The organism is Synechococcus sp. CCY9202, from assembly GCF_034931685.1.
In the GTDB taxonomy this organism is placed as follows: Bacteria; Cyanobacteriota; Cyanobacteriia; order PCC-6307; family Cyanobiaceae; genus CBW1002.
Map to the genome: position 1 here is coordinate 1 of NZ_JAYGID010000039.1, position 53381 is coordinate 53381.

Consider the following 53381-nt stretch of genomic DNA (forward strand, 5'->3'; position numbering starts at 1 on the left):
CAGAGAGGCCAACGATGCCGAAATCGGGCAGTTTGCGGCTCTGATAGCCGCCGATCCGACTTTTTGAGCCGGAAATCCACTGATGCCTGTGGAAAACTGGCTCGTGGGCTCGTTTTTCAGCAAACTCCTAGGGGCATCAGGCAGGCAGAGAGGCTGTCAACGAGCACCACCAGGCCAGGGTGACGCTGCGCTACTTCGGCGATCCGGTCGATTCCTTCCGGGTCCAGGTGCAGGGGCCGGCCAGCGTGAACAAGCCCCACCAGGGGGCCGCCGATGGTGCCGGCGGAATCAACCCAGCCGATCGCCTGCAGCATCCGGCCCCAATCGGCCTGGCCTTGATCGGTGCCAACGATCAGAACCGGGGGGCAGGGCCCGACCAGCGTTCGATCCAGAAACGCCGGTTCATGCCGAAACCAGGCATCCAGCCAGGCCAGCGCCAAGGATGTCTTGCCCACCTTCGGCAGGGCGACCCATAGGTTGAAGGCGCCGCGGATCACCATGCCGTCCCATGCCCACGGCTCTGGCGTCAGGTCCAGACGTTCGCCGGGTTGCAGCATGTCGGCCTGGCCGTCGTTCGCCCTACGCCGCCTGGCGGCGGTGAGGATGGCTGTCAGCTCCTGATCCCGGATGGTGAGCTCCAGTTCCTCGGCAGTGGCCCGCAGCAGGGGCAGCCGGGCGGCGTAGGGCACCTTCCGGGCCAGTAGGGCGGCGGCAGTGTCGGCCAGGCCTTCTAGCTTCTGTTCGGCTGCCTGGGGCGCCACAGCAGCGGCAGCCTCCAGCCCCGGCGGATCGGTCGTGATGGCGGCCAGCAACCACTCAGCGGTGGCGCCTTGCGCGATCCAGTCGGCTACATCAAGGCCACCATTGGCAGGGCAGGAGCCGTTCCACAGGTGCGGCTGATCGGGCCAGCACAGCAACCACCGGGCACCGGGATAGGCGGCAGCAATCTGGCGGGCATGTTCGATCCCCTTGCGGTCGCGATCTGGGGCGATCACCAGCCGATCGGGCGGGAACAAACCGCCATCGCGGGCGGGGTTGAACTTGCCAGCGCCGCCGATGCTGGTCACTGCCGGCAGACCCAGCGACCGCAGCGCATCGACGCACGGCTCACCCTCCACCCAGAACACCGCCTCAGCGCCGGCCTCCAGGGCCTCCAGGGCCTCCAGGTAGCCGTAGGGCATGGCCAGCCCCTGCAGATCGCGGGGGGCCTTGTCGGCCACCAGAGCCCGCTGATAGATCTTCCGGTTGCCATCGCCGTCGTCAGTCCGTCGCACCTCCAGCAGTTGGCGCCCATCGCGGTCTCGGTAGATCCACGCCCGTGTGGCCTTGGGCCTGACCGTTTTGCGGTGCTCCTGCGGCTGATGCAACCGGAACTTGCCCCAGCCTTCGGTATCACCCAGGAATGCCCATTCCTGGCCGTCGTGACCGGGGCCGTGGCTGCCCTTGCGGTCTGCCCAGCTCGGCGGCTGGTGGGTGGTCCCGCGCCAGCAGAGCACCAGGCCGTTGGCGTTGGTGGAGCACTTCGCATCCTTGACGCGACCGCAGACCGGGCAGGGGTTGCGACGGCTGAAACGGGTGAGCGGACCCCGCCCCGACCCCGCGCCGGGGGTGCGCTCAACGCGGGTCTGCGTGAGCTCCGGGCAGAAATCCAGCAGAGGCATCCAGTCCTGATCCAGAGCCTCCTTGCTTGGATAATTCTTGCGATCAGAATCGATGTCCACCACATCCGTGGACGGGATGATGACGAGTTCGATCGGCTGTCCCAGTCGCTCGGCGACATCAAGCCGTTTCAACACCTCAGACTCATCAGCCGGCTGGCTCTGACTTGTCAATCTCGGCTCGCCATCAGCCAGCCAGAAACTCGCGTTCTTGCCGTCAAATGCAGGGAGAAGCTGCCCGTTGTTGTCACGCTGAACCTCCCTTTGACCGGTTGTGCTGTTCTGCTTGGCCACCGGGTAGGACTCGGCAGGAAGCGCCACTGGAATCACCGTCTGCAGGCTGAGCCCCAGCCGGGACAGATGGCCGACCGCTTCCCTCAGTGCTGTGTAGTTGCAGGGGGTCATGGGCGAACCTCCTGATCGGAGGCGCCCCAGGACGCACCACTTTGTTGCTGAACAGCCCAGCAGAAAGTAGTCGCAGCAATCTCCGGAGACGCCATAATCAGTTCAGCAAGAACTCAGGGCCGTGGCGAACTTCGCTGCGGCCTTTTTATTTGACCTCCTGCACGGCCTGTATGGATGCCCCTGAACCGTGCAAACCGTGCAGATATCCAGGACTTACACGGTTTGCACGGTTCAACAGCGCTCAATCGCTGATCTCAGGGGCTCAAGGGCACCACGAAAAATCGGCCTTGTCGCGACCATTGGCCAATGCCGACGCCGGCCAGTACATGAGTCTCAATCGCTGCTTCCAAGGTAAATCGGTATTTTTCGTGGTGCCCTCAAATGGTGTTGCGAGAATCCAACTGCCATGAGCCCATCTCTGACAGCTGCGGATGACATCAAGCAGCAACTCAATCTCATCTGTGCTCAGCTGAATGTGATCCAAGCGAAGATGGAGCTGAAGCCCAGGCTCAGCAGCAGCCCCTGGCTGCCCCTGGCCGAGGCTGCCAGGGCCCTGCACTTCCCCAGCACCCGTGCTCTGCGCATGGCCATCGACCGCGGTCGCATCCCTCCTCAGTTCGTGAGTGCCACCACCGGCGACACCGGCAAGCGCAGGACGCTGTACGTGGATGTGGAGGGCTTCGCCTCACATCTGCGCAACAAGTGAGGCCATCGAGGCGCTGTCAAACCAGCGCTGGTAGAGCGTGGTGTGCACCATCAGGGAATGCCCGAGGCTCTTGGCCGCAAGGGACGGGCTGATCTGCGGGTTGTGAATCGCCCGCACCGCCCAGGCATGGCGCAGGTCATAGGCCTGAAAGGGTGCCCCGAACCGCCGCAGCGCCACACCCAGCTGTGCTCCCACCGTGCGGTGGTCGCGATCGAGGTTGATGCCGGGCAGGCGCCTGAGTTCAAGCGACCAGCGATCGATCCACGCTTTCGGCAGCGGCAGCCCCTGCCGAGCTCCGGTTTTTCCTCCCTCAATCGCCACGAGACCATTGGGCTGGACCTGGGCCTTCATCAGTGCCTCATGGGGGCGAGTGCCATAGGTGGCGCAAACACCGGCAACCCACTGCCAATCGGCCGGTAACGCATCGATCACCTCAAGAATCACCGCATCCGTGGGCAGCTCACGAGGGGCGGCATCCTTCTGTGGGGTGTACCCCTTGCCGAGATCCTTGAGCTTTTGGACGGCTTCCGGGCCCAGCTCGATCGCACGGGCCACCGCCACAGTGGCGATCGAAGCCCGACGCCGGTTGCGGCTCCCTACCTCCTTGCTCTCGACCAAAGCGGTCAGCACCTTCAGATCGATCTTCTCCAGAGACAGCAGTGGCTTGAGGGGCGAGGCGTAGTCGGTGGCCCAGGAGACCGAGGCACTCACACCACGCCTGCGCTGCTGGATCCACCATTGCTCGGTGCGGCGGATCGCCTGCACGCCGCTGATCCCGTCTTCGGCCTCCCCACCCTTCCTGACGCCTCCACTTTTCTGGGAGTCATCGAACCACCGCTCAAAGGGGAAGGGGTCCAGCCCCATGCGGTGGAGCTCGATATCCCGGCCGAGCTCCTCGGCGAGCTTGCGGGCCTGCTCCAATCCCGCGGGATAGGTGATCGGGGTGCTGATGCGCTGCTGCTTCCAGGTACCGTCGGGCAGCGGCATTGTGCTCCTGAGCCGCAGGCGCTTGCCGGAGGGGGCAACCTCAATCGCGACCCCGCATCCCAGCTCCTTGAGAGCCCGGTTGACTCGGGTCAGATACGGGTCCCTGGGGGGCATGGCAGGTGTGCCTAAAACCGTGCCTAGTCTGGCCCTTTTTGGGCTTTTTCGTGCCTAATTCGTGCCTAACTCCAAAACCGCGTCGGCCATAAGCATCTTGCCAAAATCCAGTTACCGCAAGCCTTTTCAGTGATGGGGGCAGGGGGACTTGAACCCCCACAGTGTCGCCACCTGCGGATTTTAAGTCCGCTGCGTCTACCGATTCCGCCATGCCCCCGGCGCAGCCATCCTAAATTCGCCGCAGTGGTGCTCCGATTGGTCATGCCCGGCTTCCTCACGGCAGACAACCTGCTCGGGCTTGGAGCGTTTGTTGCCCTCGCGGGTGCCTACCTGGTGGTGGTGCCCCTGGCCCTGTACTGGTGGATGGTGAAGCGCTGGTATGTGATGGGCAAGATTGAGCGCTTCGGCGTCTACGGCCTGGTGTTTCTCTTTTTCCCCGGCCTGATCCTGTTCTCTCCCTTCATCAACCTGCGCATGGCAGGCCAGGGAGACGCGGGCTCATGAGCCGCGCTCAGGCGATCCTGCTGGGTCTGCTGGTCTTCGGGCTTGGCGGGATTGGCTATGGCATTTTCACCGCCACTGGTTACGAGGGCTTCAGTGCCGGCATCGCCTCTTCGGTGCTGCTGGTGCTGGTGGTGGTGGGCTGGACAGCCACCTACCTGCTGCGGGTGGTGACGGGAAAAATGACCTATATGGAGCAGCGTCGCACCTACCGCGAGGCCTACGACGCTCACACGATCGAGCAGCTGCAGGCCAAATTCGATTCCCTCAGCCCCGAGGAGCAAGAGAAGCTCCTGGCTGAGGTGGGCCAGCTCCAGGCCGACGCCGACATGTGACCCCATAGGCTCGCTTCCGACGCCCCTTCGGATCGGCTGATGAGCCCCTCTGCCGCGACACCTTCCGCCTGCAGCGCTGCTACGGCCATCGACCAGCGGTTCGCCTCCCTCGCTGAGCAGGGACGCTGCGCCCTGATGCCGTTCCTGATGGCCGGCGATCCCGATCTGGCCACCACCGCTGCGACGCTGCTGACACTTCAGGAGAACGGCGCCGATCTGATTGAGCTGGGAATCCCCTACAGCGATCCCCTGGCCGATGGCCCGGTGATTCAGGCCGCCGCCAGCCGCGCCCTGCGGGCCGGAACCACGCCGGCATCAGTGCTGGAGCTGCTGGATGGTCTGCGCGGTGCGCTCAGCACGCCGGTGGTGTTGTTCACCTACAGCAATCCCCTGCTCAACCGGGGCATGGAGACCTTCTGCAAGGAGGCCGCCAGCGCCGGTGCCGCCGGCCTGGTGGTTCCCGATCTGCCTCTGGAGGAAGCCGAAAAGCTCTCGCCGATCGCCGCCGCCGAAGGGCTCGACCTGGTGCTGCTGGTGGCCCCCACCACTCCAGCCGACAGGATGGCCCGCATCCATGCCGCCAGCCGAGGGTTCACCTATCTGGTCAGTGTCACCGGCGTGACGGGGGTGCGGACCAGCCTGCAGAGCCGCGTCGGCAGCCTGGTGCAGCAGCTCAAGACCAGCGACGGCACCCCCGTGGCCGTGGGCTTCGGCATCTCCGGACCTGAGCAGGCCCGCCAGGTGCGTGACTGGGGCGCCAACGGAGCCATCGTGGGCAGCGCTCTGGTCAAGGTGATGGCCGAAGCCCATGCCGCCGGAGAGGATGTCGCCGCTGCTGCCGGCCGGTTCTGCTCGACTCTGCGTCTGGGGCTGGACGCCTGAGTCTTGCTGGGGAGGAGCTCAGGCGAGGCCTAGGGGGTTGGCCATGTCGACGGCTGCAAGCCCGGCTGCACCGATTGGCTGAGGGGAAGGGACGTCCGGCTGGTCGTTGGCTTGAACCTGCAGGGCAGGACCGCAACCTGCCGGAAGCAAAGCCAACAACCCAGCAACCACCAGGAGGAATGGGGTTGCAACGGAACGGCCTTGGAGCCGCTGGAGGGTTCGTTGGAGGGCCATCACCCACATGCCGTTGCCTCCATGATGGCTTTCATGCCGTCAAATGCACCAGGAAAGTCCACGAGTCCAGGTGCTCCGGCCGCCTCCCGCTGGTTCGGCGCCGTGGCCGGCGACTACGCCCGCTACCGGCTCACCTACCCGGAGCCCTTCTTCGCCCGCTTCGCGGCGCGTTGTCCCCAGCGTGATCGGGTCTGGGACTGCGGCTGCGGCAGCGGCCAGGCCTCCCTGGCCCTGGCCCGCCACTTCAGCGAGGTGATCGCCACCGATGCCAGTGCCGAGCAACTGGCATCGGCCGCAGCGCAGGAGCGGGTGCACTACCGCTGCGCTTCCGCGACAGCCAGTGGCCTGGAGCCCGCCAGCGTTTCAGGGGTGATGGTGGCAGCGGCGGTGCACTGGTTCGCCGGACCCGCCTTCGACGCCGAGCTGCGTCGCGTGGCACGACCGGGTGCCGCCATGGCCTGGATCGGCTACCTGCCCGTGCACATGCCCTCCGCGGCACTGCGCGCCTGGTTTGAGACGTTCTACAGCGACACCCTGGCGCCCTGGTGGCCTCCCGAGCGACGGCTGGTCGACAACGCTTACCAGGATCTGACCTTTCCCGCAGAGGAATGGCCCTTCCCCGACGATCTGGCGATTGAGCGTCACTGGGACCTGGCCACCTTCCTCGGCCATCTGGGCACCTGGTCGGCCGTACAGCGGGCTCGGGAGCAGGGGGTCGATCCCCTGGTGGAAGCGGAGAGGGACCTGCGGGCGCTCTGGCCGCAGAATGGTGCGGCACCCATCGATCTCACCTGGCCATTCATGGGCCGCTGGGGCCGGATTGGATCAGTGCCTTGATGCCCTGCCTGAGGCGCCGCAGTGCCTCCTCCAGCTCCGCCGCATTGAGCATGCCGTAGCTGAGCCGCAGCACACAGCCGTGCCTCTGATCCACCAGCCCGAAGCTCGCGCCATCCACGCTGGCCAGTCGCTGCTCCAGCACCAGCCGCCGCATCAGATCCCGCGAACCCAGGGTGCCGCAAGGCGCATCGATGCGCAGCAGGGCATAAAAGGCCCCATCCGGCTGGGCCAGCAGGGCACAGGGCAGGCTTTCAGCCGCCTCATTCAGGGCGTTCACCAGCTGGCGGCGACGCTCCCCCAGGGCCGCGATGCGCGATGCACACCAGGCTGGGCCAGCCTCCAGGGCAGCCAGGGCAGCCCGCTGATTGAGCAGAGGCGGACAGATCATCACCGTGTCCTGCACCTTGGCCACAGCGGCCATCAGCTGCTGGGGCAACGCCGCATAACCGATCCGCCAGCCCGCCATGCCATAGGCCTTGGAGAGGGAATACAGCGAAATGGTGTGGGCACCACTGCCCGCCAGGGAGCCCGGGCTCCAGTGGGGTTCGGCGCCATGCACGAACAGTTCGTAGGCCTCGTCGTTGATGTGGAACAGGCCGTGGCGCTCGCACAGGGCATTGATCGCCGCCAGCACCGATGCGGGAATCACCAGGCCGCTGGGATTGTTGGGGGAGATCGTCACAATCGCGCGGCTGCGCGGTGTGATCGCCCTGGCCAGAATCTCCGGGTCCGGAATCCAGCCGGCCTCCACCGGCACCGGCACGCCGCCAGCCAGCTGGATCGCCATGGCGTGGTTGAAGTAATAGGGAACCGGCAGCAACACCTCACTGCCGGGATCACAGATCACCTGTGCCACAGCGTTGAAGGCCATGTTGCTGCCGGCCGTGACCAGCAGGGCGCTGCCCTCCAGATCCAGCTGGTTCTGGTGCCGCAGCTTCGTGCCGATCGCCGCCAGCAGCTCCGGCTCGCCGGCCATGGCACCGTAGCGATGCAGGGCGGCGCTGCAGCCGCCTGGCTGGCTGGCAGCGGCGTCGAGAGCCTGCCGAACGGCGACATCCACCCCGGGCGGCGGAGCCCAGTGCACCATCCCCTGGGCCAGGGAGAGGGTGCCGGGGGTCTGGCGGGTCAGGGCCGCCACCTCCGGAATCACAGGGCTGGCCACCGCCTCCAGCCGGGCGGCGGCTGGTGGCACGGCTGACGCGCGCTCAGACCACCCTGCCGAGCTGCTTCCTGCTGTGACGGATTGCTGTCCCATGGGCCTTACTGTCGGACCACACCGACCGATTGGTGATGGCGAAGTTTGTGCTCTGGGGCACCTACTGCGACAACGCTCTCGAAAAACGCACGCCCTACCGCCAGGAGCACCTGGCGGGTCTGCAGCGCCTCAAAGAGGCTGGAACCCTGGTCACCCTTGGACCCACCGAAGCCAGCACCCACGTGTTCGGAATCTTCGAGGCCGGATCTCTGCAGGAGGTTGAAGACCTGGTCAAGTCCGACGTCTACTGGCGCAACGGCATCTGGACAGCCGTTGCGGTCTATCCCTGGATCCAGGCGTTCTGAGGTGCCAGGCCCTGGATCAGGTGTCCCGAGGCTGTCTGGGCCAGTCAGCCTGGGCCTGCTGCCACACATAGGCCGCCACCACGGACACACCCTCATCCCCAAGCACGTCGGCATAGCCGCCCATCTGACCCACGCCTGCTCTGGCGATGGCGGCAACGGCGTCGGCATCAGCGATGCCATTGCGTTGCAGGGCCGCCAGTTTGAGGGTCTTACCGCGACGAATGATGTTGCCTCCCTGCAGGTGACAACCGGCGCAATGATTCTCGAACAGCTGTGCACCGCTTGACTGGGAAGCACTGACCTGGGCAGTGCTGACCTGGGCAGTGCTGATCTGTTCAGACCTGGGCTCGGCTTCAGCCAGAGCCAGCGCGGCTCCGGGCTGGACGATCAGCAGCGAAGCGACCAGCCCAAGCACCAGCAGCCATGGGATGACCAGGCCACCCCATGAACACTTGCGCTGCACTGTCACTCGTCCTCATCCTCAAGCATCTCTTCCATGGCACCGACGGGCAGCAGACGGATCTGTTTACGACCCAGCTTGATCTCGAACTCCTCACCGGGCTCCAGCTCGAGCAGGGCGGTGTAGGCCTTGCCGATCAGCAGGTTGCCATTGCCCTGAACCGTGGCGATGTAGCTGAGCTTGCGTCCACCTTTGCCAACCTTGCCGCCACCACCGAACGCCACGCCCTTGGCTTCGAGCAGGGCCTCGTAGAAGGCGGTGAAATTCAGTCGATCGCCTCCATCCTTCTTGGACGACACATAGCCGCATTCCCGGACGATCTCCGACTTGCTGGCATCACCGAGTTCCTTGACCTTGGCCAGTAGTTCCGTTCCGATGAGCATGGAATGTCTTCGCTAGCAATTGACCGACCCCCGTAACGTACACCAGCATTAGCTGTTGTCGTGACACCAACCCATGCCACCACAAGTTTCATGACCCTCATCCGTCCGCTGGTTGCCGAGGATCTGAACCAGCTGATTGACCTCTATCACGACGCCGTAATCTCCCAGACTCAGGGTCTCTACAGCAGCACACAGATCGAGGCCTGGGCCACCAACGCTGCTCGCGGCGATGCGGTGCGTTCCGCCCTCTGCAACGGCTACGGCCTCGCCAGTTGCGTAGCAGACGATTCCCAGCGGATCGAAGCTTTCGCTGTACTCGATCCGATCGATCGACTCTCTCTGCTCTATTGCCGCGGCCGTTCATCCCGCCAGGGGCGCGCCACGGCCCTGGTGCTCCAGCTGGAAGCCCATGCCCGCCGTCAGCATTGCGCGCAGTTGCGCACCGAGGCCAGCCAGCTGTCACGGCCCCTGCTGACGCGACTCGGCTGGGAGGTGCAGGAGGAGGAGGAGGTGCTCTTCGGCGGAGCGACGTTTCTGCGCTGGCGGATGATCAAGTCGCTCCGTTGATCCGTGCTCCTGCCATGGCCGAAGCCCAGCTGCAGCAGTTCCTCGAGAAGGTTCGAGCGCTCCAGGCCTTCGTGGCCCTCAGCGAAGCGGATCCGGCGCTGCGCCAGGCCCTGCGCGACTGCAACCACCACCATCAGGTGGTGAGTCTGGCGCAAAGCCGTGGTTTTGAGATCGGTCGCCGCTGGGGAGAGCAGGAGAACCCTGCCGCCGGTGATGACAACCTGCTGGCTGGTTCCTGTCCAGCCGCTGGAACCGAAGAGACCCGCCTGCTGCTTGAGGCGCCGGGCCTGCGTCTGGAGCGGATCCATTCCTGCGACTTCGCCAATCCCGACCACTTCTGGTACGACCAGGAGGAGCACGAATGGGTGCTCTTGCTACGCGGCAGCGCCACACTGCGCTTTGCTGATGAACCCGAGGCGCGGCAAATGACAGCCGGAGACAGCCTCTGGATCAGAGCTCATCGAGCCCATCGTCTGGAACGGACGGATCCGGCTCCCGGTTCCGTATGGCTGGCCCTGTTCTCGAAGGCGGCTTGCGCAGACTGAGGCTGCGCACCAGCCAGAAGGCAGCGGCCAGAGAGAGCACCGCGATTCCCAGACCCACAAGCAGCTGCGGCTTGTTCTCCGCACCGGGTGGCAGCACAATCACCTTCCGGGCAACGGCGGTGATCGCGGTGAGAAGCACCAGCTCAATCTGCACCACGTGGCGCCGCAGATAGGAGGTGATGTTCTGCAGCACCTCCAGGGCGATCAGGAGATTGAGCAGATCGCCCAGCACTGCGGTGAGGTCGTCCCCCATCCAGCGGCTGTTGGAGGTGAACAGCGAACCGATCACGACCGCGACCAGTTGGAAGGTGGCGGCGGCAATCACCACGCAGAGCACCAAGGCAAGCAGCTTGGCCAGCTGCTGCTCCCCTCGATCAATCAGATGCAGGAAGCCACCATCATCGGTGACACGCCGAAACCAGGGCCTCGTTTTCATCTGCACGGCTGCATGCGCATCGCTGTCGACTCTGGGTCAGTCAGTTCGGGAAAGGATCCATTTGGGGCCTTGCCGGCGTGTCGCTGGGGGAATTCTCCAGCTTGGTGTCACAGGTGATCGAACCATCCTCGGCGGTGACGCAGTTCTCAGGTTTCACCTTGGTGGAGGGGCCGACCGAGCTGCCAGGGCCCAGCAGAAACCTCTGGCTCTGGGTTCTGCCAGGGTCGGCACAGAGCAGAGCCAGGCTGGTGGAAGCCGTGATCAAGGCCAGCCCGGCGAGGAGGGAGCTGCTGGTGCGGCGCGAGGTCGTCATGTCAGAGGTGGCAAGGGGATCGTCGGACTGGACGGGAGAAATGGGCTGGTTGGCCACACTTTGCCTGTTGGCTGTCAGGGCTGACGATCGCCGCGGATCTCCTGCAACAACAGATCCAGTTCACCCAGCTGATCGTCGAGGGCCGAATGACCCACCGCTGCCTGAGGATCCACCCCCTGATCCTCCTGCTGCCAGAGCTCCTCGATGCCGCAGAGCCGCTCCGCCAGGCCCGTCAATCCATCGGTGTGGTGGATCTGTTCAAGCGCGTCCACCAGCACCGGCATCCGAATCGAAGCGGCCCGCAGTGCCCGCCTCAGATCGGCCTGGTTGCGGCCGGCATGGCGAAGCCAGTCTTTGAGGAAAGACTGGAGATCTTCGCGCTGATCGGTACTCAGGGACGGCATCAGCGGCCGGGGGGGAACCAGCGATCCAGTCTGCGCTGCGCCCGGCGCTTGATGTCGGGGGTGAGATGGCGTGTGCAGAGCCCCAGAAGGGCCGTGATCGCGACCAGATCGTCGCTGAAGCCAGCCGCCGGGATGAAATCGGGGATCAGGTCGATCGGCACCAGCAGATAGGTGAGAGCCGCCAGCACGGTGAACCGCACCTGGGCGGGAGTGGAGGCATCAAGCAGCAGCTCAAGGCACTCCAGGGCCGGCCGTGCCACCAGCCGCCCGGCGCGGCGCAGCAGGCGCAGCAGCACGGCCTCATCGACCACCCGGCTTTCGAGCACCTCAGCTTCCACCTCCAGTCCTGGGGGATCGGGATCGAAACCTTCAGCGGCGAAGGAGGAAGGCCGTGCCGAAGATGCCGCGGAGCTGGAAGTCATGGCGCCGGTCGCGCAGGACTTTCATTCTGCTTCCACCAGACCGCTCTCGATGCCGGCTTTCCGCAGCTTGCGCAGGGCCCGCTGAACCACCTGTCGGCAATATTCGCGGCTGCAGGCCAGTTGACGGGCCACCTCCGCCAGGGTGCGCCATTCATTGCTGCCATCCAGCCCGAACCGCAACAGCACCACGGTGCGCTCCTTGGGTGTGAGGCTGGCCCGCTCCAGCAGTGCCCACACCGAGGCACTGCGTTCGGCCAGCTCTGCCCGCTCCATCGGCGGCATTTCGTTGCTGGGCAGAACGTCCACCAGTTCGGAGGGGTCCGCCTTCGACTTCACCACCCCCTGCAGGCTCACGGTGACACTGCGCAACTCGCAGCCCAGCAGATCCTCGACGTCACCCAAGGGCAACTGCATCATCCGGGCCAGATCACTGGCGGCGGGGGGTAGTCCATTGGCCTGGAGATAGCGGGCCTTGGCGGCCCGCAGCCTGGTGAGCTTCTCGTTCACATTGACGGGGATCCGAATCGTGCGGCTCTGGGTGGACAGGGCACGGTTCAGTCCCTGACGAATCCACCAGTAGGCATAAGTACTGAAGCGATGTCCGCGGGTGGGATCGAATTTCTCGACGGCGCGGGTGAGCCCCAGGGTGCCTTCCTGGATCAGATCGAGCAGATCCAGCCCCTTGCCCTGGTAGCGCTTGGCCAGATTCACGACCAACCGCAGGTTCGCGGTGATCATCTGGTCCTTGGCGCGCTCACCCAGACGCATGGTGCGCCGCTCGAGATCGCTGTACTCGCAGGCGGGGCCACTGCCGCCAGCGTCGTGGCAGCGCTCCTGTAGCCCCACCATGGCCTGCACCTTTCGCCCGAGGGTGAGCTCCTGCTCGGGAGTGAGAAGTTGATGCCGACCGATTTCACCGAGATAGGCGCTGAGCGATGTCGCCATTACAACCACTACCGAGACTGAATTGAACCTAGGCTGATTTGATCAGGGGACACGAGCCAGATGAATGACAACCAACGTTTCGACTCTCTTCGTAACCTTTGACTGATTACATATTCTCTTCCAGTTCCTACACTTTCATCTGATTACAATTGCAGCCCTTGGGGCGTATTGCCTGGATCGGCGGATGCGGTGGGCCCCAGCCGAGAGGTTGGTTCTGAGATGCGCGTTGTCATCAGAAGAGGATTGCCCTGAACAACGGTCTGTCCCGGGCAGCGGTCTGTCCAGAGCAGCGGTGGCCGTCCGCTGAGGCCGAAGTGCCTTGGCTACCGTCGCTGCCAACGCTCCACCCCATCGATGCCAGGCTTCGCTGCCCTGCCCACCCCGGTGCTCTCCAGCGCCGGCGTGGCCTACGTGCATTACCTCAGCTTCATGCTCTGCTTCGGGGCCCTGGTGCTGGAGCGGCGGCTGATCCGCCCCAACCCCAGCAAGCAGGACGCCACGCTGATGGTGATCACTGACGTGGTCTACGGCCTGGCAGCCCTGGCCCTGCTGGGGAGCGGCATCCTGCGCGTGCTCCACTTCGGCCAGGGCAGCGCCTTCTACACCGAGAATCCCCTGTTCTGGTGGAAGGTGGGCCTTTACCTGTCGGTGGGGGGCCTGTCGCTCTATCCCACGATCACCTACATCCTCTGGGCCATTCCGTTGCGCAAGGGTGAAGCTCCGCAGGTGAGCGAGGCCCTGGCCAAGCGTCTGGGCTGGATCCTCAACATCGAGCTGGCCGGATTCGCCGCCATCCCCCTGTTGGCCACGTTGATGGCTCGCGGCGTTGGACTGCCTGGAGGAGCCGGGTGAGGACTGGCCGCACCGGGCGGATCCTGATCGCCAGTGCGGCTTCAGGGTCAGCCTTTGCAGTCTTGCTGTTTGGCGCGATGGCGCCACCTCCGGCCGCAAGGTCAGTTTCCCCGGTTCCCAGGGCTCCGCTGGCACCCCCCACAGTCTCGGATCAACCCAATTGCCCAGTGCCCGAGGCGGTCCTTGCGGCAGTTCCACCAGAGACGCCGATCACCCAAGACTCGATCGCCAGGACACCGACTACCAGGCCATCGAGCGGCACGGCAGCGTCAGCAGCCAGTCCCGAGGGTTTCGAGGATTACCGCCACCGGCTCCAACCTGGCCCCTGGGGCTGGATTCACCGCTCTCCCTGGTGCGTCTGGATCGAACCGATCGGGGACGAGGCCTCCCTCTGGGATCGCCGCTGGAGCGAGGCGGTGGAGGCGGCCCTGACCCGCTGGCAGGAGCTGCTGGTGATCGAGCGGGTGGAGGATCCCGCCGCCGCCCAGATTCAGGTGCTGCGGCGCCGACCGCCGCTGCGGCTTCTGGAGGGAGAGCAGCGGGCCAGCCATGGGCGCGCTGAGCTGCTGGGGGCGCGCTGGGTACGGCACAACGGTGCCTGGCAGCTGGAGCCCCGCCTGCAGGTGCTGCTCTCTCCGAACCAACGGCAGCTGGGCATCGAAGCCACCGCCCTGCATGAACTGGGCCATGCTTTCGGGTTGTGGGGCCACAGCGACCAGCCTGCTGATGTGATGGCAGCGGTGCCAGGGGCAAACCCAGTGCTGGAGATCGGTCCCCGCGACCGCGCCACCCTCCGCTGGCTGCAGCAGCAGCCCAGTGTTTTCGCCCCCGACTCAGGCGGCCCGGCCCTGCAGCCTCCGGCCGGCAGCCAGGGCGAGCAGGAAGCCCAATAGCTGCACGATCACCACGCAGGGTCCGGAGGGAAGGTTGAGGAACGCTGAGGCCAGCACGCCCACCACGGCGCCGCCGCTGCCGAGGGCGGCGGCCAGCAGCACATAGCCACCGAAGTGGCGGCTCACCAGCCGCGCGGCGCAGGCCGGAATCACCACGAAGGCACTGATCAGCAGCACCCCCACCGCCTTGATCGACACCGCCACCACCACCGCCAGCACGACCACGAAGAGCAGGCGCTGCCGCTGAGCCTCCACCCCGCGGGAGAGGGCAAGGGACTCATCGAGGCTGAGCAGGATCTGGCTGCTGCGGGTCGCCAACAGGTAAGTGCCGACCCCCAGCAGCAACAGAGTGACCAGCAGCAGATCAAGCCCGTCCACCCCCAGGATGTCGCCGAAGAGCAGCTGCTGCAGCCCGCCCTGGTACCCGGGCAGCAGGCTCAGGGCCACCACCGCGATCGCCAGGGAGGAGGAGTAGATGATGTTGAGCAGGGCGTCGGTGGGCAGCTGGCTGCGCTCCACCAGGTGATTGACCAGCAGGGCGAACAGCACCGCGAAGGGAATCAGCACCAGGGTGGGATTCAGTCCCAGGGCCACGCCCAGGCTGATGCCGAGCAGGGCCGAGTGGCCCAGGGCATCACTGAAGAAGGAGAGCTGGCGCAGCACCGCGAAACTGCCCAGCACGCCTCCGAGGGCGCCGGTGAGGGCACCCGCCAGCAGTGCCCGCTGCAGAAAGGGCAGGGCGAGCAGCTCCGGAAACGAGACCGCGTCACCCACCGGCGCCATGGTGGTGGTGATAGGGCAGATAGTCGCGGCCATAGAGCCGCTCCAGCTGGGCCTGACTCAGGGCATGATCGGGGCTGCCGGAGCAGCGCAGGCTGCGGTTGAGGCAGAGCACCCCATCACAGGTGCGGCGCACCATGTCGAGGTCGTGGGAGACCTGCAGGATCGTCCAGCCCTCGCTGCGCCGCAGGCTGAACAGGAGCTGCTGGAAGGCCTCCGAGGCCTGGGGATCGAGGCCCGCCTGGGCTTCATCGAGCACCAGCAGCCGGCGGGGGCGAACCACGCAGAAGGCCAGCAGCACCCGTTTGAGCTGCCCGCCGGAGAGGTCACTGATCCGCTGCTCAGCGAAGCCCTCGCAGCCCGTCTTGGCCAGGGCGGAGCGGATGGCATCACGGCGTCGCCCCTCGCCTCTCCAGGGCAGGCGCAGTCTGGTGCCATCCCAACCGAGACCCACGAATTCCGTCACGGTGAGCGGGATGGGTCCGGTCAGGGCCAGCCGCTGCGGCAGATAGGCGATCTGCTCGCGCACGCTGACGGGAAGGCGGCCCCGGCCATCCAGGCGTTCGCCCAGCAGCCGGACCTGGCCGCCCTGATGGGGAAGCAGACCGAGGATGGCCTGCACCAGGGTGCTCTTGCCGGCGCCATTGGGGCCCACCAGCGCGGTATCGGATTCAGCGGCGAGCGAGAAGCTGACGTTCTCCACCGCGGTGGTACCCCGCCGCCGCACCGTGAGGCCGCTGACTTCGAGAATCATTTCCGCCATCGCTTCAACCTAGCGATCCGCGGGAGCGCCCACCCCGGCGGACCGGGCCGCCGACCCTCCCAGCGCGGCGGCCACCGCGGCACCGTTCGCCTCCATGGTGCGCAGATAGCGGGCGGCGGACGGTTCGCTGCTCTCCTCACCCCGCTCCAACGGATCGAAGCGCAGGATCGGCAGACCCAGATCACGGGAGAGGGCCACCAGGGCCCGGTTGTTCTGCTGGGGCTCGGCCAGCAGGCCCCGCAGACCCTCCCGGCGAGCGATGCGACCGGCCTGCTCGAGGGCGGCGATGGAGGGACTCTCCCCGGGCAGGCTGACAAGCACGGCCCGCTGGAGTCCGTAGCGCACCGCGAAGTAAGGCAGCAGATCATGGAAGGTCACCACGGTGCGGCCCCGATAGGGAGTCAGCTGGCGATCCAGCGTCTGGTGGAGAGCGGTGAGTTGTCGCGAGAAGGCCTCCGCTCGCTCGTCGTAACCCTTGCGGCAGCTGGGGTCGGCGGCGATCAGCCCATCGCGGATGGTGCCCACCTGCTGACGGGCCCGCAGGGGGTCGAGCCACACATGGGGATTCACATCCCCATGGCTGTCTGAATGGTCGTGGTCACCGCCATGCCCATGGCCATCGTCGTGGTCCGCCGGCAGGGGAGTGACACCGCGGCTGGCCTCGATCACCCGCAGATCAGAACGGCCGGCACCGTCGATCAGGGGCAGCAGGAAGTCATCCAGGCCGAGGCCGTTGCGCACCAGCACCCTGGCCCGGGCGAGACGGGCCATCTCGGCCGGTCGCACCTGCAGGTCATGGGGATCGGTGGTGGAGGGGAAGAGGGGCTCCACCGTGGCGCAGTCGCCGGCCACGGCCCGGGTCAGCAACGTGATCGGCAGCACCGTGGTGACAACCACCGGCCGAGGTGGCATCGCCCCGGATTCGGCCCTCCCGGTTTCAGCGGTCGGCGGGGATGCGGGCCCACCGACGGGGGCAGTGCATCCGGCCAGAAGCAGCAGTGCCACCCCCGGCAGGACGCCCAGGCACGCGGGAAGCAGGGAGGCCATGGCAACGCCAGAAGCATGAGAATCATTCTCCCAGGTGATTGGGCCGATCCTGCCGGGGGGATGGTTGGCTGGTGGCCTGTCCGTGACGCCCCCGGCGATGACCCAGCAGCCGATCGTGATCCTCGGTGGCTTCCTGATCACCGCCGAGGCCTACGAACCCCTGCGGCTCTGGCTCCAGGACCAGACCTCCCAGCCGGTGCTGCTGGTGCCCGCCAGCCGGTTCGACTGGCTGCTCACCTCCTTCCCCTTCGGCTGGGTGCGGCTGCTCGATCGGGTCGCCGTCCTGGTGGCCGAACAGGCCGCCCGTTCCTCCACGGGCCGCGTCACCCTGATCGGCCACAGCTCCGGTGGGGTGATGCTGCGCCTCTTCCTGGCGGATCAACCCTTTGAAGGTCGCACCTACAACGGCAAAGCCCGAGCCGACACCCTGGTGATGCTCGGCAGTCCCCACACCGCGCGGCGGGCCACGCCGCTGCGCCAACGGGTCGACCGGGAGCTGCCCGGTTGCCCCTTCGCCGATCAGGTGCGCTACGTCTCGGTGGCGGGGGACCTCCCACCCGCTGCCTTCAGCCCCACCGCCCGCCGCCTCGCTCCGTCCTCCTACCGCAACATCTGCGGCGATGCCGACGCCCCTGGCGATGGTCTTGTGCCCGTGACTTCGGCCCTGCTGGCTGGATCCGAGGCGATCACCCTGGCCGGGGTGGCCCATGGTGGCGCCTTCGGACCGCGGTGGTACGGCACACCGGAGGTGGCGGCGCAGTGGTGGGCTGCGGTGGCAGCAGGGCTGGGCGGCATCGCCACCGGTGGTAGTGGGTTCCCCGCTTAGTCGCGGCGGGGAGCGCCACGCCGGCAGGCCAGCACCTCCTGCACCTGCCGCCAGCTCACCCCGTGGTGGGCCAGAGCCACCTGCAGATGAAAGAGCAGGTCCGCCGCCTCACCGGCGATCGCAGGGCCGTCGTCGTCCTTGCAGGCCATCACGAACTCAGCGCTCTCCTCACCGACCTTCTTGAGGATGCGGTTATCACCCCCCTCCAGCAGCTTGTTGGTGTAGCTGCCCGGTTCCGGCTGGTCGCGGCGGCCCTCGATCACCCGCATCAGTTCGGTGCAGGCGTCGGCAGGGGGAGGCGGGGCCTCCGCTCCACCGGCGGTGGCCAGCGGGCCCTGGTCGTAGAAGCAGCTGCGCGCCCCGGTGTGGCAGGCCACGTCACCGATCTGCTCGATGGTCAGCAGCAGCACGTCGGCATCGCAGTCGTAGCGGAGGCCCCGCAGCCGCTGGAAGTGACCGCTGGTGGCGCCCTTGTGCCAGAGCTCCTGCCGGGAGCGGCTCCAGTAATGCACCTCGCCGCTGGAGAGGGTGCGCTCGATCGCCTCCCGGTTCATCCAGGCCACCATCAGCACGGCCCCATCGAGCCAGTCCTGGGCGATCGCCGGGATCAGGCCAGCGTCGTTGAAGCGCAGCGGGGGCAACGACTGAAGGCTTCCCTCCAGGGGTTCGGTCATGGTCATCGGGACCCGCAGGTCAGTCGGAAGCGGAACCACAGCCAGTTTCGCCTTCCGACGCCCACGGATTCCGCCCACTCCCGCCGATAGCTCCCGCAGGGCCCTGCAGCGCCCCGACCGGCCGCAGGACACAGCAGACTTGCCGCCGGTCCGCCGAGCCCCTTGAGTCACACCTGTTCCAAGACCTTCAGCGGCTATCCCTGCTGCCATCGCCAGTGGCGACACAGCGGCCACTGCCGTTTCGTGCACGGCTACAGCCGCTCCTTCACCGTCTGGTTTCGGGCTCTCCAGCTGGACCAGCACGGCTTCGTGGTGGACTTCTCAGCCCTCAGCGGCCTGGAGCAGCGCCTCGCCGACCAGTTCGACCACACCTTCCTGGTGAATGCCGACGACCCGCTCCTGCCGGACTGGCAACGCCTGCACGCCGGCGGCGCCCTCGATCTGCGGGTGATGGACAACGTGGGCATGGAGGCCAGCGCCGAGCTGGTGTGGGGCTGGGCCAACACCCTGCTGCGGGAGCAGGAGGGGGGGCGTGCCTGCTGCTGGAAGGTGGAGGCCCGTGAAAACGAGAAGAACGCCGCCTGCTACGAGGCCACCCCCACCTGGTTCCGGACGGAGGTGGCCGGATGAACGCGGCCCGGCTGGCCACGGCCTGGGCCCTGTTCCAGGGGCTGCTGATCGAGGCCATGCCCTTCCTGTTGCTGGGGGTGCTGATCTCGTCGGTGGCCCGCTGGCTGGCCCCCGGCGGCCGCTGGCTGCGACAGCTCCCCCACCATCCCCTGGGCGGTCCCCTTACCGGGGCTGCCCTCGGTTTCGCCCTACCGGCCTGTGAGTGCGGCAATGTGCCGGTGGCCCGCCGCCTGCTGGCCGGTGGGGCGCCCCTGGGCACAGCCCTGGGCTTCCTGTTTGCCGCGCCGGTGCTGAACCCGATCGTGCTGGCCGGCACCTGGGCCGCTTTCCCCAACAAGCCCTGGCTGCTGCTGGCCCGGCCCCTGGGAGCCGTGCTGGTGGCCCTGGCTCTGGCGAGCCTGTTGGCGCTGCTGCCGGAATCCCGCCTGCTGCAGCCGGATCTGCTGGCCGAACGGCGTCTGCATCAGCCCCTGGCCAGCGTGAACCTGCTGGAGCGCAGCACGGGGGTGCTGGGGGGCAATGCCGCCATGGTGCCGGCGGCCGTCAACCCGCCGCGGCCACCCTGGTGTGAGGTGCTGCGCCACGGCAGCCAGGAGTTCCTCGATCTGGCGGTGCTGCTGGTGCTGGGCTGCGTCATGGCGGCCCTGGTCCAGACCCTGGTGCCGCGGGAGTGGCTGCTGGCGGTGGGCGGCGCCCCCACCCTGTCGATCGTGGCGTTGATGCTGCTCAGCCTGATCGTTTCGGTCTGCTCGAGCGTGGATGCCTTCCTCGCCCTGAGCTTCGCGGCCCAGGTCACCCCCGGGGCACTGCTGGCCTTCCTTCTGCTCGGGCCGGTGATCGACCTCAAGCTGGTCGGTCTGCTGGGGCTGCTGTTGCGTCCCGTAGGACTGGCCCTCACCGCCGCCGGTGCGAGCCTGACGGTGCTGCTGATTGGGCAATGGGTGAACCTGTGGCGCGGCTGACCCCACCCCATCGCCCCGGCTGGGGGGATCTGCCCCGGCGGGCCGCCCTCTGGCGGGGCCTGGGACTGGGCCTGTGGGGGCTGGTGCTGCTGCAGAGTGCCGCCAGCGACCGGCTCGCCCTGCTGCTGCGCGAGGTGTTCCATCCGCTGGTCTGGCTGGCCGGGGCTTTGCTGCTGCTGCTGGGAGTCCTGCAGATGGCCCAGGCCTGGCGCCAGGGAAGCAAGGCCGGGGCCCCTGGAGCGGATCGGCTGCGCCGTAACCAACTACCGGGGCTACTGGGCACTGCGGTGCTCGCCCTGCTGGTGCTGGCCGTGCCGCCGAACCCCTCCTTTGCGGATCTGGCGGGCCAGCGCCCCCGCGACACCACCAGCGAGGAGGGCCTCAGCTTCGTGTTGCCCCCGGCCCAGCGCAGCCTCACCGACTGGGTCCGGCTGCTGCGCAGCCAGCCCGATCCCCGCCTGTTCGTCGGTGATCCGGTGCGCATCAGCGGCTTCGTGCTGCCGATGGAGGGGGAACCTCCGCAGCTGGCCCGCCTGCTCGTGCGCTGTTGCCTGGCCGATGCCACCCCCGTGGGAATGCCGGTCCGCTGGCCGACAACCTCGCCCCTGCCTCGGGCCGACCAGTGGCTTGCCCTCGAGGGGCGAATGGCCCTGGAAAGCAAGCCCGGCGGCGAGCGTCTGGTGGTGGTGCCCACCCAGATTCGAGAGATCCCACGGCCGGCCCGGCCCCTGGAGCCATGAGGCAGCTGCTGCTCGCCCTCGGGGTCCCGGCAGTTTTGGCGTTGGCGCAGCAGCAATGGCTGTTGCGCCAGCCTCCAAGGCTGGAGGCCCTCGAACCGGCGCCCGCCAGCTCCGGCCCTGCGGCCCTGCGCAGCCGCTTCAGCCGGCCGATGGACAGCGCCAGCATCGCCAGGTCCAGTCGGCTGCAGCCGCCCCTGGAGCACCGCTGGCTGGGGGAGGGCGATGGTCTGATGCTGAGTCTTTCAGCGGGGCAACGCCTGAGCGAGCCCCTGCGCCTGGAGCTGGAGGGGCGCGATCGGCGCGGGCTGGCCCTGCGGCCTGGCGCCTGGTGGTGGGATCCGCGGCCGCGGGTGCTGGCCGTGGTGCCGGTGCCGGGGGGCGAACAGCTGCAGCTGCGGGAGCGGGACGGTCGCTGGCATCCCCTCTCGCCGGTGTGGCACCGGATCCTGCAGGTCCAGCCCACCGGCGGCGGCCGGTCGCTGGCTCTGGTGAGCCGTTCGCCGGAGGGGGAGCACCGGGTCTGGCGCCTGCCCCTGCGGCAACGCAACCTCGCCCCATTGGCCCAGGGACTGGGCCCCGTCCAGGCGGGCCGCCTGGAACCTCTGCTGCCCGAAAGCCTCACGTTTGCCCACCTCAGCGGCAACCAGCGCGGCGATCTGCTGGTCCAGTCCACCATGGGCATGCCGGGAGAATCGGTGCTGCGCCTCTGGTCAGCTGGGGGCGACTCACGCCTGCTCGATCTGGAGGCCTCCGGGGGGGTGCAGCTGCTGCCGGAGGGGGGAGCGGCGGTGGTGCCCCTGCCTGAGGGACTGGCCCTGGTGGATCTGCCCCCCCGGGTTGCCCGGCGCCAGGTCCTGCCGGGCAGCCGGGATCTGAGCAGCTTCTGCCCCCAGGCCGGCAGGGCCCTGCTGGTGCGCCACTGGCCCGATTTCCGCCGATCGCTGGAGCTGGTGGAACCCGGCCAGGCACCGCGACAGCTCTGGGTGGGTTCGCAAGCCCTGATGGCCAGTGCCTGTGATCGGGGCGGCCAGCGGGTCTGGGTGCTGCTGCTGGACGCCACCGTGGCCCAACGCCTCACCTTGCTCTCCCTCGATCGGCAGGGCCGGCTGCTGCGCCGCCGCACCCTGACGGGCTGGGAACTGGAGCCCGGTAAGGGGTTGCAGTACGACCCCAGCACCGACCGCCTGCTGGCGACGCTCCGGCCCGTCGCCGCGGCGGGCAGCACGACGGGTCCGAAGCAGACCGTGACGGCGGCGCGCGCCGTGCTGATCGACGCCACTCGCCTGGAACTCGATCCCCTCGATCAGCCCGTGCTGCAGGCGCAATGGCTACCGGCGGGGTAGAACAAACCCCCCGACGCCTGTCGCTTCGCGTTCCATGGGTCCGCCCCCCACCACTGATCGACTTCCGCCTCGCCAGCAGGGTCTGCTGGAGGAGCTCGGCCGGGCCGATGCGGAACTCTCCGGCCAGGAGCTCCACGCCCGCCTGCGGGGAAGTCCCCAGGCCATGGGGCTGGCCACGGTGTACCGGCACCTGCGCCAACTCCAGCAGCGGGGGCTGGTGCGTTGCCGCCATCTACCCACGGGCGAAGCGTTGTTCGCCCCCACCGAGCGGGATGAACACCACCTCACCTGCGTCGACTGCGGCACCTCCCTGGTGCTGCACCACTGCCCCGTCCATGGCCTGGCCCTGCCGGACGGGGACCTGGCCGGCTTCCAGCCCCTGTTCCACACCCTCGAATTCTTCGGGCTGTGCCGCGACTGCCGGCAGCGGCAGGAGACCGAAGCGGATCAGAAGCTGAAGGAGGTCTTCACCAGGCCGCCGAACTGATGAAAGCTGCGGCCGTCCGGGCTGTCCTGCCCGAGCGGGCGGCTGAGGTAGAAGAGCGCCGGCGTCACCGAAATGTTGTCGGTGAGCTGCATCTTGTACCACCACTCCCAGACGAAATTGCCGTCGCGGGGTGTGTCGCCACCCTCGAGGCTGGTGGCGAAGGTGGGCTGTCCCACAGCCATGCCGGCGGCATTGCCGCTGGCGAAGGCGTCGAGCCACTGCAGGCCCACGCTCCACGACTGGCTGGTGCGCACACTGCCCGCCGGGGCATCGTCGTAGCGGCTGCGATTGATGCCCCAGCCCGCGCTGATCGAGGGAATCCAGCCCGTCGTCTGCGGTTGCCAGTAGCCGCTCAGTCCGAAGGCATCGGTGCTGCCAGGCAACAGGTAGCTGTCGAGGGTGAAGGGGGTGCCGTAGACCACGAGGTCGTTGCCGTTCTGGATGCGTGACCAGATCGCGGCCACGCCCCAGGTCTCCTGGCCGTAGCCGATCTGCACCGTGCCGGTGCCCCCGGCGCCATCGGTGGCGATGCCGCCCTGAGCCGGATTGCCCTCCTGGCCATGGGCCGCCACGTAGCTGGCGCTGAGGCTCAGACCCCCGTCGCTCTGCCACCAGAGGCCGGCGCCGGCGCCGAGATTCTTGTTGTAGGCCGCCGGTGCCCCGTTGAGGGTGAGCACGTCCAGCACCGCAGAATCGGGGTAGACACTGGGCCAGAGGGCCAGCATGTCCTCCTGGCCCACCCGGGCGCCGATGGTGGCGGTGAGGCCGGCCCCGAGCGGAACCTGATAGAAGAGCCGATCGATCCCCACGACATTGGGACCGGCCTCCTCCTGGAAGGCGGTCTCCAGCTGGGAGAGGTTGGTCGGACCGGCACCGCCGAAGCTGTTGGTGTCACCATCGAAGTTGCCGGCGCGCAGGGTGGTGCGCAGCAGGTCCTTGCCGGTGAAGGAGGTGTCGAAATTGAGCTGGACGTCGTAATTGAACGTGGTGGCACCGAAGCGGCGGCGGCTGTCCTCCACCAGCGCGGCGGCGCTGCCGCCAAAGGCATTGCCCCCCAGCACGAAGGTGGCCAGGCCCGAGAGTTTGGTGGTGGTGGAGAACTGGGTCGCCTCCAGCTCGCCCACCTTGGCTTCAAGGCCGTCGACGCGGCCGCGGAGGACGGCGAGCTCCTTCTCGAACTCCTTGATCAGGCGCTTGAGCTCGTCGGTCACCTCGGTGATCCGATCGAGGCAGGCGTTCAGCAGGGCCGCCGCTTCGTAGCGGCTCATGGCCTGACCGCCCCTGTAGGTGCCGTTGGGATAGCCGGCGACGCACCCGTAGCGCTCGATCAGGTTGCTGAGAGCCTGGTAGGCCCAGTCCGTGGGGCGAACGTCGGAGAACTGGTTGATGCTGGTGACCTGCTCCTGGCCCTCCAGGCCGGCGGCAGCGGCGTAACGGTTCATCCCCTCGAGATTCAGCTCCGTTGCCTCAGCGGCAAGGGGGCTGAGCAGCAGCGTTGCCGCCAGAGGGGCGAGGCAGGCACGGCGGCGAGCGGCGGCGGGGCTGACCATCGGATGCGTCACAAAGGCTGAAGGGGTTTGGGACATCGGTGGGATCAGGGGCGACAAAGCGGCGAGCGCCCTGCGCCAAGAGCGAGAATCATTCTCACCGTTGCAGCAGTTTGCTGGATCAACCGGATGCCTCAGTCGACGCTCCGCCCTGTTGGAGGAGCGTCCAACGGGAGTCTCTCAGAGCGGCCTCTCTCAGAGGGCGGCCGTCCGTTGCCGCACCTCCTGAGCCGTGAGCACGGGGCGACTGGGCGGCACCGGATCGGGCCAGGCCGGCTTCAGGGCCGCGAAGGTGGACGCCAGCTTCCGCTCCAGGGCAGGGTCGCTGGCTGCCAGTTGCGGCGCGATGCCGCTGAAGAGCTGCTCGGCGTAGAGAACAAATCCCCTGGAGTCCTGGTATTCCACCGTTTCAGCGATCCGGCCATCGGTGATGGCCGCCTCGTACTCGCTGGCGGCGGTGTTGAGCAACTCCCGAATCACCGTCGCCACAAAAGCCGGATCGCGGCGCTCCCAATTCGGCAGCACGGCGAGGGCCTGATCGATCGAGCGGCGGGCCTCTTCCACGGCTTGCGCGGTGGCCGGTGCCGTGGGAGCTGTACGGATCAGGTCTTGCAGCACCGTGAGCTTGCCTCGGAAGGGCACCGCACCCCGGCGGCTGAGTTCCGGCTCCAGGTCGCCGTAGAGCTCATCGGCGGGATGGGCCAGGTGGGGTTCAGCATCCGCAGCCCGGCCCCGCTGCATCAGCTCGCCGGCCACCAGCAGGTGCCCCTGCATCAGGCCCAGCACCGTGGCGTAGGTGAGCGGTGAGCCCGGATCCTTGCGTTCGCCATGGCTAGTGTTGCCGTGCCCGGCTTCGCCCTCGCCTCCCTCGCCCCCCTCTCCACCTTCGTGGTGGCCTGCGCCAGGGGCAGGGGACGTGGCAGTGGCGCCGCCGCTCTCGGGCCCCGCCGCGCCGTCCTGATAGGGCAGACCGCAGCCCACAGCCAGACCCGCCGAAGCACCGAGGGCGAGAAACAGTTCAATGGCACGGCGCCCCTGACCCATGGAATCGGCAACAGCTGGATGGGGCGATCCTCCGCCGGCCTCGGCAAAGGGCAAAGCCTTCTGTCACGCTGAAGTGTGACGAACGTGACCTGGCCGCGTGATCAACCGTTGATCGGGCGCGGCACAACGTTGAAATGCCCCATGCAGCCGCGCTCGGCGATCTGATCCTGGTGGGGATGAAACATGTATAGGCCAGGGTAGCGATAGCTGAACTCCAGAATATGGCGCTCCGCCATACCCATGGTGATCACATCACTCAGCTCATCCGGAGTGGAGGAAAGACCGGAACGATACACCTTGAAGAGATTGGCATGGAGGTGGAAGGTGAGCGGCCCATCCCACTCGACCATGTTAAGAACATAAAGTCGAATCAGAGCATCTTGATAGAGATCGATCGGATGATCCCGGTAGTAATTCGGGATGCCATTAAAGGCATACAGATCATTGCGCCCCTGGCCCTTCAGGTCATAGCCCCCCATCACCAGCACCAGTTCGTCGGCGGGCGGTCGTGGCGTGACAGGATCCACGATCAACAGGCCATACAACCCTTTACTCACATGACGGGTCACCGGGGCCACATGGCAGTGGTAGGGATGGATGCCGTGAGGTTCGGCATCAAATTCATAGACGGTGTTGCGCCCGTGGCGCACGGGTCGGATCCCATCCATCGCGGCCGGATGGATGCCATGAAAATGAAGGCTGTGGGAGGTGCTGTCCTGGTTGCGGAACACGATCCGCAAGCGATCGCCGGCATTGGCCCGCAGGGTCGGACCGGGCACCCGTCCATTCAGGGCCCAGGCCTTGAAGGTCACGGCCGGGTTGAGCGGCAGCAGGGTGGTGTCGGCCGTGAGATCAAATTCCCGCACAAGGCGGCCGTCTTCCCGGCGGACGGTACCGGTGTGGAACTCCCGCAGGACCGCCATCGGGTCGAAGGGAAGCGGCCTATCCCCTTCGCCGGCAGGGGACAGCGGTGGATGGCGTTGACCGGCGGGAGGCTGTCGCCCAACCCCGCCGGACCGCGGCAACAGCAGACCCCCCAGGCCCAGCCCCAGGGCTCCGGCCGCGAGGGGAAGGATCTGGCGCCGACTCCATCGCGTCGGTTGACTGGAGGAGGGCTGATTGGCAGGCAGCTGACCTGAAGAGAGCTGGCCGGAATCGGGTGGGCCTTGCATGCAGGCGGACAAAGAGGTCAGGTACGGGGGCCTGGGAGCTGATCCTCTGCAGTGCCCACGTCAACGCAAGGCGATCAAGCTAAGCCGCCGTTACCGGGATTCCGATGGAAGGTCCGGCAGGTCCGCCGACAGGCTTCTCACCTCTTGCCGCACCGCAGGGTCGTGGCCCAAGCCTCTCCGGCTCGATACGCCGCAGCGGCGGATGACGTGGAGGCCTGGATCACGAAACATGTTTCCAGCGCCACAAGTCTATGGCCAGCGAGATGATTTGATGCATAATGAGCAAATTGTTGGAACACTTCGGGGGGGGGGGGTCAGCAATAGGACCCTTTAGCATTGATATTCAATCCGTATCCAGCGGCTCCGCAGTTGATCAAGCCAGCCTTGATCCGCCGGGTCGATCCCGCCCGGAGCCCATGGAGCGTGCGTCTGACAGCGAATCAACGATCACCGGAGTGATTCTGCGCCCGGAGGATTCCTCTGCCGGCCTCGAACCCTTTCTGCTGCTTCCCGGCGATGGTCTGCTGCTGATCAGGGGCCTTGACCCCCAAAGCCCTGGCATCGATAAGGCCTGCCTCACGATCCTCTACGCCGATCGCGAGGCCCATGCCTGTCTGGGAGAGGGTCTGAGCGCAGCGATCGGTGGCGCCCTCCTGCCGTTCTGGCCAGCCCTGGCCGAAGCGATCCAGCTGCACAGCCTGGTGATGACCCAGGAGGGTCCTCGTGATCTCTGGCTCCCCTGGCAGGAAACATCTCTGCTGGTGAGACTGTTTCGCACCGACGATGGCGTGGGGGTCGGACTGCTCGCCTTTGAGGAAGGCTTCGCTGGCCCCAGCCTGCTCCAGCCACAGCGTGGCTCCGAGGCCATCGCGCGCCAACGTGTGGAACTGTTTGAGCGGTTGCTGCACGCGATCGGCGACGTGGTGCTGGTGACCACAGCTGAGCCCTTCGCAGCTCCTGGCCCCGTGATTCTTTATGCCAATGCCGCGCTGCTTTCCCAGACCGGATACTCCTACCAGGAAGTTCTGGGACGCAGTCCGCGGATGTTCCAGGGAGCCGGGACCAGTGCTCTGGTGCGGGCCGGCATGCGCACGGCCCTGGAAAACTGGCGGAGTTTCAACGCCGAAGTGCTCAATTACCGCAAGGACGGCAGCACCTACTGGGTGGACATAGCGATCTCCCCACTGCAGGACCCCAGCGGCTGGTTCACCCACTGGATTTCGGTTCAGCGGGACGTGACCTCACGCCATCACAACCTGCAGCATCTCAAGAACCAGGCCTACCAGGATCCGCTCACTGGCCTGCCCAATCGACGCTCCCTCGGCGACTACCTGCAGACCGCCCTTGATCGCCTGCACCGCCACGCCGGTCAGGCAGTGGTGATGTTCTGCGATCTCAACCGCTTCAAGGAAGTGAACGACACCTACGGCCACACTGTGGGTGACCGCCTGCTCGTGGCCATCACCAAGCGTCTTCAGGCCGCACTGCGCCCCGACGACGTGTTGGTGCGCTTTGCTGGAGACGAGTTCGTCGTTGTCCTGGAGCAATGCGGCAGTCGGCAGCAGGCGCTCGCCATGGCCCATCGGCTGAAGAAGCAGGTGGGCAGCACGCTGCACGTTGACACCGCAGTGCTGCAACCACGCATCAGCATCGGCATCGCCATGACCTCCGACCCTCTCACAGCTGCTGCTGACCTTCTGCATCAGGCGGATCTGGCCATGTATCGCGCCAAGCGACAGAAAGGGGACTCCGTGGAGATCTACGACCCAGTCCTGGATGATTGAAACCCTGAGAGCCGATCAACGTTGAGAAGTCAGTGGCGAAAACAATGGCGAAAATCCTGTCCAGACTGAAGCGGCAGAGGCCCCGAGCCGACAGTTCCCAGCTGCATTGATGACGTTCCCAATCGACTACGCCCTGCGACTGCGCAGCCTCTGGATCTGCTGGTTGCTGGCCATGCTCTTCCATGTCGAGCTGGGGCTGATGCCTCTGTTTCATGGCCAATCGCCGGAGATCGAGAGCCATGTGGATGCTGCCCAGCTGCCTCTGCTGTTCGGGGCGATGCTGGGATACTTCCTGTTGCCACTTCTAGCCGTGCTTCTGATCGCCTATGCGGCCAGTGATCCCCAGGGATCTCGGCGGTGGCGACCCTGGCGGCGCCTTCATTTCTGGTTCAGCATCGTCTACACCATCACCAACATTCCCCACCTGATCGCCGACATCGTCGTCCCGGATTCGCGCCTGGATCAAGTGGTGCTGATGGTCGTGTTGGTGCTGCTGGGGCTGGCGATCAACCTGGAGGGGTGGCGCTGGTGGCGGCAGGCCCTGCCGTCCTGATTCCAGCCGCAGCCACCAGCCTCCGCGCCCGCTTACCCTGAAGACAGGCTGTCCTCCCCCACCGCGCATGTCTCCCGCCCCAGGCCGTGTCGCCGCCAGCGAAGCCACAGCGCCCCTGCAGGATCCGGCGACCGTGGCAACGACGGAGCCGCTGCCCTCAGGCCTGCCAGTCACGATCCTGACCGGCTTCCTCGGCGCCGGCAAAACCACCTTGTTGAATCACATCCTCTCCAATCAGCAGGGGGTGAAGACGGCCGTTCTGGTGAACGAGTTCGGTGAAATCGGCATCGATAATGATCTCGTCGTCACCACCGGTGAAGACATGGTCGAGCTCAGCAACGGTTGCATCTGCTGCTCGATTAACGGTGAACTGCTCGAGGCCGTGTACCGCATCCTCGATCGTCCTGACCCCGTCGATTACCTGGTGGTTGAAACCACAGGTCTGGCCGATCCTCTGCCGGTGGCGATGACCTTCCTCGGCAGCGATCTGCGCGAGCAGACCCGCCTCGATTCGATCATCACCCTGGTGGATGCGGAGAACTTCGGCGAAGAGATTCTGGCCGGAGAAGTGGGTCGCGCCCAGATCGTCTACAGCGACATGCTGCTGCTGAACAAATGCGATCTGGTGGAGGAAGAGCGGCTCGCCGAGCTGGAACGGCAACTACGCACGATCAAGACCGATGCCCGGATTCTCAGATCGGTGAAGGGGGAAGTGCCACTGCCTCTGCTGCTCAGCGTGGGCCTGTTCGAAAGCGACAAAGTGGCGACCAGCCAGCAGGCGGAGCAGGAGCGGGCCGCCGCTGCGGCGGATCACGACGCCTGTGATCACGAACACGGCCATTGCGTGCACGATCACACCGAGCACGATCACAACCATCACAGTCATGCCGATCACGGCCACGGCGGGCATCACCATGATCACGGCGCCCACCCCGATCATCTGGCGATCGAAGGGTTCACCTCCCTGTCCTTCGCTGCCGATGGTCCATTTGCCCTGCGCAAGTTCCAGAATTTTCTCGACAACCAGCTGCCTGGCAGTGTGTTTCGTGCCAAAGGGATTCTCTGGTTCAACGAAAGTGAGCGGCGCCATGTGTTCCACCTGGCTGGCAAGCGTTTTTCCATCGATGACAGCGACTGGCCCAGTGATGAGCGCAAGAATCAGATCGTGCTGATTGGCCGCGATCTCGACCACACCCGCCTGCGTCAGCAACTCCAGGCCTGCGTGGCCAAACATGCCGGCAAGGGCTTCGCCTGAGATCGGCAGCCAGAGCGGCAGCGGCGTGGCTGACTCCCTGGCGCTCTCAGCACCACTGTCTCCATTGCTGCGATGCCCTGTGACAGCAGGCGAGATACTGGGTTCAGTCCATTCTCTCGACGTGCTGTCCCTTGGCTGCCCTCACCAGCCCTGATTTCTGCCGACACTGACCCTGCACAGACACATCTGCCGGCCCGATCCATGCAGGCCATGGATGCATGGATGGGACCAGCCTCCGTGAACACCGCTCGCCCCTCCCAACCCGCGCTGGCGCGGACAGAGTCATCCATGCTTCTGCCCCCCTCCATCCACCGTTCCCTGCTGCCGGCTGCGGCGGCAGGCCTTGGCCTCAGCCTGCTCTCGACCCTGCCCGCTTCCGCCCACGGCGTCGCCGATGCGGGCTTCGGCAGTGGCTTCGCCCATCCCCTGCTCGGCCTGGACCACCTGCTCCTGCTGCTGGGAGTGGGGGCCGCAGCCTCCTGCATGGGCACCGGCCTGTTGGTGTTCGCCCTGGTTGGCGCTCTGATCGGTGCGGTGATCGGCGCTGGCGGCGCCCAGTTACCACTGGCCGAAACCCTGGCGGCTCTTGCCGTTTCCGGTGTGGGTGCCTTGATCCTGCAGGTGCAGCGTCGTTCCCGGCCGCCCGCCCTCGCGCTGGTCGGAGGTCCAGTGGCCCTGGCCGTGGCCATCCATGCTCTGCTGCATGGCCAGGAGGCCAGCGGTGCCCTGACCTGGTGGCTGGGAGTGGGACTGGCCTCCAGCGCTGTGGTGGCTGGCTCCTTCCTGGCGGTCCGCCGTCTTCCGGAAGGCTGGACGGCGCGACTGGCCCTGCTGCTCACCCTGGCGGGCGGCGTGCTGGCCCTGGCGCCCCTGAGCTGAGATCCCAAGGCAGGAAAACCGCCATGTCGGCTACACCCACACTGTTCAGCGTGGCTACGCTGAGCCGACCACGCACCGGATGCCATGGCTGAACTGCTTGTCTTCACCGGAGTGCTCGCACTGTTCGGTCTCGCCTTCTGGCTCACGGCTGACTCCGACGACGACAGTGGTGGCGGCGGTCTGATGCAGCCGGTGCTGGTTCCCATCCCGGTGCGCCGTCAACGCTGAATCCCGGCACGAACCACCCGTTTCTGCAGATCCCTCCGGCCCGGCGTGACCAATGTCACGTCGGGCCGCTTCATTTGTGTCGTGGTCTCTGCAGAACTGCTGCGTAGGGTCCGCCAACAACGTTCGGATCTTCAGCGCAGGTCCCTTTTTCCATGTCTCGCAGCAATCAACCCCGCCGTCCGGTTTCCGTCCCTGTGATCGCTGGGCTTGTGGCCCTGCTGGCCGTGGCGGCGGGGGCCGCCGTGGTCGTCCGTCGGATGGGCCGCACTCCGGTGCAGGAACTCGGGGTCTACTCCGGCCGTCACTACAACACCGACAAGGAGCTCTACCGCAGCTTCACCGAGCAGACCGGCATCCGGGTGCGCCTGCTGGAAGGCAAGGACGATGCCCTGATCGAACGGGTTCGCACCGAAGGAGCCAACAGTCCGGCCGATGTGCTGGTGCTTGTGGATGCTGCCCGCCTTGACAAGGCCGCGGGCATGGATCTGTTCCAGCCGGTGAGCTCCAAGCAGCTGGATCGCGATGTGCCCGCCAACCTCCGCGATCCGCAGGGCCGCTGGTTCGCACTCACCCGTCGGGTACGCATGGTCGTGGTGAATCCAGCCATGGTGGATCCAGCCACAATTCGCACCTATGCCGATCTGGCCAAGCCCGCCCTCCAAGGCAAGCTCTGCCTGCGCAACAACCGCAGCGTCTACAACCAATCCCTGGTGGCTGATCAGCTGATTCAACGGGGTGAACCGGCCACGGTCAGCTGGATCAAGGGCATGGTGGCCAATGTCAGCCAACCCTTCTACACCTCCGACACCCCCCTGGCCCGGGCGGTGGCCAAAGGAGAGTGTGGCGTGGCCTTGGTGAACAGCTACTACGTGGGTCGCATGCTCGCCGGTCTCAGCGGCGAAGCGGATCAGTCCCTGGCCAAGCAGCTCAAGGTCGTGTTCCCCGACCCGGCTCATGTGAACGTCAGCGGTGCCGGCGTGACCCGGAACTCAACCAAGGCGGAGGCCGCCACCCGTCTGATCGAGTTCCTGGCGTCCCCCAGCGGCGGTGAGGGCTATGCCGAGGCCAATTTTGAATATCCGCTCAAGGGTTACGGCAGCAGTGCAATCCTCAAGGACTTCGGACCATTCCGAGATGATGGGGTCTCGGTGCAGCAGATGGGCGAGAAGAACCGAAAGGCCGTGGAGTTGATGCAGGCCAACGGCTGGTCATGAGTGCAAGCGCCTGAGGATTGCGTGGATTCATCCTTCCCTGCCACGACATCCAGCCCTTGGTCCCCCAAGGGCGCGTTGGGCCCAGGCCCGCCATCGCCTGCCGATCGCCTCGAGAGCAGACCGCCACGGCGCCTGTTCCTGGGGCTGGTGGTCTGGCTGATCTGTCTGCTGGCCCTGGCACCGCTGGTGGGCCTGGCCCTGTTCGCCTTCTCCGGTGCCGCGTCGGAACCACTGGATCTCGGTCCCGACGGCCTGCTGCAGCTCGGAAACACCCTGGCGCTGCTGCTGCTGGTTGGCGTGCTCGGCGCCGTTCTCGGCACCACGACCGGATGGCTCACGGCCAGTTGCGACTTCCCAGGGCGGCGTTGGCTGGCCATTGCCCAACTGTTACCGCTGGCGACGCCGTCCTACCTGCTGGCCGCCACCCTGGTGGATCTGGGCAGCCGCAACGGTCTGCGCGTGCATGGCCTGGCCTGGTCTGTGCTGGTGCTCACCTTGAGCACCTACAGCTACGTCTTCCTGCTCGGCAGCGAGAGTTTTGCCGTGAGTGGACGCCGCCAGATCGAGGCGGCCCGCAGCCTTGGCGTGGGCCCCTGGGGCAGCTTTCGCCGGGTGGCCCTGCCGATGGCCCTGCCATCGATCGGGGCAGGCATCGCCCTGAGCGGCATGGAGGTCGTGAATGAGCTGGGAGCCGTGGAACTGCTCGGCGTTCCCACCCTCTCGGTGGGGATCCTGCAACGCTGGCAGAACGATGGTGATCCGCAGGGCGCCGTGGGACTGGCCCTGGTCGCACTGGTGATCGTGAGTGTGCTGGTCGGAGCCGAGCGGCAGCTCCGCCACCGCAGCCGTCGTTGGGGGATGGGCTCGCCGGGAGACCGGCTGCAGCCCTGGTCCCTGAGCGGCTGGAGGGCCGCTCTGGCCCAGGTGATCACCCTGTCGCCCCCCATGCTGGCCTTGGGATTTCCCCTGCTCTGGGCCGTGTCGAGCTGGGATCAGATGCGAGGCGAATCGGTCCAAGACCTGATCGCCCTGACCCTGCGCAGCTTCGCTCTGGCCCTGCTGGCGGCGCTGCTCACGGTGGTAGCTGGCCTGGTGCTGGCCATCTCCAAACGCTGGATTCCCCAGGTGCTGCTGCGCCGGATCACCTTTCTGGCCGGCATGGGCTACGCCGTGCCGGGGGCCGTGCTGGCCCTTGCCCTGATGCTGCTGGGCGGTCCCTGGGCGTTGAGTCCGCTGTTGCTGCTGGTCTGGGGCTATGCCGATCGCTTTCTGGCGGTGGCCAAAGGTGGACTGGATGCGGGACTTGAGCGCATTCCTCCCAGTGTCGATGAGGCTGCCACCGGCCTCGGCTGCAGCTGGCTCAAGGTGCTGCAGCGGGTCCACCTGCCGCTGCTGCGTGGTCCGCTGCTGGTGGGAGCTCTGCTGGTGTTTGTGGACACCGTGAAGGAACTGCCCCTCACCTTCGCGTTACGACCCTTCGATTTCGACACCCTCTCGGTGCGGGTGTATCAATACGCCAGCGACGAACGGGTAGGTGCAGCCCTGGTACCGGCCCTGCTGATCCTGCTGCTCGGGCTGGCGGCAGCCATGGCGCTGGTGCCCACCCTGGAACGGCAGCGGGGCCCGCACTAATCGCGGCCGCAGCGGCACTGACCACCTTTCCATTTGGAGCATTTCGACTTCTTGCAGCCTTTCTTCTTGGCGACACGCAGCGTGGTGACACGCGCAGCCGACTCCTGAGCCTGTAGGCGTGGGTCGTCACTGGGGCCGAGAGGCTGGGACATGGCAGGAAATGGTGGGAAGGAGAACGGGGAAAGGGTGGCAACCAGAACGTCTTGCAGGTCAGCTGGGTCAGGACAGCTGGATCATGGCAACCGGGTCATGACAAGCGGGTCATGACAACCGTCTTCTGACAACTGTGCTCTGACAGCCGTGACCCGACGACTGGATGTCTGATCGCCATCGTAGGAACGTTTCCGGAGCAATTCGCCGCCGGCCAGGCCTGATCACCTGGCCACGTAACCAATGGCACAGGCTGGGGCATGGCCGGTCTCTGCCTGCTCTGGGTACGCTGAGCTCCACTGCCAGCCAATGCATGGGACCAGCTGAGACCAGCCTCACTACCGCCGCTGAGGCGACCCTGCCAGCCATCGGCATCGGAGCGTTCCGCAGACCCGTGGCCCAGGCCATGGAACCCTCCTTGCTGGAAGCTCTGCAGGAGCATCTGATGCTGGAACTCCAGGCCAGCCTGTCCTACTGGGCCCTGGCGATCTGGTTCGGGGAGAGGGATCTGCGCGGCTTTTCCAACTACTTCAAGCTGGAATCCGAGAGTGAGCGTCAGCACGCGGCGCAGTTCGCCGATTATCTCGTCGCACGCGGCCAGGCGGTCCCCCTGCGCGACATCCCAGCCCCCCGACAGGGATGGATCGGCCTCGAGGAGATCCTCACGGCCGTCTTCCAGATGGAAGCCGATCTCACCACATCTCTGCAACAGATCTATGCGATGGCTGAACGATCCGGCGATACGCGTACCACGGTCTTTCTCGACCCCCTGATTCAGGGCCAGACCACCTCCGAAAATGAGGTGGCCCATCTGCTGGGTCGGGTGCGGCTCAGCCAGAACCAACCGGCTGCCGTTCTACTGATCGATGGAGAACTGGCAGCGGGCCAGCACAGCCCAGCGCAGCTGGCCTGATCGAAGCGCACCTGAACAGATGGCACCGAACCGGATCCAAGCTGGGGTCCGGTCTCAGGTACAGAGTGGACGACTGCAAAGTTCCAGCAGCAAAGCCAGGCTGATCGACTGCCTCAGGCCTTGGCGACGGAGCACCAGGCCAGTGGTGCGCAGATCCTGCAGCCGCTGCAACAGCAGCGTTCGCTCCCGCTCCAGACGGAGGATCAGCCGCTGCTCCTGCGTGGAGCCGAGCGCTGCGATCACCTGACGGCAGCGCTGGCGCACGCCATCGGCTTCGCGGCAGAGGCTTGTGATCAGGCTGTCGCTGGTCCGGTCGCTTGCGGCTGTCCCCAGCTTGGTTGGGTTAGCTGATCTGGGTGACGTCATGGTCAGGCAGCCGCCAGAGGTGCCGATTCCACCAGTTCTGGTGCCAGGCGCAGCACCGAGGCGCCACTGGGCACCTCAATCAACCTGGCCTGGCGGATGCGGGAGATCAGGCGCGTCGTGGTGACGCGGGTAGTGCCGATCAGTTCGCCAATGCGCTCGTGGGTGAGGCGGAAGGGCAGATCACACCAGTTGCCACAGCGCCGTCCGAGGCGCCGAACCAGCAGTGACAACAGAGCGTGCAGCCGCTGCTCGGCACTACTGAGATGGCGAATGCGCAGGAGTTGCAGGGTCCACTCATTCACCGGATCGAAACCGCTGCCGGCGGCCTCGGTGTCGGTGCGGAATACGAGGGGGGTGAGGGCTTCGACGCAGACCCCTTCGCTGCAGAGACGATCCGTGCAGAGCTGGTCGCCGGGCTGGAGGAAGGCGAGGGTCATGCCTTCGGTTTCCTCGCAGGGGCAGTAGACGCGGGCAATCCCTTCGAGCACCTCGATGCAGCTGCCTTCAGCGCGCAGACCGGGATCCAGCAGCACGGTCTGACCGATGGAGACCCTCACGCTGGAGGCCGGAGCGTCGGGCAGGAAACGAAAGCTCATGGATGGGTGTGGCCACAGGGGGCTCAGAGCCGCCTGTGGGCTTAATGCGAATGACTCGCAACCTAAACAACAACACCTCCCTTTTGCAAGCGATTCTCAATAACAACTGCTAGTTGCAAGGGCGTCGGGTCATCGGGTCCGTGCGTGAGATGCGCTCAACCGTGCCATCGGTTGCCCGACGCCGTCACATCCGTACCGCCTGAGCCGCACGGCCCTTCCAGCCTGAAGACGACCGACGCACCGCACCGATGTTTCGTCTTCGTGGCGACCGGGCCAGCCTGCTGGCCGCCCTCACGGCCGAGTGGGCCGATCAGCAGTTGCAGCTTCCCGGGGCCTCTCCTCTCTCAGAGGCGTGGCTCTCCACCCCAGGTTCCCCGAACGGTGCAACCAGCAGGGCCGCATTCAGGTCGACTCGGCGGCGCAGCTCGGACAGAGGGCGCGCACGTTGAGCACGCACTCCAACATCCGAAAACCATGCACCTTGGCTGCCGCTTCGCCGGCCGACAGCACGGCACCGTTCTCGAACTCCTCGGTGCGGCCACAGCGGATGCAGACCAGATGGTGATGATCCCGATGGGTGTCGCCGGTCAGCTCGAAGCGGCGTCCCCCTTCCGGCAGCTCCAGCTCCTGAAGCAGCCCCATGGAACTGAGCAGCCGCAGGGTTCGGTAGACGGTGGCCAGGGAGACACGCTCCCTGGCCCGGAGCAGGCTCTGGTGGACGTCTTCGGCGCTGAGGTGGGTCCCTTCGCCGATCCGCTCGAACAGGGAGAGCACCCGCTGACGCTGGGGGGTGAGGCGCTGGCCTCGGTCATGCAGGCTGCTGCGCAGGCCCGCCGCGCTGGGATCGAGGCCGGAGGGGCTGCCAAGGCCGGTGGCGGGACGGGTGGACACCGAGGCTCGACAGATCTTCTCAACAATAGGTCCTGTTGAGAACAGTGGGTCCTCTTGAAACCTCGCGAGTCGATCAGGAGCGGCTGACGCGGCCGTAGCGCGTCACCAGGCCGAGGGCGCTGAGGCCATGGGCCGCGATGCTGAGCAGCACGGTGGACGCGGCTATCGAGGCGATCGTGCTGCCGTGGACGAGCGGACTGTCGAGCACCAGCAGGCCGAAGACGATGCTGGCCAGGCCGCGCGGACCGAACCAACCCACGAACAGGGTGGTCCAAAGTCCGATTCGCAGTCCAAAGGTCGCCAAAGCCACCGGCACCATCCGCACCAGCGTCAGGCTGAACAGGCCATCTAGCAGGGTAGTGGCGGAAAGCTGAGGGAAGCTCAGGGCCACGACGGCCGAACCGAAGGCCACCCAGGTCAGGAGGGAGAGCACATCGGCGGTGGCTTCGGCGGCCACCAGTTCCTCCTGCTTGCGCTCCTGCGGCGTCAGGCCCCCGAAGGTGAGGCCACCACAGAAGCAGGCGATGAAACCGCTGCCTCCCAGCTGCTGGGCCAGGGCGAAACAACAGACCGGCAGGGCGATCGCCAGCACCGGCTGCCAGTCGCTGGTGATCCAGCGACGCCTGAGGCAGAGATCGCGGCACCGAGCGGCGAGAAAGGCCAGGCCGCAGCCCAGCACCAGCCCCAGTCCCACCTGCTCCAGAAACAGCCAACCCAACAGCAGCACCCCATCGCCGGCGCCACTGCCCTTCTGCGCCATGGCCAGAAGGGAAAGCAGCAACGGCACGCAGATCCCGTCGTTGAGACCGCTCTCGGCACTGAGGTCTTCCCGCACGGCAACGGGCACCGCCGGATTGGTCACCACCGGTTGGCCGAGGGCGGCATCGGTGGGGGCGAGAACGACCGACAGGATCGCCGCCTCAACCGGACTGAGCGCAGGCAGCAGCAGCTGAGCCACGCCCATGCCCAGCAGAATGGTCAGGGGCAGGCCAAGCGCCAGCAGACGGATCGGCAGGCGCCGGCTGTCGCGCAGCACCGGCAGATTGGCGGTCGCGGCATCGGTGAACAGGATCAACGCCAGCGTGAGTTCGGCGATGGTCCGCAGGTTCTCCGAGGTCACATTGATGCCCAGCCAGCCAAGGCCAGCCGGCCCCAGGATCAGACCGGTGAGCAGAAACACCACCGCTCCGGAGAGGGGGGTCTGTTTCAGCCGCCCAGCCACCAGGCCGTAGGCGAACACCAGGACGGCAAGGATCGCCCAGTCGAGATACGACGTGATCATCGCTACCGGATCAATCCAGGCAACCCGTGGGAGCCCCAGGAGCGACAGTCGCAGACCTGCGATGGTGGTTCAGTTGCATCCCTGCACAGAGATGCGATAACTGAAGCCGAGAGCGCCTGGATCATTACTGGCGCCTACCTTGAAATTCATCTGGCTGGCCTGCTTGCCAGGAACCGCTTGGAAGGGGCCGAACATGCGACCGGTACCGATTGGCGGGCTCATGGATTCATTGATCACCTGCAGGGAGGTGCCATCGCTGAACTTCATGAATCCTTCCACCGGATACTGTGCTTTCGGATCGGAGGAATTAGCCGTGAAGAAGAACTTGTAGCTGCTGAAGGGCTGATCCACGATGAAATCGGTGTTCCAGTTCGGCCGGGTGAACGGCATCACCTTGCCGCGGCCCACAGACTTGGACACGATCGGCGATGATCCGTCTCCACCGATCGGCTGCAGAAAGGTGCAGCGTTCCTGGGCCTCAGCACCGCCCATCAGACTCAGACCACCCAGGGCCAGGCCAACGGAGGACAACAACAGGGAACGGAGAACGCGTGCCATGGGCCTGGAGTAAAGGATCAAGAGCCAACGGCGAAATCGCCGTTGGTCAAGATTACCGGGGCCGGTGTTGCTGGCCCCGGATCTCTTGGCTCCCCGCCTGCCCTCCGATGACCAGCCAGCTGGATGATGATCCAGCTGGATCACCATCTGAACAGCTGGATGACCATCTGACAAGACGGACAGCATCAGGACATCAGCTCAGACCAAGAAGCAGCTCAGGCCACGAAGCAGCTCAGACCGAACCGAAGGCCACCTGACAGGCCGCATTGATCAGCTCAGCCTCTTCGGCGCTGTTGGGGTTGCGTCCGTCCAGGGTGCCGCGATTGCAATCGGCAGTGAGCTGATAGGTCGCGTCATCGGCCGTGACCGCAAAGGTCACCGCAGAACTGCCGCTCGGCTGGACTGATCCATAGAGCAGCTGGTAATCGGTGTTGGGTACAACAATGTACGTGACATTGTTGCTCACTGCATTGTCCACAGCATTGTTAATGATTGACGCCGTGGCCAGGGCGCCGATCCCCCAGAGGGCCGCATTGGCACCCCACCAACCCCAGGACGACGTCCGGGAGACGCTATACCAACCTGTGTTCCAGGGTCTGGCATAGCCCCAGCCGGGACGAGCCCAGCCGGCGTGGATGTTCACATCGCGCACATTCACCCTGCGGTTCCAGTTGACATCGCGATGAACGTTGCGGTTGACGTTGCGGTTCACATCCCGATTGACGTTCCGATTGAGATCCCGGCTCACATTGCGGTTCAGGTCCCGGTCCCGGTTGCCGCTCCGGTTGAGATCTCGGTTAACGCTGCGAGTATCGATGCTGCGGCTGCCAGTGCCGCGATTCCCAGTGCTGCTGCGGTTACCAATGTTGCTGGGGCGATTGAGGCTGGGGGAGCTCGGCGAGCTGGCCCGTTGACTCCAGCCACCGGAAGGCCTGCTGGAGCCTCGGTTGAGAGTGGTGCCGGAACCGCTGAAGCCCGTGCGGCGGGTTCCACCACCGCCGCCGCGAGATCCACTGCCGCCGCGAGAGCCACCACCGCCGCCGCGAGATCCACCGCCACCGCGGGAACCCCCGCCGCCGCCGCGGGCGATCAGCGCATCAGGGGACATTGTGGGCGATGCCGCCGTGGATGCGTGATCCAGGGGTTGGATAGCCAGCGCTGGGGCCAGGGGAGCGGCCATCCAGCCAGCCAGAAGCAGGGACAGGCCTGCAAGACGTGTCATTTCTTGTTTACCTCATGCTTGACCACATCGCAGCCATCGTCGTAGCAGGACACATTCACCCGGCCGGCCTGATTGAAGTGCACAATCACCAGATCACGGCCATCCATGGAGTCTGGATTGTCCTCCCGAACACTGTTGAGATAGTTCGGATTCACCACGCACAGATCCCGGTTGTTGAAGCAGATCGTGTTGGTGGAGAAGCGTGCACCGGCATTCACCAGGGTCATCCAGCCACCACCAGGCTTCTGCAAGGCCATGGTCACCGGTTGATCGGTGACGCGGATGGTTGCCACGGTCTTGCCGATCGTGTGCCGATAGAGGGTGGCGTCGCCTTCGTCGATCGCCTCAACCGTGCAGGGCTGGGGAGCGCCGCCCTTGACGGAGCACATCGTATCGAGTTTGTAGAGAACTTCGGCGCGAACAGGCGTCGGGGACAGCAACAGAGCGGCCATGCCGGAGGCGATCAGGCCACCGGCCACGAGCCAGGAGTGTCGAGTGGGCATGAATGGAGCGAGCCTCAGCAAATTGCGGGGAATCGCTTTCATCGTGGCAACGGGGGACAGATCGTCCACAACAAACGGCCGAACCTGCCGGATTTGTGATCCCATCGATGCAGCAGAGCTGACTATCCCCCTGGCCAGCTCAGCGGGAGGTCCCGGTCATGCCGGCCAGAGGCTCTGGCCGGTCGGCCCGGGCGGTCGCGGCCCCGAGCAGATCGGCGGCCGTGGTCACCGCGCGGTAACTCAGGGCCACCGCCAGCAGCGGCGCCTCCGGCAGCAAGCCACCGAGGCGCAACAACAGCACCGCCTCAAACACCCCCAGACCACCCGGGGCGCCGGGCACCACCAGGCCCACCGTCCAGGCGAGGGCAAAGCCAGCCAGCCAGCCACTCCACTCCAGGGCGTTCTGCTGATCGAAGGCCAGCACGCAGCAGGCAAATCCGCCGAAGCGCATCAGCACAAACAAGAGCATGGCCCCAAAGGGGAGCCAGGGCACATGGGACGGCGGAGCTACGCCCAGGTCGGCTGATTCAGAGGCGTTCTGGAGAGAGGGATCGGCAAGGGCCAGTTGACGGGCCCGTTGCTGTTCGAGCCGCAGCAGCAGGGGCTTCAGCCAGCGGGGAACCAGCAGGAGCAGGGGTAGCAGCCAGGGCAGGCCACTCCACCAGCGACCCTGGAGCAGGGCTTCCGGCGCCACCAGGGCCAGGGCCGCGATGGCCCCCAGCAGGGGGTCCAGCAGCACTGCCAGCAGCGCCTGGCCAAGACTTGCCGGAGTCGCCAGCAACGGCGTGTCCCCACGGCGCAGGACCTGCACGCGACCGGCCAGATGCCAGATCCCTCCTGGCAGGTACTTGCGCAGGTTGGTACTCAGATACACGACCGTCGTTGCGGCCCAGCGGGGCCGCAGCCCCAGCCAGCGCAGGATCACATTCCAGGCCAGGCCATTCACCACCAGGCTGAGCAGGCTCACGCCCACCCCGAGGGTCAGCCACCACCAGCCCTGGCGATCGAGGCCGTAGCGCAGCAGCTGGCGGCCATGCCCCTGCAAGGCCGCCAACAGAAAGCCGAAGCTGAGCAGGGTCACCCAGAGCCGGGTTCCGCCGGGCAAAGGCGGCAGGGCCGGCAGCCTCCGGCTCCAGGCCTTCACCAGGGCAGCCAGAGACGCGAACCACTGCCGCGATCTGGGCAACAGGTTCGCAAGGGCGGGGGGCAACGACACGAGGAAGGGAGAAGGGGGAGCAAAGAAGCGGGCGCCATCGCGCCTGGTGCTCAACGTTGCGCTTCGGGTCCACTCTGGTCCAGACAGCGATCCACAACGGCGCGCACAACGGCCAGGGGAAGCCCGTGCTGCCGAGCCAGCCCTGCCAGGTCGTCGTATTCAGCCTTGCACCGCGCCAGGCCATCGGGCCGCAGGTGACGCTTGAACCGCACCGGACCGAGGGACGTGGAGAGCTCCTCGATGCCTCGGGGAAGCACCCAGCGCTGCTGCATCTGTTCCCGCAGGCCCAGGCTGGTGCTGTGCCGCCACCACACCTGCCGCAGGGCGGCCCGCTGTGGCTCGCTGACCAGCGCGGTGATCAGGCTGCCCAGCCGCCCCTTCTTCATGCCGATCGGCTGGCTGAACACCTCAAGGGCACCGGCCTGCCGCAGCTCCTCGGCCAGGAACGCCAGATCTTCGGCGGTGGCATCGTCAATCTGGGCCTGCTGCTGAACGATCGTCTCCAGGCGGGGCTGAGCTCCAGGCGCCTCAGGCTCCGGAGACGAATCGCCGGTGGGCGGTTCCACCGCACGGGCCAGACAGAGGCGCAAGAGGTTGGGGCGATCCAGGCTGCGGCTGCCCAGCCCCACGCCGATCCGCAGGGGCACGTGGCTCGGCGCCTGCCCGAAGCCATCGCTCCAGCAGGCCGCCAGAGCCAGCCCCGTGGGAGTGGTGAGTTCACCGGCCGGGAAACCCTCACTCGAGCCGAGCGGACAGCCACAGCGGCGTGCGATCTCCAGGACGGCCGGCGCTGGCAGCGGCAGCACACCATGGGCCGTCTGGACCGTGCCATGGCCCGCCGGCGGCACCGTGCACCGCAGCGACGTCACACCGAAATGGAGCAGCCCGGCGCAGACACCCACCACATCCACCAGGGCATCGAGGGCGCCCACCTCGTGGAAATGCACCTGCTCGGGGACATGGCCGTGCACGGTGGCCTCCGCGTCCGCCAGCAGGGTGAACACCGCCAGCACCCGCTGCCGCAGGGCCGGATCGAGAGGGCTGCTGCTGAGCTGCTGGCGCAGGCTGCCCCAGTGGCGATGAGGGGGCTGGGACTCGAGGGTCTCCACCTCCAGATGCAGACCCCGCAGACCGCCGCTGCGCCGCTCCTCGATTCGCAACCGATAGCGATCCGCCAGGCCGAGCTGCGCCAGGGGTGCATGGATGGCGGCCTCCGGCAGACCCAGGTCCAGCAGCGCAGCCAGCAACATGTTGCCCGCCAGGCCGGTGGGGCAATCCAGCAGTGCCAGGGCCATCAGGTCGGGGCGTTAGCGGTGCGACCCAGGCGCGGCGCCGCTTCCAGCAGGCGCTCAGCCGTGGCCTCCAGAGAGTCGCGCTGCTGACGCAGCGCCAGATCCACCTCCCGGCGGGCCCGCCTCAGCTCCCGCTGGGCCGTGTCCACATCGAAGCCGGAGATGCCCCAGAGGCGTCCGAGCAGGGCGCGGTCATCAGCGCCGCCACGCTCCTCGCCGTAAAGAAGAGCCTCAGCGGCCATGCCAGCCTGCAGCACCCGACTCCAGCGCCGCAGCTCCTCCGCCGGCAATTTGGCGTTCTCAGGAGGAGCGAACTCGGTACAGCCGGCGCTCTGCAGCCCTGCCTGCAGGCAGGCCAGACTACCCACCAGGACACGTTTGACCGGCATGGCCTCGGCTTCCGCCACCAGCAGGTGGCCGGCTTCATGGACGGCGATGCGCCGCAGGCGCGCCTGACCACCAGGCAGGGCCTCAGCCAGCAGGTGGCCGCCCCGGCCGCCATAGCGGGCGGCATCGAGGCTGAGGCTGCCCAGCCCCAAGGCCGCCAGAAGGGTGATCCACCAGGGTGAGACACCCAGAGCCGGCCCGACCAGGGCCAGCACACTCATCAGCAGCACCGCCAGTCCGGCCATGAGCGGCTGGGTCATGGTCGTCAGCGGCTGGGACGGCTGATGGCGGCACGGTGCAGGCCACCGGAGCTGCTCTCTCCAGGCGTTGGTACGACCGGGAGCATTGGGCCGCCGCGGCCTGTCTCGTTGCGTGCAGGCTCCTTGCGGGCAGCATCCTTACGGCCTCGCTCACCGCTGCCAGCTCCGCCACCACGACGCCCCTTGCCACCGCGGTTGCCACGCTGGTTCACCGGCCCGATCACCTCGATCTGCTCCACATGCAACTCCTGGCCGCGCCGGCGCCCATCCAGGGCCACGAAGTGCCGCAGATGCTGCAGGGGGACATCACCCTTGAGCTGGACCTTGAACGGGGTAGGGCGGCTGCCGTCCGGCTTGGGCAACACCCGAACCTTGACCACCAGATCGTTGGATTCGGGCTTGGTGAAGATCAGTTCACCGCGGATCGAGAAGTAGTCATCCCCCTCCGGCAGGCTGTCGGACAGAGGCTCATCAGCGGAGTGGGCCTCGCTGTCCAGGGTGCTCGGCTCCCACACCCCCACCAGTTGCAGGTGCAGGGTGCCTTCATCACGGGTGCGCGGGTAAACCACCCAGAGGTGGGGTTCGGCCAGATCGAGGTGGCGCCGCATCAGCGTCAGCAGCCGTCCGAGTACCACGGCCTCGAGTTCGCCACCATCATCGGTGAGCAGCCGGCCGCGGGTGAGCTGTTCAGGATCTTCCGGTTGGTAGACGCCTCGCACCACACCGATGGCCCGGTACTGCAAGGGCTCGGTGACCGGGGAAATGGGGTGTTGGCGCATCAGGGTTCGGGTGGGGGCCGGCCCGTGAGGGCCACCCGGTGCGGGTCAATGTAGCCAGCCAGTCCTGGCCCAGCCCGTTCCGGGCCAGGGCAGACTCGGAGTCGCTGCCACCAACGCGACGATGTCAAGCCGCAGCCAGGTTCTGCGCCCTAAGAGACTGCTGAAAAACCCCTTCAAGGGCCATTCAGCCCGGGAACGCCTGACTCCGAGCCCAGTGTTCACGGGCGCTGCGCCCAGAGGTCAGACTCAAGTCATGGCGACCTCGGGACTTTTTCAGCAGGCTCCTAAAGGCCTGCTGGTGCTGCTGCTGGCCGTTCTGGCCGTGGCCGGAGGCTGGAGCATGGGGACGTGGCAGGCCAGGCGGCAGGGTGACGATCAGCCCCGCGATGCCTTGCTGCAGCAACTCAGCACCCTGGAGAATCGCCATGCCAAGGGGCAGTCCAGCGAAGCGGACCAGCAGCGGCTGCTGGAGCTGCTGGTCGCTCTGGATCGCCGGCCCGAGGCAATCGCCCTGCTCGAACCCATGGCCGATCGCCAGCCGGAGCGCTGGAGCCTGAGGCTGCTGCTGGCGGAACTGCGCCGCAACCAGAACGATCGGCCCGGCGCCGAGCGGGAGGTGCGTCAACTGCTGAACCTCAAGCCTGATCGAATCGAAGCCCTGCAGCTGATGACCCTGCTGCAGCTTGAGCAGGGTCGGGGCGATCAGGCCCAGGCCCAGCTGCAGGCCACCCTCGAACGCCTCAGCAAGCCCCAGGTGCGCCCCGAGGCGATGGGGGTGGGGCTGCTGCTGGCCGATCTGCTGCAGAAGCGAGGGCAGCCAGGCCAGGCCAGGGCCATCTATCTGCGGCTTGGAGCTGCCTTCCCCAGGGATGTGAGGCCCCTGCTGGCCCAGGCCCTGCTGCTGCAGGAAAAGGGTGAGACCAAGGGGGCCCAGGAGCTGCTCGCCCAGGCCCGACAGCTGCAGCCAGAGTCGGTGGACCGGCGCCTCGACAAGGTTGCAGCCGCCTGGGGCCTGGCGCCCCTCAGGGGCTCGTCACCATCTGGCTCGCCCCAGAAGTCGGCGGACGCTGCTGAGCGTCAAAGTCCCTGAGGGCCTGATCCACCGCGTCTCCGGGCGGTGTGGCGTTGTCCATGGCCGTGCCCTTGCGGATCTTGTTCATCAGATCCAATGGGTTCGTGGTGTCGAGGATCGAATCGCCCCGGCCGCTGCCCGGGCCGTAATCGAGCAGATCCTTCTCCTGTCTGCTCATGCCGTAGGGCTGGTTCCAGCTCTGCTGCTGAGACTGGGCCAGGGCCGGGATGGACGGCGCCAGACTGAACAGCAGAGTGAGCAGGGCCAACCCGTTGCGGCAGACCGGAAGCCCAAGCCGGTTCAGGGAGGCCGGCGCAGCCGTGGTCCGATCTGGGAACGACCCGGCGATCCGTCGTGGGATCAGTTGGGTGCACATCGCCACGCTCCTCTCATGGCAGTTCATGTTAACGGCGATCTGCTAGTCCTCCGGTGGTCTTCGCTGTCGGCTCCCGATGCGCATCGCCACCTGGAACGTCAATTCGGTGCGCACCCGGCTGGACCAGGTGCTGGCCTGGCTGGAACAGGAGCGGCCTGAGGTGTTGTGCCTGCAGGAAACCAAGGTGGCCGACGATCTCTTCCCGCTGGCGGCCTTCGAAGAGCTTGGCTATGCCGTGGCGATCAGCGGGCAGAAGGCCTACAACGGCGTCGCCATCCTCAGCACCCTGCCGATCGAGGACGTTCAGGTGGGCTTCACCGCCCTGCTCCCCGACGATCCCGAAGCACGGGCCCTGAGTGAGCAGAAGCGGATGATCAGCGCCTGGATCGATGGCGTGCGGATCCTCAACCTCTACGTCCCCAACGGCTCTGCGCTCAAGTCGGAGAAGTACCCCTACAAACTCGCCTGGCTCAGCTGCCTGCAGCGGTATCTGGACGTGCTGGCGCAGCAGGGGGAGCCCCTCTGCATTGTGGGCGACTTCAACATCGGACTGGAAGACCGCGACCTCCACGATCCGGGTCGACTCACGGGCGGCATCATGGCCAGTGAGCCGGAACGCCAGGCCCTGCGCCGGGTGCTTGCCGAGAGGTTGGTGGATGCCTTTCGGCTGTTCGAACACGAGGCCGGCCACTGGAGCTGGTGGGACTACCGCAGCGGCGGCTGGGAGCGGGACCGGGGCTGGCGCATCGACCACATCTACCTGGACGAAGAGCTGCAAGCCCGCGCCACCGGTTGCGTAATCCACAAACAGCTTCGCGGGAACGTGCAACCCAGCGACCATGCACCCGTGGTGGTGAACCTCGCCTGGCCACCAGATGAGCAAGGGGATGACGACTCAGCTGCGGAATGACGGCTGATCTCAAGACCCTGCACTGCCGATCAGACCCTGAAGGGCTTGCTGCACGGCAGCCGTGAGTTCCTGCACGGCCTGGCGCCGGTCGCGGTGGTAGCTCTCCAGCCGCCCATCCAGGGACAAGGCGTCTCCCACCCTGACGGTCACACGCCGGGGCCCGAAGGAAGGCCGTCGAGGCAGAGGCTGGTCCTCAATCCAGGCGATCGCGTCCTCGAGGATCGTGACGACCTCCGCGAAGCGATCGAAGCAGGGCCGCTCCGCCACGTAGGCGCCACTGACACTGGCGAAGTACTCCACCAGGCGCATGTGCCCCATGCGGAGATCCGCTTCACGGGCTTCCCAGTCCGCCAGGCTGCGCTCCACCGGCAGGAGAGCGGTGAGATCGTCGCGGTAGATCCGCTCCCAGCCGGCCTGCTCGATCCGGCGACACCGTTCCTGCAGGGTGCCTCGAGGTGGCAGGCCGAACAGTGATTCGGCCACCGCCAGGGCCCGCTGACGCAGGGCCTCGATCCTCTCGGCCAGATGATCGGCCGGGGAGGAGGCGGGATCGCTGCCTTGCAACGATGCCGGCGGGACTGCCGGCAGATCATGGCGGCGGGCGTAGAGGCCTTCAAGCACCGCCAGCAACCGTTCCCCCAACCTCTGCAGGCGGTCGTAGCGAACCTCCGCATCCCCACTGCCGGACCCATCCGGCTCCAGCCCCAGATGCTGCATCAGCCGAGCCAGGCGCCGATCCAGAGACTCCCAGTTGGCCTCGACCCAGTGGTAGGCAATGGCCACGGGCACGATCTGCACCGCTTCGGACCGATGCCTGGCCGCCAGATCTCCAGCACACCAGAAGGCCAGCTGGGCCAGACCCGATTCCAGGGGCGCCATCTGGCCGGAGAGGTTGTTGTTGGCCCCCTCGGGAGCGACGGCGAGCGGGTGCGGCCCATCCAGCAGCACCGCCCTGGCTGCAGCCAGGGCAGGGCGATCGACCCGCCCCCGCCGGATCGGGATTCCTCCCAGAAGAGACAACAGCCAGCCCACCCCGGCACCCGCCCAGAGCGGAATGCCGCGGTCGTAGAGGAACTGGCTGTGCACAGGGGCCTGCAGCGACAGCCCCAGTCGCCGGGCGGCTGCCGGAACCGCCTGCCACAGCAGGTGGGCCATCACCAGGGGATCGGTGGTGCTGGGATGGCGAAAACCGATCAACAGGCGACAGCGACCGTTCTGCTGGGCCTCGATCAGGTGGGCCAGCGCCTCCACACCCTCGATGCGGCAATGCTGCAGACCACGACCGCGCAGCAGCAGCGGTAGCAGCAGCCCCAGGGCACGACGCAAGCGGGGGCTCTGACGCGGCGGCAGAAACCGAAGGGGCGGCTGAGCCGCCCGGATCGAGGAGCGGGGCATGGCGGAGACCGCGGCTGAACGCCAGCCTCGGGCAGGATTGGGTCCCGCACCGTGCTGGTGGCTCATGGATCCAGCCATAAGAGTTTGCTGAAAAAGCCCCGACGCCGTCATGCCTTGAGCCTGACCTTCGGGCGCAGCGCCCGTGAACACTGGGCTCGAAGTCAGGCATTCCTGGGCTGAATGGCCCTTGACGGGGTTTTTCAGCAAACTCATAAGGTGCAGAGCACTTCAGCCACCTCCTCTGATTTCCCCCTTCCCCCTCTCCGAAGACGCGACGGCGCCAAGGCTCCACAAGGCCCCCACCGGGATCGACGGTGTTGATGCCATCACCCGGGGCGGCCTGCCGCGGGGTCGTCCCACCCTGGTGACCGGAGGGGCCGGATCCGGCAAGACCCTCTTCGCCATGGAGTTCCTGGTGAAGGGTGCACGCGACTACGGCGAAGCAGGCGTGATGCTCAGCTTTGAGGAATCGCGTCAGAACATCCTCGAGAACATGGCCTCGCTGGGATTCGGCCTGCCTGCTCTGATTGAGGCCGGCCAGATCCTGATCGAACCCTGCCTGATCCAGCCCTCGGAGATGGTGCAAGCCGGGAGCTTCGATCTCGACGGCCTCTTCCTGAGGCTGGAGCGGGCCGTGGAGCGGATCGGGGCTCAGCGGGTAGCGATTGACACGATCGAACTGCTGGTGGGGGCGTTCGGCGATGATTTCACCGTGCGCAGTGAGCTCGACCGATTGTTCAGTTGGCTCAAGGAGCGTCAGCTCACCACGGTGCTCACCGGGGAGCGGGGCCGGGGCGATTCCCTGACCCGCTTTGGCCTGGAAGAGTATGTGTCCGATTGCGTGGTGGTGCTGGATCACCGTGTCGCGAATCAGATCTCCACCCGCCGTTTGCGCGTAATGAAATATCGGGGCTCGGAACATGGCACGAACGAATACCCATTCCTGATCACGGAACGTGGCTTTCTTGTGCTGCCGATCACCTCCCTGGGACTGGAATATGAGGCCAGCAATGAGCTGGTTTCCAGCGGTGTAGCGCGCCTCGATCACATGCTGGGCGGAGGTATTTACCGTGGCAGCACCGTGCTGATCAGCGGCAGTGCCGGCACCGGCAAGACCACCCTGGCGAATTATTTCCTTGATGCCGCCTGCCGGCGTGGCGAGCGGGCGCTGTTGATGTCGTTTGAGGAATCCCCTGCACAGCTGATCCGCAACATGCGCTCAGTCGGGGTCGATCTACAGCCGTGGATCACCGCGGGCCTGCTCAGAATTGCCTGCCATCGTCCCACCAGTTTCGGCCTTGAAGAGCATCTCGGTCGATTGGAGCAGCAACTGGTGGATCACCAGCCCACTGTGGCCGTGATCGATGCCATGGCCAGTGTTGCCCATGTGGGCGCCAACGATGAGGTGGCCGCCATGGTGACCCGGGAGATCGACCTGCTCAAGAGCCGCCAGATCACCTTCATGTTCACCACCCTGATCCAACCCGGTATGGAGGCCTCGAGTGCCATCGGGGTCTCCTCCCTTACCGATACCTGGCTGGAACTGCGCAACGTGGAGCACGATGGCGAACGCAACCGGCTGCTCTATGTGATCAAGAGCCGGGGCATGGCCCATTCCAATCAGGTGCGGGAGTTCCTGCTCACCGATCAGGGCCCGGAGCTGCTGGATGTGGAGGTGGGACCCCTGGGGGTGATCACCGGCTCAGGCCGCCAGATTGAGCAGGCGCGCCGCGCCGCAACCATCGCCAGCCGCGACGCTGATATCGAGCGACGCCGACGAACCCTGTCCAGCCGTCGGGCAGCGGTGGAGGCCCAGATCCTCGCCCTGCAGACAGAGATTGAATCGGAGACAGCTGATTTTGAAGCCGAACTGCGAGATGAGCAGCAACGGGAGAGTGCGTTGCAAGCCAACAATGCTTCGGTGGTGCAGAAGCGGGAGGAGAGGGCATGACAGAGACAGTGCAACGTCATTGGCAACTGACCCTGTATGTGAAGCGAGGTTCACTCCGCTCGAGCCAGGCGATCACCACGATCCGACGCATCTGCACAACAGACCTCGCCGGCCGCGTGGAGCTCAGGGTCGTGGATATCGAGCTTCACCCAGAAGCACTCGAGCAGGATCACATCCTGGCGATTCCCACCCTCGTGAAACGCCTGCCAAAGCCACTGCGCCGGATCGTCGGTGATCTCACCAAGGAAGATGTGGTGCGGGCCGCACTCGACATCACACCCATCGAGAACTTGCTGAGCGAAGAAGACGACTTCCTGAACCAGGCGATCGAATGAGTTCAGGCTCAGATCAGTTCCGGATGCAGCGGATCCCCCTTGAAGGGTCCGATCAGATCCGGTGTGATCCAGCCGCCATAGAAGCCGCCGGGCTGGGGTTGCACGAGCTGACCCTCCACCCAGCACCCATCCATGAGAGCGGGATAGAGGGCGAACCAGCCAGCCAAGGCAGCAAACGCTGCCGTGGGGTTGGCGTAGCACCAGACTGCCCGCTCGAGCCGCGCATCAGAAGCCACCAGATCGAAATAGCGAGCCACCCCCTTCCATTCACAGAAGCTGGAGCCAGGGGCAGGCTGCAGCATCGCGTGATTGACGGCCTCGGGAGGCAGGTAATAGGTGGGTGGATGGAAGGTCTCAAGCACCCGCAGGCTGAGGTGCGTCTCAGCCAGCACCATGCCCAGAGCCTCCACGCGGATGTGCCTCTGACATGGCTCTAGCCGAGGTGGACGAGGGTAGGCGTCAACCCGCTCCATCCAGGCTCACTCAGGTCACGATCAGGGCGATGCCGAGCACGGAAACCATCACGGCAATGGCTCCGACTGCCCAATAGGCATGCATCTGGGCATCGGCGCCGGTTTCGCCGGCCACCATGGCCACCTCATCGGCGTAGAGGTTGTCATGGTTTTCCATGTCATGGGTGTGCATGGCGTTCCCCGTGCGGATATCTGGAACCTAATCAGCCGATTCCGGGTTGTCCACGGACCGCCACATCCCCAGCCAGTACCCGGAAAAGGCGCGCTGTTGGATCCAGGCCAGGTTGCATCCGAGAGAGAAAGAAAAACCACAACGCGTTGGTTTTCCACAAAACGCAGCAGCTTTCCCCAGAAAACGGACTGTTTTCCACAGTTCAGACCGAACATGGGTTGGCTGATCGACTGGCTAGCGCAGGGCCTGTGGAAAACATGAGCCACCGCAACAGTGCACAGAGCAACACCCCCGACCCTCAGCTGTCGGCCATCACTCCGATCGCCTGGCGCAGCGAAACGAGACCGAACGCCAGAAACAGGCCCCCGCTGAGCCGATAGAGCAGTCGCTCCTGAATGCGCTGGCCGATCCACTTGCCGGCCAGGATCGCCAGGGCCGTGACAAGGGCATGGCCCAGCAGAGTGCCGGCCACCAGGCCCACCAAGGTGAAGGCCGGAGCGGCGGCCAGCAGGATGGTGGCAATCTGGGTCCGATCTCCGAGTTCGGCCAGAAACACCAGGCTGAAGGCTTCCCAGATCACACCTCCGGGCTTATCGGCCTCCCCTCGCCCCTCCGCCTGCTGCACGAGAGCGGCCGCTTCCTCCTCCTCGTCCGATCCATCATCTGCCGGCAGGCGTTGCGCATCCAGCAGGAGCTTGGCGCCGAAGCCCAGAAAGAGCAGGGCAGCCAACCAGGGCATCAACGCAGCCGGCAGCAGTTCGCGCAAGCCGTAGCCCACGCCTAGCGACAGAAGCGTCACAGCACTGAGCGCGGCAAAAGCACCGAGGAACACAGTGCGACCGCTGTGACGCGCCGCCAGCAGCAGGGCGACAAAAAAGGTCTTATCCCCGACTTCTGCCAGGGTGATCGCCGTCAACCCCGATCCAAAAGCCGCCAGGCCGGGATCGCTGAAGAAAGGGGTGCTCATGGCGCCATCTTCCCCCATGGCAATCGATAGGATCGGCTCATGCAAACCCCCGATTCCCCTTCCATCCCGGAGCCTCGTCGTCAGTCCCTGGTGGATTCGTTGCGGCAGCGTTATCAGGCGGCCCTGCAGCATGGCGATGACGCCACCCGGCAGGATCTGTTCCGCGAAGCGGCCTATCTTGGAATTCTGCCGGAACACTTCCAGGACCCCAGCCCTTCCTAGGATTTATCTGGTCGAACACGTCGCTGACCTGCTGCCTCCAGACTGCGATGGAACTCACGTCGCAGACACCGCTGCGGACGCTGCGGCGTCCAGTTGTCGCAGGCTGCGAGCCAGCTCTTCGCGCAGCTCCAGGAAGCGCGGCGTGACGCGCAGATGGGCGAGATCCCTGCGGTCCAGATCAGCCTCCACCGTCTGAACAAGCCGTCCGGGTCGGGGCGCCATGATGTGAACCCGCTGGGCCAGCAGCAGGGCCTCTTCCAGATCGTGAGTGATCAGGAGAGCCGTCAGGCCGGTGCGCCGCCAGAGATCGTGCAGGAACTCCTGCATCGACTCACGAATCTGCAGGTCCAGGGCACCGAACGGTTCATCCAGCAGGAGCACCTTGGGGTCTGCCGCCAGGGCCCTGGCAATAGCAACACGCTGCTGCATGCCCCCCGAAAGTTCGCGCGGCAGCCTGCGGGCCGCATCGGCCAGTCCCACCACCTCCAGAAAATATGCGGTGCGCTCCTTGACTTCCGAGGCCGGCAGCCCCTGTAACCGCATGCCGAAAGCCACATTGGCAGCGGCACTCATCCAGGGATAGAGGCTGTACTTCTGGAACACCATGCCGCGGTCGTGACCGGGCCCCCGCACCGGCTGCCCATCCACAAGAATCCTGCCGGTGCTGGCAGGCTCGAGACCTGCCACCAGCCGCATCATGGTGGATTTTCCTGAGCCTGAGCTGCCCACCAGGGCCACGAATTCACCGGAATGAAGATCAAAAGAGATGTTGTCCAGCACAAGCTTGGCGGCTGATCCGTGACCGAACCACTTGCTGACGCCGCAGACCGAGAGATGCATGGGGAAAGAGACGATGCAGCGAAAGGTTCAGTTCGCCCAGGCACAGGAGCGTTTCATGACAAAGCGAAAGCCGAGATCGATTGCAAGACCGATCAGGCCGATGACAATGAGACCAACGAAGATCTCATCCGTTCGCAGAAAGCGCTGGGCCAGGCTAATGCGTTTTCCAAGGCCTTCGTTCGCCGCAACCAATTCGGCCACGATCACGAGGTTCCAGGCTGCCGCCATATTGATGCGATAAGCATCGAGAACCT

The 53381-nt window shown here is 66.1% G+C and carries 63 protein-coding genes, 1 tRNA gene and 1 pseudogene (1 of these 65 running past the window's edge); 29 read left to right on the forward strand and 36 right to left on the reverse strand.

Translation table 11 applies throughout. The features are described from left to right. Positions 1-116 precede the first annotated feature (116 nt). Positions 117-2063, reverse strand: a complete 1947-nt coding sequence (locus VB777_RS05620) for an AAA family ATPase (RefSeq protein WP_323247621.1) — start codon at positions 2061-2063, stop codon at positions 117-119. Positions 2064-2469: 406 nt separating this feature from the next. Between VB777_RS05620 and VB777_RS05625 the strand changes: the two genes are divergently transcribed. Next, positions 2470-2769 (forward strand): hypothetical protein, encoded by a 300-nt coding sequence (locus VB777_RS05625; RefSeq protein WP_323247623.1) that lies wholly within the window; start codon positions 2470-2472, stop codon positions 2767-2769. Here the strand turns inward: VB777_RS05625 and VB777_RS05630 are convergent. Continuing rightward, positions 2749-3870 (reverse strand): integrase, encoded by a 1122-nt coding sequence (locus VB777_RS05630; protein ID WP_323247624.1) that lies wholly within the window; start codon positions 3868-3870, stop codon positions 2749-2751. The two genes, VB777_RS05625 and VB777_RS05630, sit on opposite strands and share 21 nt — an antisense overlap. A 133-nt stretch (positions 3871-4003) precedes the next feature. Next, positions 4004-4087: transfer RNA gene (locus VB777_RS05635), tRNA-Leu, on the reverse strand. A 44-nt stretch (positions 4088-4131) separates the two neighbouring features. Here VB777_RS05635 and VB777_RS05640 point away from each other — a divergent pair. The 4 genes from VB777_RS05640 to VB777_RS05655 all read left to right on the forward strand — a co-directional run bounded on the left by VB777_RS05640 (position 4132) and on the right by VB777_RS05655 (position 6659). Further along, on the forward strand, positions 4132-4374 hold the full coding sequence (locus tag VB777_RS05640) for an NAD(P)H-quinone oxidoreductase subunit L (protein ID WP_197156258.1): 243 nt from the start codon (positions 4132-4134) through the stop codon (positions 4372-4374). Next, the gene (locus VB777_RS05645; protein WP_197156259.1) at positions 4371-4706 is read left to right on the forward strand and encodes a DUF3007 family protein; all 336 of its coding nucleotides are present in this window, start codon (positions 4371-4373) and stop codon (positions 4704-4706) included. Before VB777_RS05640 ends, VB777_RS05645 begins: the two co-directional genes overlap by 4 nt. A 39-nt stretch (positions 4707-4745) precedes the next feature. After that, positions 4746-5588, forward strand: a complete 843-nt coding sequence (trpA, locus tag VB777_RS05650) for a tryptophan synthase subunit alpha (protein WP_197170420.1) — start codon at positions 4746-4748, stop codon at positions 5586-5588. 267 nt (positions 5589-5855) lie between these two features. Further along, positions 5856-6659: a class I SAM-dependent methyltransferase gene (locus VB777_RS05655; RefSeq protein ID WP_323247626.1), complete on the forward strand. Its 804-nt coding sequence runs from the start codon at positions 5856-5858 to the stop codon at positions 6657-6659. Here VB777_RS05655 and VB777_RS05660 read toward each other — a convergent pair. Further along, a complete protein-coding gene (locus VB777_RS05660) occupies positions 6622-7851 on the reverse strand; it encodes an aminotransferase class I/II-fold pyridoxal phosphate-dependent enzyme (RefSeq protein WP_323247628.1) in 1230 nt (409 codons plus the stop codon). The two genes, VB777_RS05655 and VB777_RS05660, sit on opposite strands and share 38 nt — an antisense overlap. A 98-nt stretch (positions 7852-7949) precedes the next feature. Between VB777_RS05660 and VB777_RS05665 the strand changes: the two genes are divergently transcribed. Further along, positions 7950-8219: a YciI family protein gene (locus VB777_RS05665; protein ID WP_197156267.1), complete on the forward strand. Its 270-nt coding sequence runs from the start codon at positions 7950-7952 to the stop codon at positions 8217-8219. A gap of 16 nt (positions 8220-8235) precedes the next feature. Here VB777_RS05665 and VB777_RS05670 read toward each other — a convergent pair whose 3' ends face one another. Continuing rightward, positions 8236-8550, reverse strand: coding sequence for a c-type cytochrome (locus VB777_RS05670; protein WP_323247762.1), 315 nt, complete (start codon positions 8548-8550; stop codon positions 8236-8238). Between the two features lie 134 nt (positions 8551-8684). Then, the gene (locus VB777_RS05675; protein ID WP_322758625.1) at positions 8685-9062 is read right to left on the reverse strand and encodes an AbrB-like transcriptional regulator; all 378 of its coding nucleotides are present in this window, start codon (positions 9060-9062) and stop codon (positions 8685-8687) included. Positions 9063-9152: 90 nt separating this feature from the next. On the opposite strand from VB777_RS05675, the gene VB777_RS05680 reads away from it, so the two are divergent. Together VB777_RS05680 and VB777_RS05685 are read left to right on the forward strand one after the other, a co-directional pair. Further along, entirely contained in the window at positions 9153-9629 is a 477-nt protein-coding gene (locus VB777_RS05680) for a GNAT family N-acetyltransferase (RefSeq protein WP_197170424.1), read from the forward strand. A 14-nt stretch (positions 9630-9643) separates the two neighbouring features. Then, positions 9644-10174 (forward strand): Nif11 domain/cupin domain-containing protein, encoded by a 531-nt coding sequence (locus VB777_RS05685; protein ID WP_322758624.1) that lies wholly within the window; start codon positions 9644-9646, stop codon positions 10172-10174. On the opposite strand, the gene VB777_RS05690 is transcribed toward VB777_RS05685, so the two are convergent. From VB777_RS05690 to VB777_RS05710, 5 genes are all read right to left on the reverse strand, one after another. Next, the gene (locus tag VB777_RS05690) at positions 10080-10610 is read right to left on the reverse strand and encodes a phosphate-starvation-inducible PsiE family protein (RefSeq protein ID WP_197170426.1); all 531 of its coding nucleotides are present in this window, start codon (positions 10608-10610) and stop codon (positions 10080-10082) included. The genes VB777_RS05685 and VB777_RS05690 overlap by 95 nt on opposite strands. 40 nt (positions 10611-10650) lie before the next feature. Next, positions 10651-10923 carry a hypothetical protein gene (locus VB777_RS05695; protein ID WP_323247631.1) on the reverse strand — a complete coding sequence of 91 codons (273 nt, stop codon included), beginning with the start codon at positions 10921-10923 and terminating at the stop codon, positions 10651-10653. Positions 10924-10997: 74 nt separating this feature from the next. Then, positions 10998-11327 (reverse strand): hypothetical protein, encoded by a 330-nt coding sequence (locus VB777_RS05700; protein ID WP_197170427.1) that lies wholly within the window; start codon positions 11325-11327, stop codon positions 10998-11000. Beyond that, positions 11327-11749, reverse strand: coding sequence for a YkvA family protein (locus VB777_RS05705; RefSeq protein WP_197170428.1), 423 nt, complete (start codon positions 11747-11749; stop codon positions 11327-11329). Before VB777_RS05705 ends, VB777_RS05700 begins: the two co-directional genes overlap by 1 nt. A 21-nt stretch (positions 11750-11770) precedes the next feature. Then, positions 11771-12694, reverse strand: a complete 924-nt coding sequence (locus VB777_RS05710; RefSeq protein WP_197170429.1) for a sigma-70 family RNA polymerase sigma factor — start codon at positions 12692-12694, stop codon at positions 11771-11773. A gap of 354 nt (positions 12695-13048) precedes the next feature. Here VB777_RS05710 and VB777_RS05715 point away from each other — a divergent pair, with 354 nt between their 5' ends. Continuing rightward, the gene (locus VB777_RS05715) at positions 13049-13546 is read left to right on the forward strand and encodes a DUF2214 family protein (protein ID WP_197170430.1); all 498 of its coding nucleotides are present in this window, start codon (positions 13049-13051) and stop codon (positions 13544-13546) included. 167 nt (positions 13547-13713) lie between these two features. Beyond that, positions 13714-14439, forward strand: a complete 726-nt coding sequence (locus VB777_RS05720) for a matrixin family metalloprotease (RefSeq protein ID WP_323247634.1) — start codon at positions 13714-13716, stop codon at positions 14437-14439. Here VB777_RS05720 and VB777_RS05725 read toward each other — a convergent pair. Genes VB777_RS05725 through VB777_RS05735 form a run of 3 tightly spaced genes read right to left on the reverse strand, consistent with a single transcriptional unit; the run spans position 14380 to position 16879 of the window. Beyond that, on the reverse strand, positions 14380-15213 hold the full coding sequence (locus tag VB777_RS05725) for a metal ABC transporter permease (protein ID WP_416223892.1): 834 nt from the start codon (positions 15211-15213) through the stop codon (positions 14380-14382). The genes VB777_RS05720 and VB777_RS05725 overlap by 60 nt on opposite strands. Beyond that, a complete protein-coding gene (locus VB777_RS05730; RefSeq protein WP_197156285.1) occupies positions 15206-15982 on the reverse strand; it encodes a metal ABC transporter ATP-binding protein in 777 nt (258 codons plus the stop codon). The genes VB777_RS05725 and VB777_RS05730 overlap by 8 nt, the downstream gene beginning before the upstream one ends. A 9-nt stretch (positions 15983-15991) precedes the next feature. Continuing rightward, on the reverse strand, positions 15992-16879 hold the full coding sequence (locus VB777_RS05735; RefSeq protein ID WP_323247636.1) for a metal ABC transporter solute-binding protein, Zn/Mn family: 888 nt from the start codon (positions 16877-16879) through the stop codon (positions 15992-15994). 247 nt (positions 16880-17126) lie between these two features. Between VB777_RS05735 and VB777_RS05740 the strand changes: the two genes are divergently transcribed. Beyond that, positions 17127-17855 carry an esterase gene (locus tag VB777_RS05740; RefSeq protein WP_323247763.1) on the forward strand — a complete coding sequence of 243 codons (729 nt, stop codon included), beginning with the start codon at positions 17127-17129 and terminating at the stop codon, positions 17853-17855. Here the strand turns inward: VB777_RS05740 and hisIE are convergent. Further along, positions 17852-18529 (reverse strand): bifunctional phosphoribosyl-AMP cyclohydrolase/phosphoribosyl-ATP diphosphatase HisIE, encoded by a 678-nt coding sequence (hisIE, locus tag VB777_RS05745; protein WP_323247638.1) that lies wholly within the window; start codon positions 18527-18529, stop codon positions 17852-17854. The two genes, VB777_RS05740 and hisIE, sit on opposite strands and share 4 nt — an antisense overlap. A 162-nt stretch (positions 18530-18691) precedes the next feature. On the opposite strand from hisIE, the gene VB777_RS05750 reads away from it, so the two are divergent. Genes VB777_RS05750 through VB777_RS05770 form a run of 5 tightly spaced genes read left to right on the forward strand, consistent with a single transcriptional unit; the run spans position 18692 to position 22691 of the window. Further along, on the forward strand, positions 18692-19159 hold the full coding sequence (locus tag VB777_RS05750) for a 6-carboxytetrahydropterin synthase (protein ID WP_197170434.1): 468 nt from the start codon (positions 18692-18694) through the stop codon (positions 19157-19159). Further along, the gene (locus VB777_RS05755; RefSeq protein ID WP_323247640.1) at positions 19156-20121 is read left to right on the forward strand and encodes a permease; all 966 of its coding nucleotides are present in this window, start codon (positions 19156-19158) and stop codon (positions 20119-20121) included. Before VB777_RS05750 ends, VB777_RS05755 begins: the two co-directional genes overlap by 4 nt. Next, complete coding sequence (locus VB777_RS05760) at positions 20097-20861, forward strand: TIGR03943 family putative permease subunit (protein ID WP_197156294.1); 765 nt, start codon at positions 20097-20099, stop codon at positions 20859-20861. The genes VB777_RS05755 and VB777_RS05760 overlap by 25 nt, the downstream gene beginning before the upstream one ends. Further along, a complete protein-coding gene (locus tag VB777_RS05765; protein WP_323247642.1) occupies positions 20858-22204 on the forward strand; it encodes a hypothetical protein in 1347 nt (448 codons plus the stop codon). The genes VB777_RS05760 and VB777_RS05765 overlap by 4 nt, the downstream gene beginning before the upstream one ends. A 34-nt stretch (positions 22205-22238) precedes the next feature. Further along, positions 22239-22691, forward strand: a complete 453-nt coding sequence (locus VB777_RS05770; protein ID WP_197156296.1) for a Fur family transcriptional regulator — start codon at positions 22239-22241, stop codon at positions 22689-22691. Here VB777_RS05770 and VB777_RS05775 read toward each other — a convergent pair. From VB777_RS05775 to VB777_RS05785, 3 genes are all read right to left on the reverse strand, one after another. Then, on the reverse strand, positions 22652-24241 hold the full coding sequence (locus VB777_RS05775) for an iron uptake porin (protein WP_323247644.1): 1590 nt from the start codon (positions 24239-24241) through the stop codon (positions 22652-22654). The genes VB777_RS05770 and VB777_RS05775 overlap by 40 nt on opposite strands. A gap of 192 nt (positions 24242-24433) precedes the next feature. Then, positions 24434-25282: a hypothetical protein gene (locus tag VB777_RS05780; RefSeq protein WP_323247646.1), complete on the reverse strand. Its 849-nt coding sequence runs from the start codon at positions 25280-25282 to the stop codon at positions 24434-24436. Positions 25283-25383: 101 nt separating this feature from the next. Next, entirely contained in the window at positions 25384-26454 is a 1071-nt protein-coding gene (locus VB777_RS05785; RefSeq protein ID WP_197170439.1) for a multicopper oxidase domain-containing protein, read from the reverse strand. A gap of 416 nt (positions 26455-26870) precedes the next feature. Between VB777_RS05785 and VB777_RS05790 the strand changes: the two genes are divergently transcribed. The 8 genes from VB777_RS05790 to VB777_RS05825 all read left to right on the forward strand — a co-directional run bounded on the left by VB777_RS05790 (position 26871) and on the right by VB777_RS05825 (position 35062). Then, positions 26871-28238, forward strand: a complete 1368-nt coding sequence (locus VB777_RS05790) for a diguanylate cyclase domain-containing protein (RefSeq protein ID WP_322758611.1) — start codon at positions 26871-26873, stop codon at positions 28236-28238. A gap of 109 nt (positions 28239-28347) precedes the next feature. Next, positions 28348-28791: a hypothetical protein gene (locus VB777_RS05795; RefSeq protein WP_197170441.1), complete on the forward strand. Its 444-nt coding sequence runs from the start codon at positions 28348-28350 to the stop codon at positions 28789-28791. A 67-nt stretch (positions 28792-28858) separates the two neighbouring features. Continuing rightward, a complete protein-coding gene (locus tag VB777_RS05800) occupies positions 28859-30046 on the forward strand; it encodes a CobW family GTP-binding protein (protein WP_197156303.1) in 1188 nt (395 codons plus the stop codon). A 288-nt stretch (positions 30047-30334) separates the two neighbouring features. Next, positions 30335-30925 carry a HupE/UreJ family protein gene (locus tag VB777_RS05805; RefSeq protein WP_323247650.1) on the forward strand — a complete coding sequence of 197 codons (591 nt, stop codon included), beginning with the start codon at positions 30335-30337 and terminating at the stop codon, positions 30923-30925. An 84-nt stretch (positions 30926-31009) separates the two neighbouring features. Continuing rightward, on the forward strand, positions 31010-31153 hold the full coding sequence (locus tag VB777_RS05810; protein ID WP_197156307.1) for a hypothetical protein: 144 nt from the start codon (positions 31010-31012) through the stop codon (positions 31151-31153). Positions 31154-31305: 152 nt separating this feature from the next. Beyond that, positions 31306-32367 carry an extracellular solute-binding protein gene (locus tag VB777_RS05815; protein WP_416238310.1) on the forward strand — a complete coding sequence of 354 codons (1062 nt, stop codon included), beginning with the start codon at positions 31306-31308 and terminating at the stop codon, positions 32365-32367. A 75-nt stretch (positions 32368-32442) separates the two neighbouring features. After that, a complete protein-coding gene (locus VB777_RS05820) occupies positions 32443-33999 on the forward strand; it encodes an iron ABC transporter permease (RefSeq protein ID WP_323247652.1) in 1557 nt (518 codons plus the stop codon). Between the two features lie 463 nt (positions 34000-34462). Further along, on the forward strand, positions 34463-35062 hold the full coding sequence (locus tag VB777_RS05825) for a ferritin (RefSeq protein ID WP_416238311.1): 600 nt from the start codon (positions 34463-34465) through the stop codon (positions 35060-35062). A gap of 54 nt (positions 35063-35116) precedes the next feature. On the opposite strand, the gene VB777_RS05830 is transcribed toward VB777_RS05825, so the two are convergent. From VB777_RS05830 to VB777_RS05880, 11 genes and pseudogenes are all read right to left on the reverse strand, one after another. Further along, on the reverse strand, positions 35117-35428 hold the full coding sequence (locus VB777_RS05830; RefSeq protein WP_197156315.1) for a hypothetical protein: 312 nt from the start codon (positions 35426-35428) through the stop codon (positions 35117-35119). A 2-nt stretch (positions 35429-35430) separates the two neighbouring features. Further along, a complete protein-coding gene (locus VB777_RS05835; protein WP_323247654.1) occupies positions 35431-36024 on the reverse strand; it encodes a Crp/Fnr family transcriptional regulator in 594 nt (197 codons plus the stop codon). 402 nt (positions 36025-36426) lie between these two features. After that, a complete protein-coding gene (locus tag VB777_RS05840; RefSeq protein ID WP_416238312.1) occupies positions 36427-36915 on the reverse strand; it encodes a Fur family transcriptional regulator in 489 nt (162 codons plus the stop codon). 73 nt (positions 36916-36988) lie between these two features. Next, positions 36989-38197 (reverse strand): cation:proton antiporter, encoded by a 1209-nt coding sequence (locus VB777_RS05845; RefSeq protein ID WP_323247656.1) that lies wholly within the window; start codon positions 38195-38197, stop codon positions 36989-36991. Positions 38198-38266: 69 nt separating this feature from the next. Next, a complete protein-coding gene (locus VB777_RS05850) occupies positions 38267-38755 on the reverse strand; it encodes a hypothetical protein (protein WP_197156318.1) in 489 nt (162 codons plus the stop codon). Between the two features lie 232 nt (positions 38756-38987). Further along, positions 38988-39863: a hypothetical protein gene (locus VB777_RS05855; RefSeq protein ID WP_197156319.1), complete on the reverse strand. Its 876-nt coding sequence runs from the start codon at positions 39861-39863 to the stop codon at positions 38988-38990. A gap of 110 nt (positions 39864-39973) precedes the next feature. Continuing rightward, complete coding sequence (locus VB777_RS05860) at positions 39974-40480, reverse strand: hypothetical protein (RefSeq protein ID WP_323247658.1); 507 nt, start codon at positions 40478-40480, stop codon at positions 39974-39976. A gap of 139 nt (positions 40481-40619) precedes the next feature. Continuing rightward, the gene (locus VB777_RS05865; protein ID WP_322758607.1) at positions 40620-41750 is read right to left on the reverse strand and encodes a lysylphosphatidylglycerol synthase domain-containing protein; all 1131 of its coding nucleotides are present in this window, start codon (positions 41748-41750) and stop codon (positions 40620-40622) included. After that, positions 41747-42991, reverse strand: a complete 1245-nt coding sequence (gene larC, locus VB777_RS05870) for a nickel pincer cofactor biosynthesis protein LarC (protein WP_323247660.1) — start codon at positions 42989-42991, stop codon at positions 41747-41749. The genes VB777_RS05865 and larC overlap by 4 nt, the downstream gene beginning before the upstream one ends. Continuing rightward, positions 42991-43635, reverse strand: coding sequence for a hypothetical protein (locus VB777_RS05875; RefSeq protein ID WP_323247661.1), 645 nt, complete (start codon positions 43633-43635; stop codon positions 42991-42993). The genes larC and VB777_RS05875 overlap by 1 nt, the downstream gene beginning before the upstream one ends. 155 nt (positions 43636-43790) lie before the next feature. Then, positions 43791-44414 (reverse strand): annotated as a pseudogene (locus VB777_RS05880) (hypothetical protein); the annotation flags it as partial. 253 nt (positions 44415-44667) lie between these two features. Here VB777_RS05880 and VB777_RS05885 point away from each other — a divergent pair. Continuing rightward, positions 44668-45504, forward strand: coding sequence for a tetratricopeptide repeat protein (locus VB777_RS05885; RefSeq protein ID WP_323247665.1), 837 nt, complete (start codon positions 44668-44670; stop codon positions 45502-45504). On the opposite strand, the gene VB777_RS05890 is transcribed toward VB777_RS05885, so the two are convergent. Next, positions 45437-45862, reverse strand: a complete 426-nt coding sequence (locus VB777_RS05890; protein ID WP_323247667.1) for a hypothetical protein — start codon at positions 45860-45862, stop codon at positions 45437-45439. The two genes, VB777_RS05885 and VB777_RS05890, sit on opposite strands and share 68 nt — an antisense overlap. 76 nt (positions 45863-45938) lie before the next feature. On the opposite strand from VB777_RS05890, the gene xth reads away from it, so the two are divergent. After that, complete coding sequence (gene xth, locus VB777_RS05895) at positions 45939-46772, forward strand: exodeoxyribonuclease III (RefSeq protein WP_197156329.1); 834 nt, start codon at positions 45939-45941, stop codon at positions 46770-46772. Between the two features lie 9 nt (positions 46773-46781). On the opposite strand, the gene VB777_RS05900 is transcribed toward xth, so the two are convergent. Then, positions 46782-48167 carry a 1-acyl-sn-glycerol-3-phosphate acyltransferase gene (locus VB777_RS05900; RefSeq protein WP_322758602.1) on the reverse strand — a complete coding sequence of 462 codons (1386 nt, stop codon included), beginning with the start codon at positions 48165-48167 and terminating at the stop codon, positions 46782-46784. 142 nt (positions 48168-48309) lie between these two features. Here VB777_RS05900 and kaiC point away from each other — a divergent pair, with 142 nt between their 5' ends. Both kaiC and VB777_RS05910 read left to right on the forward strand, forming a co-directional pair. Continuing rightward, positions 48310-50118, forward strand: a complete 1809-nt coding sequence (gene kaiC / locus VB777_RS05905) for a circadian clock protein KaiC (RefSeq protein WP_323247669.1) — start codon at positions 48310-48312, stop codon at positions 50116-50118. Beyond that, entirely contained in the window at positions 50115-50453 is a 339-nt protein-coding gene (locus tag VB777_RS05910; RefSeq protein WP_197156335.1) for a circadian clock KaiB family protein, read from the forward strand. The genes kaiC and VB777_RS05910 overlap by 4 nt, the downstream gene beginning before the upstream one ends. Positions 50454-50461: 8 nt before the next feature. On the opposite strand, the gene VB777_RS05915 is transcribed toward VB777_RS05910, so the two are convergent. The 3 genes from VB777_RS05915 to VB777_RS05925 all read right to left on the reverse strand — a co-directional run bounded on the left by VB777_RS05915 (position 50462) and on the right by VB777_RS05925 (position 52065). Next, positions 50462-50926 carry a DUF427 domain-containing protein gene (locus VB777_RS05915; protein ID WP_197156337.1) on the reverse strand — a complete coding sequence of 155 codons (465 nt, stop codon included), beginning with the start codon at positions 50924-50926 and terminating at the stop codon, positions 50462-50464. A 10-nt stretch (positions 50927-50936) separates the two neighbouring features. After that, on the reverse strand, positions 50937-51083 hold the full coding sequence (locus VB777_RS05920) for a hypothetical protein (protein WP_323247672.1): 147 nt from the start codon (positions 51081-51083) through the stop codon (positions 50937-50939). Positions 51084-51396: 313 nt separating this feature from the next. Next, positions 51397-52065 (reverse strand): TMEM165/GDT1 family protein, encoded by a 669-nt coding sequence (locus VB777_RS05925; protein ID WP_197156341.1) that lies wholly within the window; start codon positions 52063-52065, stop codon positions 51397-51399. A 39-nt stretch (positions 52066-52104) separates the two neighbouring features. On the opposite strand from VB777_RS05925, the gene VB777_RS05930 reads away from it, so the two are divergent. Continuing rightward, positions 52105-52287, forward strand: a complete 183-nt coding sequence (locus tag VB777_RS05930) for a hypothetical protein (protein ID WP_197156343.1) — start codon at positions 52105-52107, stop codon at positions 52285-52287. A gap of 54 nt (positions 52288-52341) precedes the next feature. Here VB777_RS05930 and VB777_RS05935 read toward each other — a convergent pair whose 3' ends face one another. Beyond that, on the reverse strand, positions 52342-53127 hold the full coding sequence (locus VB777_RS05935) for an ABC transporter ATP-binding protein (protein ID WP_197156345.1): 786 nt from the start codon (positions 53125-53127) through the stop codon (positions 52342-52344). 27 nt (positions 53128-53154) lie between these two features. Continuing rightward, a protein-coding gene (locus tag VB777_RS05940; RefSeq protein WP_197156346.1) for an ABC transporter permease crosses the window boundary here: on the reverse strand, positions 53155-53381 show its end. 553 nt of this gene lie beyond the right edge of the window; 227 of the gene's 780 nt are visible here — the last part of the coding sequence; its start codon lies beyond the right edge, outside the window — the gene reads right to left on this strand; its stop codon occupies positions 53155-53157.

Excerpts from the sequence above, each read along its gene's own strand:
- VB777_RS05830 (WP_197156315.1), bottom strand. The coding sequence starts at position 35,428 with ATGACGTCACCCAGATCAGCTAACCCAACCAAGCTGGGGACAGCCGCA.
- xth (WP_197156329.1), top strand. The coding sequence starts at position 45,939 with ATGCGCATCGCCACCTGGAACGTCAATTCGGTGCGCACCCGGCTGGAC.
- VB777_RS05785 (WP_197170439.1), bottom strand. The coding sequence starts at position 26,454 with ATGCAAGGCCCACCCGATTCCGGCCAGCTCTCTTCAGGTCAGCTGCCT.
- VB777_RS05640 (WP_197156258.1), top strand. The coding sequence starts at position 4,132 with ATGCCCGGCTTCCTCACGGCAGACAACCTGCTCGGGCTTGGAGCGTTT.
- VB777_RS05890 (WP_323247667.1), bottom strand. The coding sequence starts at position 45,862 with ATGTGCACCCAACTGATCCCACGACGGATCGCCGGGTCGTTCCCAGAT.
- larC (WP_323247660.1), bottom strand. The coding sequence starts at position 42,991 with ATGGCCCTGGCACTGCTGGATTGCCCCACCGGCCTGGCGGGCAACATG.
- VB777_RS05780 (WP_323247646.1), bottom strand. The coding sequence starts at position 25,282 with ATGGGTCAGGGGCGCCGTGCCATTGAACTGTTTCTCGCCCTCGGTGCT.
- trpA (WP_197170420.1), top strand. The coding sequence starts at position 4,746 with ATGAGCCCCTCTGCCGCGACACCTTCCGCCTGCAGCGCTGCTACGGCC.
- VB777_RS05935 (WP_197156345.1), bottom strand. The coding sequence starts at position 53,127 with ATGCATCTCTCGGTCTGCGGCGTCAGCAAGTGGTTCGGTCACGGATCA.
- VB777_RS05885 (WP_323247665.1), top strand. The coding sequence starts at position 44,668 with ATGGCGACCTCGGGACTTTTTCAGCAGGCTCCTAAAGGCCTGCTGGTG.
- VB777_RS05685 (WP_322758624.1), top strand. The coding sequence starts at position 9,644 with ATGGCCGAAGCCCAGCTGCAGCAGTTCCTCGAGAAGGTTCGAGCGCTC.
- VB777_RS05850 (WP_197156318.1), bottom strand. The coding sequence starts at position 38,755 with ATGGCACGCGTTCTCCGTTCCCTGTTGTTGTCCTCCGTTGGCCTGGCC.
- hisIE (WP_323247638.1), bottom strand. The coding sequence starts at position 18,529 with ATGACCGAACCCCTGGAGGGAAGCCTTCAGTCGTTGCCCCCGCTGCGC.
- VB777_RS05710 (WP_197170429.1), bottom strand. The coding sequence starts at position 12,694 with ATGGCGACATCGCTCAGCGCCTATCTCGGTGAAATCGGTCGGCATCAA.
- VB777_RS05630 (WP_323247624.1), bottom strand. The coding sequence starts at position 3,870 with ATGCCCCCCAGGGACCCGTATCTGACCCGAGTCAACCGGGCTCTCAAG.
- VB777_RS05625 (WP_323247623.1), top strand. The coding sequence starts at position 2,470 with ATGAGCCCATCTCTGACAGCTGCGGATGACATCAAGCAGCAACTCAAT.
- VB777_RS05770 (WP_197156296.1), top strand. The coding sequence starts at position 22,239 with ATGGGTCCGCCCCCCACCACTGATCGACTTCCGCCTCGCCAGCAGGGT.
- VB777_RS05765 (WP_323247642.1), top strand. The coding sequence starts at position 20,858 with ATGAGGCAGCTGCTGCTCGCCCTCGGGGTCCCGGCAGTTTTGGCGTTG.
- VB777_RS05665 (WP_197156267.1), top strand. The coding sequence starts at position 7,950 with ATGGCGAAGTTTGTGCTCTGGGGCACCTACTGCGACAACGCTCTCGAA.
- VB777_RS05805 (WP_323247650.1), top strand. The coding sequence starts at position 30,335 with ATGCTTCTGCCCCCCTCCATCCACCGTTCCCTGCTGCCGGCTGCGGCG.
- VB777_RS05700 (WP_197170427.1), bottom strand. The coding sequence starts at position 11,327 with ATGCCGTCCCTGAGTACCGATCAGCGCGAAGATCTCCAGTCTTTCCTC.
- VB777_RS05730 (WP_197156285.1), bottom strand. The coding sequence starts at position 15,982 with ATGGCGGAAATGATTCTCGAAGTCAGCGGCCTCACGGTGCGGCGGCGG.
- VB777_RS05925 (WP_197156341.1), bottom strand. The coding sequence starts at position 52,065 with ATGAGCACCCCTTTCTTCAGCGATCCCGGCCTGGCGGCTTTTGGATCG.
- VB777_RS05655 (WP_323247626.1), top strand. The coding sequence starts at position 5,856 with ATGCCGTCAAATGCACCAGGAAAGTCCACGAGTCCAGGTGCTCCGGCC.
- VB777_RS05845 (WP_323247656.1), bottom strand. The coding sequence starts at position 38,197 with ATGATCACGTCGTATCTCGACTGGGCGATCCTTGCCGTCCTGGTGTTC.
- VB777_RS05930 (WP_197156343.1), top strand. The coding sequence starts at position 52,105 with ATGCAAACCCCCGATTCCCCTTCCATCCCGGAGCCTCGTCGTCAGTCC.
- VB777_RS05790 (WP_322758611.1), top strand. The coding sequence starts at position 26,871 with ATGGAGCGTGCGTCTGACAGCGAATCAACGATCACCGGAGTGATTCTG.
- VB777_RS05680 (WP_197170424.1), top strand. The coding sequence starts at position 9,153 with ATGACCCTCATCCGTCCGCTGGTTGCCGAGGATCTGAACCAGCTGATT.
- VB777_RS05825 (WP_416238311.1), top strand. The coding sequence starts at position 34,463 with ATGGGACCAGCTGAGACCAGCCTCACTACCGCCGCTGAGGCGACCCTG.
- VB777_RS05900 (WP_322758602.1), bottom strand. The coding sequence starts at position 48,167 with ATGCCCCGCTCCTCGATCCGGGCGGCTCAGCCGCCCCTTCGGTTTCTG.
- VB777_RS05800 (WP_197156303.1), top strand. The coding sequence starts at position 28,859 with ATGTCTCCCGCCCCAGGCCGTGTCGCCGCCAGCGAAGCCACAGCGCCC.
- VB777_RS05755 (WP_323247640.1), top strand. The coding sequence starts at position 19,156 with ATGAACGCGGCCCGGCTGGCCACGGCCTGGGCCCTGTTCCAGGGGCTG.
- VB777_RS05910 (WP_197156335.1), top strand. The coding sequence starts at position 50,115 with ATGACAGAGACAGTGCAACGTCATTGGCAACTGACCCTGTATGTGAAG.
- VB777_RS05675 (WP_322758625.1), bottom strand. The coding sequence starts at position 9,062 with ATGCTCATCGGAACGGAACTACTGGCCAAGGTCAAGGAACTCGGTGAT.
- VB777_RS05705 (WP_197170428.1), bottom strand. The coding sequence starts at position 11,749 with ATGACTTCCAGCTCCGCGGCATCTTCGGCACGGCCTTCCTCCTTCGCC.
- VB777_RS05860 (WP_323247658.1), bottom strand. The coding sequence starts at position 40,480 with ATGCCCACTCGACACTCCTGGCTCGTGGCCGGTGGCCTGATCGCCTCC.
- VB777_RS05690 (WP_197170426.1), bottom strand. The coding sequence starts at position 10,610 with ATGAAAACGAGGCCCTGGTTTCGGCGTGTCACCGATGATGGTGGCTTC.
- VB777_RS05740 (WP_323247763.1), top strand. The coding sequence starts at position 17,127 with ATGACCCAGCAGCCGATCGTGATCCTCGGTGGCTTCCTGATCACCGCC.
- VB777_RS05875 (WP_323247661.1), bottom strand. The coding sequence starts at position 43,635 with ATGACCCAGCCGCTCATGGCCGGACTGGCGGTGCTGCTGATGAGTGTG.
- VB777_RS05715 (WP_197170430.1), top strand. The coding sequence starts at position 13,049 with ATGCCAGGCTTCGCTGCCCTGCCCACCCCGGTGCTCTCCAGCGCCGGC.
- VB777_RS05795 (WP_197170441.1), top strand. The coding sequence starts at position 28,348 with ATGACGTTCCCAATCGACTACGCCCTGCGACTGCGCAGCCTCTGGATC.
- VB777_RS05620 (WP_323247621.1), bottom strand. The coding sequence starts at position 2,063 with ATGACCCCCTGCAACTACACAGCACTGAGGGAAGCGGTCGGCCATCTG.
- VB777_RS05920 (WP_323247672.1), bottom strand. The coding sequence starts at position 51,083 with ATGGAAAACCATGACAACCTCTACGCCGATGAGGTGGCCATGGTGGCC.
- VB777_RS05645 (WP_197156259.1), top strand. The coding sequence starts at position 4,371 with ATGAGCCGCGCTCAGGCGATCCTGCTGGGTCTGCTGGTCTTCGGGCTT.
- VB777_RS05855 (WP_197156319.1), bottom strand. The coding sequence starts at position 39,863 with ATGTCCCCTGATGCGCTGATCGCCCGCGGCGGCGGCGGGGGTTCCCGC.
- VB777_RS05815 (WP_416238310.1), top strand. The coding sequence starts at position 31,306 with ATGTCTCGCAGCAATCAACCCCGCCGTCCGGTTTCCGTCCCTGTGATC.
- VB777_RS05915 (WP_197156337.1), bottom strand. The coding sequence starts at position 50,926 with ATGGAGCGGGTTGACGCCTACCCTCGTCCACCTCGGCTAGAGCCATGT.
- VB777_RS05810 (WP_197156307.1), top strand. The coding sequence starts at position 31,010 with ATGGCTGAACTGCTTGTCTTCACCGGAGTGCTCGCACTGTTCGGTCTC.
- VB777_RS05760 (WP_197156294.1), top strand. The coding sequence starts at position 20,097 with ATGGGTGAACCTGTGGCGCGGCTGACCCCACCCCATCGCCCCGGCTGG.
- VB777_RS05835 (WP_323247654.1), bottom strand. The coding sequence starts at position 36,024 with ATGAGCTTTCGTTTCCTGCCCGACGCTCCGGCCTCCAGCGTGAGGGTC.
- VB777_RS05695 (WP_323247631.1), bottom strand. The coding sequence starts at position 10,923 with ATGACGACCTCGCGCCGCACCAGCAGCTCCCTCCTCGCCGGGCTGGCC.
- VB777_RS05775 (WP_323247644.1), bottom strand. The coding sequence starts at position 24,241 with ATGGTCAGCCCCGCCGCCGCTCGCCGCCGTGCCTGCCTCGCCCCTCTG.